The sequence below is a fragment of the Streptomyces sp. NPDC048171 genome (genome assembly GCF_043202655.1).
Classification (GTDB): Bacteria; Actinomycetota; Actinomycetes; order Streptomycetales; family Streptomycetaceae; genus Streptomyces.
This window is the reverse complement of sequence record NZ_JBIDAU010000016.1, coordinates 1-55,351: the sequence shown is the minus strand read 5'-3', so window position 1 is coordinate 55,351 and position 55,351 is coordinate 1. Positions and strand designations below refer to the sequence as shown.

The 55,351-nt window shown below is 70.8% G+C and carries 57 protein-coding genes, 1 pseudogene and 1 riboswitch (1 of these 59 cut by a window edge); of the genes and pseudogenes, 22 read left to right on the top strand and 36 right to left on the bottom strand.

What is annotated here, in order from left to right:
- From ACGF3J_RS34990 to ACGF3J_RS34980, 3 genes are all read left to right on the top strand, one after another.
- Positions 1-834: the 3' portion of a hypothetical protein gene (locus ACGF3J_RS34990; protein WP_393855587.1), read on the top strand. 567 nt of this gene lie to the left of the window's left edge; 834 of the gene's 1,401 nt are visible here — the last part of the coding sequence; its start codon lies beyond the left edge, outside the window; its stop codon occupies positions 832-834.
- Between the two features lie 127 nt (positions 835-961).
- Complete coding sequence (locus tag ACGF3J_RS34985) at positions 962-1,369, top strand: VOC family protein (RefSeq protein WP_161328180.1); 408 nt, start codon at positions 962-964, stop codon at positions 1,367-1,369.
- 207 nt (positions 1,370-1,576) lie between these two features.
- The gene (locus tag ACGF3J_RS34980) at positions 1,577-2,287 is read left to right on the top strand and encodes an LAETG motif-containing sortase-dependent surface protein (protein WP_393855586.1); all 711 of its coding nucleotides are present in this window, start codon (positions 1,577-1,579) and stop codon (positions 2,285-2,287) included.
- A gap of 96 nt (positions 2,288-2,383) precedes the next feature.
- Here ACGF3J_RS34980 and ACGF3J_RS34975 read toward each other — a convergent pair whose 3' ends face one another.
- The 4 genes from ACGF3J_RS34975 to rlmN all read right to left on the bottom strand — a co-directional run bounded on the left by ACGF3J_RS34975 (position 2,384) and on the right by rlmN (position 7,510).
- The gene (locus ACGF3J_RS34975; protein WP_393855585.1) at positions 2,384-3,403 is read right to left on the bottom strand and encodes an ABC transporter ATP-binding protein; all 1,020 of its coding nucleotides are present in this window, start codon (positions 3,401-3,403) and stop codon (positions 2,384-2,386) included.
- 31 nt (positions 3,404-3,434) lie between these two features.
- Positions 3,435-5,117 carry an iron ABC transporter permease gene (locus tag ACGF3J_RS34970; RefSeq protein ID WP_161326033.1) on the bottom strand — a complete coding sequence of 561 codons (1,683 nt, stop codon included), beginning with the start codon at positions 5,115-5,117 and terminating at the stop codon, positions 3,435-3,437.
- Positions 5,093-6,178, bottom strand: a complete 1,086-nt coding sequence (locus ACGF3J_RS34965) for a thiamine ABC transporter substrate-binding protein (RefSeq protein WP_161326006.1) — start codon at positions 6,176-6,178, stop codon at positions 5,093-5,095. The genes ACGF3J_RS34970 and ACGF3J_RS34965 overlap by 25 nt, the downstream gene beginning before the upstream one ends.
- A gap of 78 nt (positions 6,179-6,256) precedes the next feature.
- Positions 6,257-6,362: riboswitch (TPP riboswitch) on the bottom strand.
- Between the two features lie 41 nt (positions 6,363-6,403).
- Positions 6,404-7,510, bottom strand: a complete 1,107-nt coding sequence (gene rlmN, locus ACGF3J_RS34960; protein WP_393855584.1) for a 23S rRNA (adenine(2503)-C(2))-methyltransferase RlmN — start codon at positions 7,508-7,510, stop codon at positions 6,404-6,406.
- 271 nt (positions 7,511-7,781) lie between these two features.
- Here rlmN and ACGF3J_RS34955 point away from each other — a divergent pair, with 271 nt between their 5' ends.
- The gene (locus ACGF3J_RS34955; protein ID WP_393855583.1) at positions 7,782-9,266 is read left to right on the top strand and encodes a serine/threonine-protein kinase; all 1,485 of its coding nucleotides are present in this window, start codon (positions 7,782-7,784) and stop codon (positions 9,264-9,266) included.
- Between the two features lie 381 nt (positions 9,267-9,647).
- On the opposite strand, the gene ACGF3J_RS34950 is transcribed toward ACGF3J_RS34955, so the two are convergent.
- Positions 9,648-10,112 (bottom strand): NUDIX hydrolase, encoded by a 465-nt coding sequence (locus ACGF3J_RS34950; protein WP_176153578.1) that lies wholly within the window; start codon positions 10,110-10,112, stop codon positions 9,648-9,650.
- An 18-nt stretch (positions 10,113-10,130) separates the two neighbouring features.
- Here ACGF3J_RS34950 and ACGF3J_RS34945 point away from each other — a divergent pair, with 18 nt between their 5' ends.
- From ACGF3J_RS34945 to ACGF3J_RS34890, 12 genes are all read left to right on the top strand, one after another.
- On the top strand, positions 10,131-10,910 hold the full coding sequence (locus ACGF3J_RS34945) for a GntR family transcriptional regulator (RefSeq protein WP_210985264.1): 780 nt from the start codon (positions 10,131-10,133) through the stop codon (positions 10,908-10,910).
- Positions 10,911-11,049: 139 nt separating this feature from the next.
- Positions 11,050-11,400, top strand: a complete 351-nt coding sequence (locus tag ACGF3J_RS34940) for a hypothetical protein (protein WP_107476561.1) — start codon at positions 11,050-11,052, stop codon at positions 11,398-11,400.
- A gap of 2 nt (positions 11,401-11,402) precedes the next feature.
- Positions 11,403-12,758: an FtsK/SpoIIIE domain-containing protein gene (locus ACGF3J_RS34935; protein ID WP_393855582.1), complete on the top strand. Its 1,356-nt coding sequence runs from the start codon at positions 11,403-11,405 to the stop codon at positions 12,756-12,758.
- Positions 12,759-12,840: 82 nt separating this feature from the next.
- Positions 12,841-13,521: a DUF2637 domain-containing protein gene (locus tag ACGF3J_RS34930; protein ID WP_393855625.1), complete on the top strand. Its 681-nt coding sequence runs from the start codon at positions 12,841-12,843 to the stop codon at positions 13,519-13,521.
- 21 nt (positions 13,522-13,542) lie between these two features.
- Positions 13,543-13,734, top strand: a complete 192-nt coding sequence (locus ACGF3J_RS34925) for a mobile element transfer protein (protein WP_393855581.1) — start codon at positions 13,543-13,545, stop codon at positions 13,732-13,734.
- Positions 13,735-13,745: 11 nt separating this feature from the next.
- Entirely contained in the window at positions 13,746-13,901 is a 156-nt protein-coding gene (locus ACGF3J_RS34920) for a hypothetical protein (RefSeq protein ID WP_210985260.1), read from the top strand.
- 12 nt (positions 13,902-13,913) lie between these two features.
- Positions 13,914-14,228: a SpdD-like protein gene (locus tag ACGF3J_RS34915; RefSeq protein ID WP_392239726.1), complete on the top strand. Its 315-nt coding sequence runs from the start codon at positions 13,914-13,916 to the stop codon at positions 14,226-14,228.
- A 96-nt stretch (positions 14,229-14,324) separates the two neighbouring features.
- A complete protein-coding gene (locus ACGF3J_RS34910; RefSeq protein WP_393855580.1) occupies positions 14,325-14,876 on the top strand; it encodes a GGDEF domain-containing protein in 552 nt (183 codons plus the stop codon).
- An 85-nt stretch (positions 14,877-14,961) separates the two neighbouring features.
- Positions 14,962-15,144 carry a hypothetical protein gene (locus tag ACGF3J_RS34905; RefSeq protein WP_393855579.1) on the top strand — a complete coding sequence of 61 codons (183 nt, stop codon included), beginning with the start codon at positions 14,962-14,964 and terminating at the stop codon, positions 15,142-15,144.
- Entirely contained in the window at positions 15,137-16,501 is a 1,365-nt protein-coding gene (gene repSA, locus ACGF3J_RS34900) for a replication initiator protein RepSA (protein WP_393855578.1), read from the top strand. Before ACGF3J_RS34905 ends, repSA begins: the two co-directional genes overlap by 8 nt.
- Before the next feature lie 2 nt (positions 16,502-16,503).
- Positions 16,504-16,701 (top strand): AlpA family transcriptional regulator, encoded by a 198-nt coding sequence (locus tag ACGF3J_RS34895; RefSeq protein WP_031017537.1) that lies wholly within the window; start codon positions 16,504-16,506, stop codon positions 16,699-16,701.
- Entirely contained in the window at positions 16,701-17,933 is a 1,233-nt protein-coding gene (locus ACGF3J_RS34890) for a tyrosine-type recombinase/integrase (protein ID WP_393855577.1), read from the top strand. The genes ACGF3J_RS34895 and ACGF3J_RS34890 overlap by 1 nt, the downstream gene beginning before the upstream one ends.
- Before the next feature lie 89 nt (positions 17,934-18,022).
- Here the strand turns inward: ACGF3J_RS34890 and ACGF3J_RS34885 are convergent, their stop codons facing one another.
- Positions 18,023-18,259 carry a hypothetical protein gene (locus ACGF3J_RS34885; RefSeq protein ID WP_393855576.1) on the bottom strand — a complete coding sequence of 79 codons (237 nt, stop codon included), beginning with the start codon at positions 18,257-18,259 and terminating at the stop codon, positions 18,023-18,025.
- A 486-nt stretch (positions 18,260-18,745) separates the two neighbouring features.
- Here ACGF3J_RS34885 and ACGF3J_RS34880 point away from each other — a divergent pair, with 486 nt between their 5' ends.
- Positions 18,746-19,084: a hypothetical protein gene (locus tag ACGF3J_RS34880; RefSeq protein WP_360026581.1), complete on the top strand. Its 339-nt coding sequence runs from the start codon at positions 18,746-18,748 to the stop codon at positions 19,082-19,084.
- A 298-nt stretch (positions 19,085-19,382) separates the two neighbouring features.
- Here ACGF3J_RS34880 and ACGF3J_RS34875 read toward each other — a convergent pair whose 3' ends face one another.
- The 5 genes from ACGF3J_RS34875 to rpsB form a co-directional block, all read right to left on the bottom strand.
- Positions 19,383-20,510, bottom strand: coding sequence for a phosphatidate cytidylyltransferase (locus tag ACGF3J_RS34875; protein ID WP_393855575.1), 1,128 nt, complete (start codon positions 20,508-20,510; stop codon positions 19,383-19,385).
- Positions 20,510-21,067 (bottom strand): ribosome recycling factor, encoded by a 558-nt coding sequence (frr, locus tag ACGF3J_RS34870; RefSeq protein WP_161326008.1) that lies wholly within the window; start codon positions 21,065-21,067, stop codon positions 20,510-20,512. Before frr ends, ACGF3J_RS34875 begins: the two co-directional genes overlap by 1 nt.
- A 180-nt stretch (positions 21,068-21,247) precedes the next feature.
- Positions 21,248-22,006, bottom strand: coding sequence for a UMP kinase (pyrH, locus tag ACGF3J_RS34865; RefSeq protein WP_064730053.1), 759 nt, complete (start codon positions 22,004-22,006; stop codon positions 21,248-21,250).
- 206 nt (positions 22,007-22,212) lie between these two features.
- The gene (tsf, locus tag ACGF3J_RS34860; RefSeq protein ID WP_114529297.1) at positions 22,213-23,049 is read right to left on the bottom strand and encodes a translation elongation factor Ts; all 837 of its coding nucleotides are present in this window, start codon (positions 23,047-23,049) and stop codon (positions 22,213-22,215) included.
- Positions 23,050-23,144: 95 nt separating this feature from the next.
- Positions 23,145-24,074 (bottom strand): 30S ribosomal protein S2, encoded by a 930-nt coding sequence (gene rpsB, locus ACGF3J_RS34855; protein ID WP_393855574.1) that lies wholly within the window; start codon positions 24,072-24,074, stop codon positions 23,145-23,147.
- 300 nt (positions 24,075-24,374) lie between these two features.
- Between rpsB and ACGF3J_RS34850 the strand changes: the two genes are divergently transcribed.
- Positions 24,375-25,082 carry a murein hydrolase activator EnvC family protein gene (locus ACGF3J_RS34850; protein ID WP_393855573.1) on the top strand — a complete coding sequence of 236 codons (708 nt, stop codon included), beginning with the start codon at positions 24,375-24,377 and terminating at the stop codon, positions 25,080-25,082.
- Here ACGF3J_RS34850 and ACGF3J_RS34845 read toward each other — a convergent pair.
- From ACGF3J_RS34845 to ACGF3J_RS34765, 17 genes and pseudogenes are all read right to left on the bottom strand, one after another.
- The gene (locus ACGF3J_RS34845) at positions 25,036-25,593 is read right to left on the bottom strand and encodes a TetR/AcrR family transcriptional regulator (protein WP_393855624.1); all 558 of its coding nucleotides are present in this window, start codon (positions 25,591-25,593) and stop codon (positions 25,036-25,038) included. The two genes, ACGF3J_RS34850 and ACGF3J_RS34845, sit on opposite strands and share 47 nt — an antisense overlap.
- Positions 25,594-25,721: 128 nt before the next feature.
- Positions 25,722-26,564 carry an RNA polymerase sigma factor WhiG gene (gene whiG, locus ACGF3J_RS34840; protein ID WP_122615159.1) on the bottom strand — a complete coding sequence of 281 codons (843 nt, stop codon included), beginning with the start codon at positions 26,562-26,564 and terminating at the stop codon, positions 25,722-25,724.
- A 280-nt stretch (positions 26,565-26,844) separates the two neighbouring features.
- Positions 26,845-28,014, bottom strand: coding sequence for a DNA-processing protein DprA (gene dprA, locus ACGF3J_RS34835; protein WP_393855623.1), 1,170 nt, complete (start codon positions 28,012-28,014; stop codon positions 26,845-26,847).
- Positions 28,015-28,322: 308 nt separating this feature from the next.
- The gene (locus ACGF3J_RS34830) at positions 28,323-29,948 is read right to left on the bottom strand and encodes a YifB family Mg chelatase-like AAA ATPase (RefSeq protein ID WP_393855572.1); all 1,626 of its coding nucleotides are present in this window, start codon (positions 29,946-29,948) and stop codon (positions 28,323-28,325) included.
- Positions 29,948-30,310, bottom strand: coding sequence for a YraN family protein (locus tag ACGF3J_RS34825; RefSeq protein ID WP_161326013.1), 363 nt, complete (start codon positions 30,308-30,310; stop codon positions 29,948-29,950). Before ACGF3J_RS34825 ends, ACGF3J_RS34830 begins: the two co-directional genes overlap by 1 nt.
- Before the next feature lie 127 nt (positions 30,311-30,437).
- A complete protein-coding gene (locus ACGF3J_RS34820) occupies positions 30,438-30,746 on the bottom strand; it encodes a DUF2469 domain-containing protein (RefSeq protein WP_003965949.1) in 309 nt (102 codons plus the stop codon).
- A gap of 57 nt (positions 30,747-30,803) precedes the next feature.
- A complete protein-coding gene (locus tag ACGF3J_RS34815) occupies positions 30,804-31,334 on the bottom strand; it encodes an NUDIX hydrolase (RefSeq protein WP_393855571.1) in 531 nt (176 codons plus the stop codon).
- Complete coding sequence (gene lepB / locus ACGF3J_RS34810) at positions 31,324-32,097, bottom strand: signal peptidase I (protein WP_161326015.1); 774 nt, start codon at positions 32,095-32,097, stop codon at positions 31,324-31,326. Before lepB (ACGF3J_RS34810) ends, ACGF3J_RS34815 begins: the two co-directional genes overlap by 11 nt.
- A gap of 100 nt (positions 32,098-32,197) precedes the next feature.
- Positions 32,198-33,187, bottom strand: coding sequence for a signal peptidase I (lepB, locus tag ACGF3J_RS34805; protein ID WP_346345926.1), 990 nt, complete (start codon positions 33,185-33,187; stop codon positions 32,198-32,200).
- A pseudogene (gene lepB, locus ACGF3J_RS34800) lies at positions 33,078-34,160 on the bottom strand (signal peptidase I); the annotation flags it as partial. The gene lepB (ACGF3J_RS34805) and the pseudogene lepB (ACGF3J_RS34800), both read right to left, overlap by 110 nt.
- A complete protein-coding gene (lepB, locus tag ACGF3J_RS34795; protein WP_161326018.1) occupies positions 34,153-34,905 on the bottom strand; it encodes a signal peptidase I in 753 nt (250 codons plus the stop codon). The pseudogene lepB (ACGF3J_RS34800) and the gene lepB (ACGF3J_RS34795), both read right to left, overlap by 8 nt.
- A 44-nt stretch (positions 34,906-34,949) precedes the next feature.
- Positions 34,950-35,300, bottom strand: a complete 351-nt coding sequence (rplS, locus tag ACGF3J_RS34790) for a 50S ribosomal protein L19 (protein WP_161326019.1) — start codon at positions 35,298-35,300, stop codon at positions 34,950-34,952.
- A gap of 136 nt (positions 35,301-35,436) precedes the next feature.
- Positions 35,437-36,270, bottom strand: coding sequence for a tRNA (guanosine(37)-N1)-methyltransferase TrmD (trmD, locus tag ACGF3J_RS34785; RefSeq protein ID WP_161326020.1), 834 nt, complete (start codon positions 36,268-36,270; stop codon positions 35,437-35,439).
- A complete protein-coding gene (gene rimM / locus ACGF3J_RS34780) occupies positions 36,270-36,833 on the bottom strand; it encodes a ribosome maturation factor RimM (RefSeq protein WP_307015331.1) in 564 nt (187 codons plus the stop codon). The genes trmD and rimM overlap by 1 nt, the downstream gene beginning before the upstream one ends.
- Before the next feature lie 129 nt (positions 36,834-36,962).
- The gene (locus ACGF3J_RS34775) at positions 36,963-37,202 is read right to left on the bottom strand and encodes an RNA-binding protein (protein WP_003973401.1); all 240 of its coding nucleotides are present in this window, start codon (positions 37,200-37,202) and stop codon (positions 36,963-36,965) included.
- Positions 37,203-37,204: 2 nt separating this feature from the next.
- Positions 37,205-37,633: a 30S ribosomal protein S16 gene (rpsP, locus tag ACGF3J_RS34770; RefSeq protein WP_161326022.1), complete on the bottom strand. Its 429-nt coding sequence runs from the start codon at positions 37,631-37,633 to the stop codon at positions 37,205-37,207.
- Positions 37,634-37,889: 256 nt separating this feature from the next.
- Positions 37,890-38,486 carry a hypothetical protein gene (locus ACGF3J_RS34765; protein WP_122615172.1) on the bottom strand — a complete coding sequence of 199 codons (597 nt, stop codon included), beginning with the start codon at positions 38,484-38,486 and terminating at the stop codon, positions 37,890-37,892.
- Between the two features lie 681 nt (positions 38,487-39,167).
- On the opposite strand from ACGF3J_RS34765, the gene ACGF3J_RS34760 reads away from it, so the two are divergent.
- Complete coding sequence (locus ACGF3J_RS34760) at positions 39,168-40,055, top strand: SAM-dependent methyltransferase (protein WP_393855570.1); 888 nt, start codon at positions 39,168-39,170, stop codon at positions 40,053-40,055.
- 171 nt (positions 40,056-40,226) lie between these two features.
- On the top strand, positions 40,227-40,835 hold the full coding sequence (locus ACGF3J_RS34755; RefSeq protein WP_393855569.1) for a hypothetical protein: 609 nt from the start codon (positions 40,227-40,229) through the stop codon (positions 40,833-40,835).
- Between the two features lie 13 nt (positions 40,836-40,848).
- On the opposite strand, the gene ftsH is transcribed toward ACGF3J_RS34755, so the two are convergent.
- The 6 genes from ftsH to ACGF3J_RS34725 all read right to left on the bottom strand — a co-directional run bounded on the left by ftsH (position 40,849) and on the right by ACGF3J_RS34725 (position 50,545).
- Positions 40,849-42,795 carry an ATP-dependent zinc metalloprotease FtsH gene (gene ftsH, locus ACGF3J_RS34750; protein ID WP_393855568.1) on the bottom strand — a complete coding sequence of 649 codons (1,947 nt, stop codon included), beginning with the start codon at positions 42,793-42,795 and terminating at the stop codon, positions 40,849-40,851.
- Between the two features lie 117 nt (positions 42,796-42,912).
- A complete protein-coding gene (gene ffh / locus ACGF3J_RS34745; protein WP_161326027.1) occupies positions 42,913-44,463 on the bottom strand; it encodes a signal recognition particle protein in 1,551 nt (516 codons plus the stop codon).
- Positions 44,464-44,566: 103 nt separating this feature from the next.
- Positions 44,567-47,023: a [protein-PII] uridylyltransferase gene (locus ACGF3J_RS34740; RefSeq protein ID WP_393855567.1), complete on the bottom strand. Its 2,457-nt coding sequence runs from the start codon at positions 47,021-47,023 to the stop codon at positions 44,567-44,569.
- A gap of 28 nt (positions 47,024-47,051) precedes the next feature.
- Complete coding sequence (locus ACGF3J_RS34735; RefSeq protein ID WP_122615177.1) at positions 47,052-47,390, bottom strand: P-II family nitrogen regulator; 339 nt, start codon at positions 47,388-47,390, stop codon at positions 47,052-47,054.
- Positions 47,387-48,733 carry an ammonium transporter gene (locus ACGF3J_RS34730; RefSeq protein ID WP_122615178.1) on the bottom strand — a complete coding sequence of 449 codons (1,347 nt, stop codon included), beginning with the start codon at positions 48,731-48,733 and terminating at the stop codon, positions 47,387-47,389. The genes ACGF3J_RS34735 and ACGF3J_RS34730 overlap by 4 nt, the downstream gene beginning before the upstream one ends.
- A gap of 315 nt (positions 48,734-49,048) precedes the next feature.
- On the bottom strand, positions 49,049-50,545 hold the full coding sequence (locus ACGF3J_RS34725) for a hypothetical protein (protein WP_161326029.1): 1,497 nt from the start codon (positions 50,543-50,545) through the stop codon (positions 49,049-49,051).
- A gap of 446 nt (positions 50,546-50,991) precedes the next feature.
- Between ACGF3J_RS34725 and ACGF3J_RS34720 the strand changes: the two genes are divergently transcribed.
- Positions 50,992-51,663, top strand: a complete 672-nt coding sequence (locus ACGF3J_RS34720; protein ID WP_393855566.1) for a bifunctional DNA primase/polymerase — start codon at positions 50,992-50,994, stop codon at positions 51,661-51,663.
- A 337-nt stretch (positions 51,664-52,000) separates the two neighbouring features.
- Here the strand turns inward: ACGF3J_RS34720 and ftsY are convergent, their stop codons facing one another.
- Complete coding sequence (ftsY, locus tag ACGF3J_RS34715; protein WP_161326031.1) at positions 52,001-53,209, bottom strand: signal recognition particle-docking protein FtsY; 1,209 nt, start codon at positions 53,207-53,209, stop codon at positions 52,001-52,003.
- 176 nt (positions 53,210-53,385) lie between these two features.
- Between ftsY and ACGF3J_RS34710 the strand changes: the two genes are divergently transcribed.
- Positions 53,386-54,840 (top strand): cytosine permease, encoded by a 1,455-nt coding sequence (locus ACGF3J_RS34710; protein WP_161326032.1) that lies wholly within the window; start codon positions 53,386-53,388, stop codon positions 54,838-54,840.
- Between the two features lie 397 nt (positions 54,841-55,237).
- Here ACGF3J_RS34710 and ACGF3J_RS34705 read toward each other — a convergent pair.
- Positions 55,238-55,351, bottom strand: a 114-nt coding sequence (locus tag ACGF3J_RS34705; RefSeq protein ID WP_393855622.1) for an MFS transporter, incomplete at its 5' end; no start/stop codon positions are given.

Here is a 55,351-nt window from a genome sequence, read left to right as displayed (position 1 = left end):
TGGGGCAAGGCCCGGGAGACCTTCGGTGCCTACGGCCGCTTCGGCGCCCGCTGGACGTCGTCCCCGGCTCAGGCCGGTGCCCCTGCGCCCGCGGCCCGGCAGGCGGCCGCCGGTTCCGCCGAGTCCTCGGACGCCCCCTCCGGCGGAGCCGCCCTGCTGACGCGGGCCGGTGACGGCGACCCGGCGGCGGACCCGGACGGCCCCCCGCCCGCGCAGGACTCCGCCCCCGCCCTCCCGGCACCCCGCCCGCCGAACACCACCGTCCTGCCCTGGGGCATCGCCGTACTCGCCGCGGGCCTCGCCGTCGAGACCTACACCGGGCACCCGGCCACCACCCCCGACGCCACCCCGTCGGCCGGCGTGCTCATCGGCTGGGCCCTCACCGCCCTGGGCCTGGCCCTCGCCGGCCCCGGCCTCACCCACCTGTGCGGCCGCCTCCTCCAGGCCGCCCGGCCCGGCGCCCTGCGGCTGCTGGCCGGGCGCGTCCTCATGGACGAGGCGCACCGCATCGGCCGCCCCCTCGGCGTCGTCTGCGCGGTGGCCGCCGCGGCCTACGTGGCCACCTCGCTGTACGCCGCCGACGGCCCGGACTTCGGCGCGTTGAGCACCCTGGGCGCCCTCCTCGTGGCCGGCTGCACGGTGGCCACCCTCCTCACCGCGGCCGTGGAGGCCAAGCACGCCCGCGCGGACACCACCGACGCCCTGCTGCGGCTGGGGGCGCCCCCGGCGACCCTGCGCGCCGCGGCCGCCGTACGCGCAGCAGCGCTGCTCGCCCTGTTCGGTGCGCTGACCCTGATCGTCGCGGAACTGGCGGCGCTTCCCCTGTCCCGCTGACGTCCTCGCGGCACCCGCGAGAAAATTCTCGAAGAGATCCACGAAACGGCGATGAGTTCCGCGCCCGCCGTACGTCTAACCCTTCGAACAGCACGGCAACGGCAGCGCACTTACGGGAGAGGCCCTCATGTACCAGCAGATGATCTTCGTGAACCTGGCCACCAACGACCTGGCCGCCTCGAAGAAGTTCTTCACCGGTCTCGGCTACGAGATCAACGCCCAGTTCAGCGATGACACCACGGCCTCGATCCCGCTCAGCGAGACCATCGTCGTGATGGTGCACACGCCGGAGAAGTACCGCCAGTTCACGAAGAAGGAGATCGTGGACTCCGGCAAGTCCAGCGAGGTGCTCCTCGCGCTGAGCGCCGAGAGCCGCGAGAAGGTCGACGAGCTGGTGGAGAAGGCGGTCGCGGCGGGCGGTTCGGTCAGCGGCGAGACCCAGGACCACGGCTTCATGTACGGCCGCGCCTTCGACGACGTCGACGGCCACACCTTCGAGGTCGTGTGGATGGACCCGGCGGCGGTCGAGGGCTGAGCCGGCAGGGGGCCGAGGCACCTCCCGACACGCTGAAACGTGTCGGCGGTTAATAAGACGGCAAAGTCAACGCGCTTGGCTGGCATATGCGTTGACACTGCTTATGCACCGCTTATAAACCAGTGAGGCTCATGGGTGTGCTGATGCCGTGTCATCGGGCGTCGGCACCCTGCCCACCCCCCATCTGTGCTCCCGTAAAGGACAATCGTGGCAGTCCTGTCCATAATCAGCCGCACGGCATCACGCCGTAGCGTCCGCGCCCTCGGCGTCGTCGCCGCCTCGGCGGCCCTGGCCGTCGGTGCCGCCGGCAACGCCCTCGCCTGCGACATCAGCGAGTTCTCCGCCGCCGCCAAGTGCGAAGGCGACAAGGGTGTCATCACCGTCACCGACGTGGACCCCGCCGGCATCCCCGCCGTCGTCTCCGTCTACCTGCAGAACAACGGTGCCGACGCCGAGAAGATCGGCGAGCAGACGGTCAAGGGTTCGCGCGAGGGCAGCACCATCACCTTCGCCGCGGACTGGAAGCCGAACGCCGAGTACCGCATCCACGTCAAGGCCGACCGGTACGTCGACGAGGACATCAAGCCGAACCTCGTGACCCCGTCGACCCCCTGCAAGACCGAGGACACTCCGAGCCCGAGCCCGTCGGAGAGCTCCTCGACCCCGTCCGACGAGACGGAGAGCCCGGCCCCCGAGCCGTCCACCTCGGCCCCCGCGCCGACGGAGGAGCAGAGCACGGCGCCGGCGGCCGCGCCGAGCAACGCCCCGTCCCCGGCGGCCGGTGACTCCAACCTCGCCGAGACCGGTGCCAACTCCAACACCGGCATGATCGCCGGCATCGCGGCGGCCCTGGTCGTCGTCGGTGGCGGTGCCGTCTTCTTCGGCCTGCGCCGTCGCGGAGCGAACAGCACCCGCTGACGCCCGCACACAGATGGACAGCGGCGGTGGCCCGTCCCCGGTTCGGGGGCGGGCCACCGTCATGTCCGGGGAGCGCCGCCCGTCGCGGGCCGGCGCTCAGCCGAGCACGACGACCTCAGCCGCTTCGAACTCCACGCCGACCGCGTCCCCGACCTCCGGTGCCGCCCGCAGCGCGCACGCCGCCTCCAGGCGCGGCGCGTCCTCCGGCTGGAGGCGCACGGCGACATGGGTGCCCCGGAAGGTGCGGGCCGCGACCGTGCAGGGCAGGCCCGCGTCGGCGGCGACGATCCGCACCCCGGCCGGCCGCACGAGCACCGTCCGCGTCCCCTGGAGGGCGTCCTCGGGGACCGGGACCTTGCCCCACGGGGTGTCCGCGACCTGCCCGGCGACGGTCGCCTCCTCCACGTTGTCGAAGCCGAGGAAACGGGCCACGAAGGCGTCGGCCGGCCGCTGCCACACCTCGAGCGGCGTCCCCGACTGGGCGATCCGTCCGTCCCGCATCACCACGACCCGGTCGGCGAGCGCGAACGCCTCGCCCTGGTCGTGCGTCACGGCGAGCACCGTGGTGCCCAACCGGCCGAACAGCTCCCGCAGTTCGACCACGAGACGCTCCCGCAGCGAGCGGTCGAGCTGACCGAGCGGCTCGTCCAGCATCAGCAGCCGGGGCCGGGGCGCGAGCGCCCGGGCGAGGGCCACCCGCTGCTGCTCGCCGCCGGAGAGCGCGGCGACGGACCGGCGTCCGGCGCCCGGCAGTCCGACCAGCTCCAGCAACTCCTCCACCCGGTCCCGCTGTTCGGTGCGGGACGCGCCCCGCATCCGGGGCCCGAAGGCGATGTTTCCGGCCACGTCCCGCTGCGGGAAGAGCTGATGGTCCTGGAACATCAGGCCCAGCTCGCGCCGGTGCGCGGGCACCCCGGCCTGGTCCCGCCCGTCGAGCGTCACCCGCCCGGCGTCCAGCGGCTGGAGCCCGGCCACCGCGCGCAGCAGCGTCGACTTGCCGCTGCCGCTTGGCCCGAGCACGCACACCACCTCGTGCTCGGCGACCTCCAGGTCGACGGCGTCCAGCACGGCCCGCCCGCCGAAGCGGACGGTCGCGCCCTCGAGGTTCAGCAGCATCGCCGGATCACCCGCACAGCCAGTCGCATCTCTAGAACTCCCCGCTCCGGTCGGTGCGCAGCCGCTCCAGCGCCACCAGCGCCACGGCGCACACCAGCATCAGAATCGTCGAAAGGGCCATGGCCTGGCCGTAGTTCATGTCCCCGGGCCTGCCCAGCAGCCGCGCCACGGCGACCGGCAGCGTCGGATTGTCGGGCCGCGCGATGAACACGGTCGCGCCGAACTCCCCGAGGGACACGGCGAAGGCGAACCCGGCGGCGACCAGCAGGGCCCGCCGCACCATCGGCAGGTCCACCTCGCGCCACACCCGCCAGGGCGACGCCCCGAGCACCGCCGCCGCCTCCCGCAGCCGACCGTCCACCGCCCGCAGTACGGGCAGCATGGTCCGTACGACGAAGGGGACACCGACCAGCGCCTGGGCGAGCGGCACCAGGATCCAGGAGGAGCGCAGGTCCAGCGGCGGTTCGTCCAGCGCGATCAGGAACCCGAAACCGACGGTCACGGCGGACACCCCGAGCGGCAGCATCAGCAGCGCGTCGAAGCCCCGCACGAAGCGGCCGGCGTCCCGTCGGGTGAGCGCGGCGGCGGCGAGACCGCCGATCACCACGGCGATGGCGGTGGCGGCGACGGCGTACTGGAGGGAGTTGCCGATGGCCTCGATCGGCGGGACGAGGAAGGTGCCGCCGTCGGCACTGGTCAGCGCCCGGTAGTAGCCGAAGCCGGGTGCGCCGAGCGACCGCTGGACCAGCACGGCGAGCGGCAGCACCAGCAGCAGGGCGACGGTGCCCAGGACCCCTGCCAGCAGCGCCCACTGGCCCGTGCCCCGGGGCCTGCGCGCGGTCGTGGCGGCGTCCACCAGCCGCAGGGTGCTCTCCCGCCGCCGCACCGTCCAGGCGTGCACGGCGAGGACCGCGGCGACCGCCATGAACTGGATCAGCGTCAGCACGGCGGCCGTGGACAGGTCGAAGACCTGGGACGTCTGCCGGTAGATCTCCACCTCCAGGGTGGAGAAGGCGGGTCCGCCCAGGATCTGCACGACGCCGAAGGAGGTGAAGGTGAACAGGAACACCATCAGCGCGGCGGCCGCCACCGCGGGAGCGAGCGCGGGCAGCGTGACCTGCCGCCAGGCCCTCGGGCGGGAGGCGCCGAGCATCCGCGCGGCCTCCTCCTGCCGCGGGTCGAGCTGGGCCCACAGGCCGCCCACGGTGCGCACGACGACGGCGTAGTTGAAGAAGACGTGCGCGAGCAGGATGGCCCACACGGTGGTGTCCAGCCGTACGCCCCACAGCTCGTCGAGCAGCCCGCCGCGCCCCACCAGGGCCAGGAACGCCGTCCCCACGACGACCGTCGGCAGGACGAACGGCACGGTCACCACCGCCCGCAGCAACTGCTTGCCGGGGAAGTCGAAGCGGGCGAAGACGTAGGCGCCGGGCAGTGCGATCAGCAGGGTGAGCGCGGTGGAGGCCAGCGCCTGCCAGGTGGTGAACCACAGCACGTGCCGCACGTCGGACTGGGCGAGCACGTCGCCGATCCGGCCGAACTGCCAGGCACCGTCGACCTCCAGGCCGCGCGCGACGATCGCGGCGACGGGGTAGGCGAAGAACACCGCGAAGAACGCGACGGGCACGACCATCAGGGCGAGCCGCGCCGCGCTCCCGCGCGGGTTCCGAGCCCTGGGGGCTCCCTTGCCTACTTCAGTACGAGCGAGGTCCACGACTTGACCCACTGGTCGCGATTGTCGGCGATCTTCGCCGGTTCCATGGTCTGCGGGTCCTTGGCCTGCGGCCCGTACTTCACGAACGCCTCGGGGATTTGCGCGCCCTCCCGCACCGGGTACACGAACATGTTCAGCGGCATGTCGTCCTGGAACTGCTTGCCGATGAGGAAGTCGAGGAGTGCCTTGCCGCCCTCGGGGTTCCTGGCGTTGCTCAGCAGGCCGGCGTACTCGACCTGGCGGAAGCAGGTGCCGTCGGCGACGCCCGTGGGCGCGGTGGACGGCTGCGGGTCGGCGTAGATCACCTCGGCGGGCGGCGAGGAGGCGTAGGAGACGACGAGCGGACGGTCGCCCTTGGCCTGCTTGCCCCCGGCCGAGCCGGAGAACTCCTCGTTGTAGGCCTGCTCCCAGCTGTCGACGACCTTGACGCCGTTCGCCTTCAGCTTCTTCCAGTAGCCCTCCCAGCCCCCGTCCCCGTACTTGGCGGCGGTGCCGAGCAGGAAGCCCAGGCCGGGCGAGGAACTGCCCGCGTTCTCGGTGACGAGCAGGTCTTTGTACTCCGGCTTGACCAGGTCGTCGAAGGAGTCCGGCGGGGTCAGCTCGTGCTTGCTGAAGTACGCCTTGTCGTAGTTGACGCAGACGTCACCGGTGTCGACGGGCGTGACCCGGTGCTCGTCCTGGTCGGCCCGGTACGCGGGCTGGACCAGGTCGGAGCCCTTCGCCTCGTACGGCTGGAACAGCCCGTTGTCGAGGGCGCGGGAGAGCAGGGTGTTGTCGACGCCGAAGAAGACGTCGCCCTGCGGGTTGTCCTTGGTGAGGATGGCCTTGTTGACGGCCTGCCCGGCGTCGCCGTCCTCCAGGACCTTGACCTTGTAGCCGGAGCTCTTCTCGAAGGCGGCGATGACCTCCTTCGAAGCGGCCCACGAGTCATGGCTGACCAGGGTCACGGTCTTGGAGTCGCCGGATCCCTGCCCTTCGTCGGACGACGACCCGCAGGCGGCCAGGCCGCCGGCCATGCCGAGACCGACGGCCAGGACGGTGACCTTCTTGGTGATGCTCACTGATTCCTCCTGGGTGACCAGGAGAAGACGCGGCCCCGCCCGCGACCCCTGGCGAGGGTCCCGGGCAGGGCGCAACAGCTCGAGTGGTGACCGATCTCCCTACCCAGAATGACCTGGGCCAGGTTCGGAGGGTCTGCGGCCGGTGCCGCACTCTCAGCGCTGTGGCGCTCCCCTGTCGGAATATGAAGATGTGGTTACTGTGGCGATGTACTGACGCCGGTCAGGTTACCGCTCGCTCGCGGCGAGCTGACCACACGCCCCGTCGATCTCCTGGCCACGGGTGTCCCGGATCGTCACCGGCACACCGTGCGCCGCGATCGCCTCCACGAACGCCTTCTCGTCCTCGGGCCGCGACGCGGTCCACTTCGAGCCGGGCGTGGGGTTGAGCGGGATGAGGTTGACGTGCACCGGCCGGCCCTTGAGCAGCCGCCCGAGGCGGTCGCCCCGCCACGCCTGGTCGTTGATGTCCCGGATCAGCGCGTACTCGATGGACAGCCGGCGCCCCGACTTCGCGGCGTACTCGAACCCGGCGTCCAGCACCTCACGCACCTTCCAGCGCGTGTTGACGGGGACGAGGGTGTCGCGCAGCTCGTCGTCGGGGGCGTGCAGCGAGATGGCGAGGCGGCACTTGAAGCCCTCGCCGGTGAAGCGGTTGATCGCCGGGACGAGACCGACCGTGGAGACGGTGATGCCGCGCTGGGAGAGCCCCAGCCCGTCCGGCTCCGGGTCGGTGAGCCGGCGGATGGAGCCGACGACCCGGTTGTAGTTGGCCAGGGGCTCGCCCATGCCCATGAACACGATGTTGCTGAGCCGGGCCGGACCTCCGGGGACCTCGCCGTCCCTGAGCGCCCGCATCCCGTCCACGATCTGGTGGACGATCTCGGCCGTCGACAGGTTCCGGTCCAGGCCGGCCTGCCCCGTGGCGCAGAACGGGCAGTTCATGCCGCAGCCGGCCTGGGAGCTGATGCACATGGTCACCCGGTCCGGGTACCGCATGAGCACCGACTCGACGAGCGTCCCGTCGAACAGCCTCCAGAGCGTCTTGCGGGTGGTGCCCTGGTCGGTCGACAGATGCCGGACGACCGTCATCAGCTCGGGCAGCAGCGCCTCCCGGAGCCCTTCCCGCGAACCGGCGGGGATGTCGGTCCACTGCTCGGGGTCGTGCGCGTACCGCGCGAAGTAGTGCTGCGAGAGCTGCTTCGCACGAAAGGCCTTCTCGCCGGCAGCGACGACGGCCTCTTTACGCTCGGCGGGCGTGAGATCGGCAAGGTGCCGCGGCGGCTTCTTGGCTCCGCGGGGGGCGACGAATGTGAGTTCTCCGGGCTTAGGCATGGCTGTACCAGTGTCGCAGATCGACTCCGGGGGCCCAGGCCAGTGCGCGGTGGGGGTGGTCACCCGTGGGTGCCGACTGTCAGCGTTGGTCGGCCTCGGACGGCCCAGGGACGGCCCAGGGCGTGACCTCGGGAGGTGCACACGACACGTAATGGTTCCGTCGAGACATACACCGACGCCACACAATTTTCGAAATCCCGCTCCACTCCGACCATTGCTGTGCTAGCTATGTGACTGAGGAACGCTCAGACGAATCAGGGGCAGGCAGCAGATGGACCTCAAGCTTAATGGTGCAACCTGGAAAGTTGGCACGCTGATTGGCGGCGGCGGCTTCGGTAAAGTGTACGACGTCAAGAATGGCACACAGCTGGCGGTTGCCAAACTGATTCCTAAAAGCCCCGGAGCCGCACGAGAACTTCTTTTCGTTCAGCTCGCAGATGTTCGAAATGTTGTCCCTGTAATTGATGGCGGGGAGACAGCGGACAGTTGGGTACTGGTGATGCCCAAAGCCGATAAGTCACTCCGCCAATACCGTGAATCGATGGCTGGGCCTCTTACTGAGTCCGAAACCATCGCAATCCTCAAAGACATCGCCGAAAGCCTCACCGATCTCGCAGGCAAGGTCGTACACAGAGATATCAAGCCAGAAAACATCCTATTCTTCGACGGTAAATGGTGTTTGGCTGACTTTGGTATCTCTCGCTACGCCGAGGCTACGACCGCCCCGGACACTCATAAATTCGCACTTTCACCCCTGTACGCAGCCCCGGAAAGGTGGCGAGAGGAGCGCGCAGAAAGCGCCACTGATATCTATTCACTCGGCGTGATCGCGTACGAATTGCTCACCGGAGACTTGCCCTTTGTGGGACCCGACATGTACAAGCTCCGCGAACAGCATCTTCATGCTGCTCCGCCCCCTATGACAGGAGTACGCCCAGGCATCGCAACGCTTATTGATCAGTGCCTACACAAGGCGCCGGGCGCCCGCCCCAGCGCAGCGTCGGTACTGAGTCGCTTGACGCAGCTGGAGAAGGCCCGACCGGCTGGCGGCCTTGCCGCACTGCAAAAAGCGGCGCATGTTGAAGTGCAGCGGCAGGGAGAGGCTGCACGCACGGAGTCCGCAGCCCGCACAGAAGCAGAGCGTCGCACCGAGCTCTACAAGGCCTCAACCCGCGACCTTGCCGGCATTGCAGGTCAGTTGCGAACTGCCATCTCCGAGGCCGCTCCGATTGCCAAGTTTGTTGAAATGGGACCCATTGGATGGGCCGCAACAATTGGGGCTGCCACTCTAATCTTGCGCGCAAACCAGCAAACATCTGCAGCCCCCTGGAGGGATTGGGAGCCGCCCGCATTTGATGTGATCTCGCACACCTCAGTGAGCATTTCACTCAGATCCCCGCAGACGGGGTATGAAGGACGCAGCCACTCCCTATGGTATTGCGACGCCAAGGAAGAGGGTAGGTATCAATGGTACGAGACTTCATTCATGATCATGCCACTGATGACATCTGGACGAGATTCAGTTGATCCTTTTTCCCTAGACCCAGGGATTGATTCAGCGAAGGCTATTTGGGGCGGAATGGCCGAGTACCAAGTTGCATGGCCGTTTACCGCTCTTGACCCCGGCGATCCTTCCAACTTCATTGATCGATGGGCAGAGTGGCTCGCGGCGGGCGCCACGGAAAGCCTTCACCGACCTTCGTCCATGCCTGAGCGTAACCCTGCAGGAAGCTGGCGGAAGAAGGGGCAACGCTAGTCGACTCGAAGCAGACAGTAGTCCCAGAAGGCTCTTGGAGCGCTGCGGCGGTGCTACGAGGTCGGTGGAGCGGCTTTGGGCTGGAGCTGCTTTGGGGCGAGTGATCTTGGCCCCGTAAGCTTCCGGCGAGTCGGGCAGTCTGTGGACCTGCCCGCTAAAGCACGACGTTGGGGCCAAGATCTTAGAGGCTCGCCCCAAAGTGGCTGCCTAAAGCCGTGGAGCCGACCGCCCCAGCCACAGAGGGTGTCTCCCCACTTCATGCCCGCAGCCGCCGAGCGCGCCGCCGGGCGCGGCCAGCCGGGGCGAAGACAGGAGGCGGGCCGCGCCGTAGAGGCGGCGCGCACCCGCGCCGTGCGCGGGCTTGATGAAGTAGGGAAAGTCTTATCCCACTGGGATGAGGTGCTTGCCGTCGTGGCTCCGCACGTGGGGTCCAGCGCCATCTAGGGCGTCCAAAAGCCTGATCGCGTAGACCTCGGCCATGCGCTCGCTGACCTCGTCGGGCGTGAGCCACGAGACAGCCGTCGACTCGCTGGACGTCCTCTCGACCCCGCCGGACGGCTTGCAGCGGAAGACCAGGGCCACGATGCCCCGGGTCGTGTTCTTGTAGACGCCGGTGAGCTCGTCGACCTCGACGCGGATGCCTGTCTCCTCCCAGACCTCGCGGGCTACGCCGGCCTCCGGGGTCTCGTCCAGTTCGAGCACACCGCCGGGGAGCTCCCACGTGCCGTTGTCCGCTCGCCGGATCGCCAGGAGGCGCCCGTCTTCGCGCACCACCACTCCCGCAACGGATACGGAGTGCAGCGGCGGCGACGTGGCTTCCTGTGGTTGACTCATATACAGGAGCATAGGAGGCAGAGAAGGACTATGGGAACCACGGTAGAAGGGGGCAGGTCGGGTCCTCGGTACGTCCAGATCGCGGACGAGATCGTGCAGCAGATCCGGGCCGGTGTGCTCAAGCCCGGCGACATGGTCCCCAGTGAATCGGAGCTGGTGGACCGCTATGGCGTCTCTGGCGGCACGATCCGCAAGGCCATGGTCGAGGTGCGGGCGAGCGGGCTTGTCGAGACCCGCCACGGCAAGGGCTCGATCGTGAAGGACCGGCCGCCGGTAAGGCACCGCTCCTCCGACCGCTTCCGGCGCTCGCTCCGCCAGGGCGGCAAGGCTGCCTACCTCGCAGAGTCCGAACAGTCCGGCGCCACGGCCAAGGTGAGCGTCCTCTACATCGGCCCTATGGAGGCCCCCGCGGATGCCGCCCAGCGGCTCGGCGTCCCCGCCGGCACTCAGGTGCTTGCCCGGCGGCGCCTCTATTTCCGTAACGGCACCCCGGTCGAGACGGCCTCCTCCTACCTCCCGTGGGACGTCGTCAAGGACATCCCAGAGCTGTTCGCCGAGAACCCCGGCGGCGGTGGCATCTACGCCCGACTCGAAGACCACGGGCACGAGTTCGCCGAGTTCGTCGAGACGCTGCAAGCGCGGCCGGCCTCCAAGGCGGAGGCCACTGAACTGGCTCTCAGCCCAGGTGCCCCGGTCGTCCACCTAATCCGAGAAGCCCGTACGGCTGCCGGACTCGTCGTTGAGGTCTGCGACACCCTCATGGCCGCTGACCAGTTCGTTTTCGAGTACCGGATCCCAGCAGCCGACTAACGGCCACTCAACTCTCCACAGCCCGTCGCGAGTTCCATGTCGCGACGGGTTGACTCATGTATAGGAGTGATGCACTCTTCTTCATGTCACTCATATACATGAGTGACGGAGTCCAGCCTCTATAGAGGAGTGATCCGCTGTGCGTCAGATCCCCGTCGACACCTCCGCCGCAACCGTGATGGTCGCCAAGACCCCGGAGCCGAAGGTGAAGGACCGCCGGACCGGTGAGCTGGCCGTCGACGCCGAGACCGGTGCCAAGCTCATGACCGTGAACGTGATGTTCGCGGCCAACGACGAAGTCGAGATCCTGTCCGTGACCGTCCCGGAGACTGGTATCTCCGGTGAGCTGGCCATGGGGACCCCGGTCGCGCTGACGGGTCTGATCGCCCGGCCGTGGGAGAACGAGTTCAACGGCCAGAAGCGGCACGGCATCGCGTTCCGCGCAGTCGCGGTCACGTCGCTGGCCGCTGCGGGCTCGAAGGCTGCCTGATCATGACGTGGCTCATGGTCGCTGTGGTTGTGGTCGTCGCTGCTGCGGGTCTCCTGCGGTGGCGGCGCCCCGCCTGGTACTGGCTCACCTTCGGGGCCCTGGTCGCGACGGTGCGGGTCCTGGTCCGCTACGCCTCGGTCATGGAAGCGTGCGGGCTGACGGTCCCGCCCTCACGCTGGCGGCTGGCTCTGGCCCGGATGACGAATCGGCCGGCGCCTGAGTCCCGGCCGCCGCGCATCCTGCGGTTACGGCCCACCCGTACCGGCCTGGTCCTGCGGCTCAAGCTCCAGCCGGGGCAGGACGCCTTCGACGTGGCCGCCGCAACCGACCGGCTCCGCCACTCCTTCGGCGTCTACGGCGTCACCTCCCGCGAGCTGCGCTCGGGCGTGGTCGAAGTGCGGATGACCGGCTACGACGTCCTCAAGCGGGTGCAGATGCCCCCCACTGCCGAGATCCGACCGATGCGCATCCCTGTGGCGCTGCGTGAAGACGGTGCAGTCCACTACCGCGACTACCGTGCCGTCCCGCACGGCCTGACCCTGGGGGCCACGGAGTCCGGCAAGTCCGTCTACCAGCGCAACCTGGTCGCCGGGCTCGCTCCGCACCATGTCGCCCTGGTCGGCATCGACTGCAAGCAAGGCGTCGAACTCTTCCCGCTGGCCCGCCGGTTCTCCGCGCTCGCCGACAACCCCGACACCGCCCTCGACCTCCTCGAAGCGCTCGTTGGACACATGAAGGACGTCTACCAGCTCATCCGGGCCGAGCAGCGCATCAGTGTCGCCGTGCCGGATGCGGAGATCGCCGCCGATATTTGGGACCTGCGCGAGGACCTGCGGCCGGTGCCGGTCGTGGTCCTGGTGGACGAGGTCGCCGAACTCGCCCTTTTCGCGAGCAGGGACGAGGAGAAGCGCCGCGACCGCATCATCACCGCCCTGGTCCGCCTCGCCCAGCTCGGCCGCGCCGCCGGCATCTACCTCGAAATCTGCGGGCAGCGCTTCGGCTCCGAACTCGGCAAAGGGATCACCATGCTCCGTGCCCAGCTCACCGGCCGCACCGCCCACCGAGTCAACGACGAGACGTCCGCGAACATGGCCTTCGGCGACGTCTCACCCGACGCCGTCCTGGCCGCCATCCAGATCCCCACCGACACCCCCGGCGTCGCCGTCACCGGTGACTCGACCGGCGGCTGGGCCCGCATCCGCGCCCCGCACACCACGCTGCGCGAGGCCGTGAACATCTGCAACAAGCACGCGGACGGCACTCCCGACGTGCCCGCGCTGGCCGCCTTCCGGCCTGCCCTCGCCCCGCTGCCCAAGGCCCGGGTGCCGCTGTCCAAGACAGCCCCCGCCACCGCCTGACCCTCCCCGCTCCACGGTCGGCGCGACCGCCTTTCGCGCCAGGTCCCTACCCCTCCCATGCCTGAGACAGGAAGGAGCCATGATGGCCCGCCCCGCTCTCCGCATCGACGCCGTGCTCGTCCAGGCCGTCATCGCCGGGGCATTGTCCTTTGCCCACCTCCACGACCTGGCCGCCGCTGCCGGACAGGACGGCTGGAAAGCCTGGGCCTACCCGATCAGCGTCGACCTGCTCCTGGTCGCCGCCTGGCGCCGACTGCGCACCGACGGACCGTCCCGGCTGGCCTGGTCCTGGTTCGTCATCGCCCTGGTCGCCTCGCTCGGCGCCAACGTCGCTACCGCCGGACTCCTCGACCTGAACGACGTCCCGGCCTGGCTCCGCATCCTCGTCGCCGCCTGGCCCGCACTCGCCTTCATGGGAGGCACCCTCCTCGCCCACACCGCCACCCACCACGAGCCGGAAGCGCCGGCACCCACCCCACCGGCGCCCGAACCGCCAGCCTTCGCGGCCGACCAGGACCACGCCCCCGCCCGCGTGGACGACACCGAGGAAACCCCGGAACTCCCCGCACCCGAACTCGAGCAGGCCCCGGCTCTGCCCGCGGTTCCCGCTCCGCTGGTCCCGGCCGCGCTGGTCGACCACGCCCGCAAGGTCGCCGCCGACCACGAACACCGCACCGGCCGCCCCATCGACACCGACACACTCCGCACCCGCCTCGGCGTCCCGCCCCAACTCGCCGACGCCATCGCCGCCCAGCTCGCCTGACGCGAAAGGAGAACGACACCCATGCCTGCCCGCGACCACTTCCACTCCGTGATGCGGATCGGCCCCGTGCAGATCGGCACCCACCGCGACCGCCACGGCTGCACCAAGCACGCCGCCGTGTGCACCAACGACCGCTGCGGCTGGTCCGCCGACTACACCGCCCAGTCCGCCGCGCAGCTCGCTGCCCGCACCCACCGCTGCCGCGTCAGCTAGGAGGCCACCCGATGGACGTCCCGCTCTGGCTCGCCCTGCTCTGCGTCGGAGCCCTCGGCGTCAAGCTCATCCGCCCGCCCTGGTGGCTCATCGCCGTACTCCTTCTCGGCGGCTACCTCCTCGCCGACAGCCTCCTGGCCCCGGTCATCGACACCGCCGTCAAGTAAGGAGATCCGCCCATGTTCCGGCCCAAGCTCCCGACCATGCCCCAGCCCACCAGCACGGTCACCCCGCCCGCCGTCGTCGAGCCGACGACCATCACGCCCGGCGCCCCGGCCCCGCCGCCGGCCTCCACCGCCCCGGCTCCGTCCCGCCCGGTCGTACAGCTCACCCCGGGAACCGCGCTCGCCCTCGTCGGCGGCGGCACCGCCGTCGTCCTGGTCGTCGGCGCCGTCCTGGTCTCCATGCTCCTCGCGGTCGCCGTCACCGCCGCCTCGCTGGCCATCTGCGCCCTGGTCATCCGCTCACTCGTCAACGCCCAGCACCGCCGCTGAACGGATCACCGGGGCGACGCACAAGCCGCCAAGCACGCCGCCGCTCCCGAGCTGACCGTCCCGCCAACCAACCGCCATCGCCAAAGGGAGAACACCGTGGACCCGCAGACAGCCGCGACCCTCCTGCCGTTACTCGGCTGGGCTCTGCACGGGAGCGTCCTCACCCGCCGCCTCGCCTCCGCTCGACGCGACCCTCTCACCGGCCTGCACACCCGTGCCGGATGGACCGCCCGCGCCGAACACTGCATCCGCCGCCACCCCCGCGCGGCCGTGCTCCTGGTTGACCTCGACCACTTCAAGACCCTCAACGACACCCACGGCCACGCCGCCGGAGACGCCGCCCTCATCGCCACCGCCCAACGACTGAGCAGCTGGTGCGGACACCACGGAACCGCCGGCCGACTCGGCGGAGACGAATTCGTCGCCGTCATCGGCGACCTGGACGCCGTCGACCTCGACGCCCTCACCACCGCTCTCCACCAGTCGACGCATCACGACGGCACGTCCCTGCCGCTGGCCGCCTCGGTCGGGGTCTGCCGCCTCGCCGAGCTGCCGGTGCCCGCGCTCACCGATGCTCTCGCCGCCGCTGATGCGGCCATGTACGCGGCCAAGGGCCGTAGCCGCCGGGGCTCGCGCACTGCTCGCTGACCGGCCACCGGGTGGCGCACAAGCCGCCAAGCACGCCGCCACCCGGGGCCGTCCCTTCCAACCGCAATCGAAAGGAACCACCATCATGGCCCACCCCACCCCGCCCCGGCCGAGGATCTGCCCGGCCTGCGACGGCTTCGCCTCCGTCGCCATCACCACCGGCGGCCACAACGCCCGCGGCCACCTGCGCACCATCACCGCACACTGCCCGGCCTGCCACGGCAGCGGCATCACCACCCGCCACTCGCGGGAGGGCGCCCGTGCCTGACACGCTGCCCGACCCGACCACCCTCGGCGACCTGCTGAGGGTGGCTTCGGCCTCTGACTACGCCCGCTGGGAAGACCAGATCCGCCGCACCGGCGGCTGCGCCAACCCCATCCACCTCACCGGCTGGACGATCCACAAGGACAAGAGCACCGGCGAGACCCTGCACCACTACAGCACCGCCGACGAACCGGGCGGACGCCTCCGCCTCGCCTGCGGCAACCGCCGCGCCTCCCGCTGCCCCTCGTGCGCATGGACCTACGCGGGCGACACCTATCACCTGATCCGCGCCGGACTCGCCGGTGACGACCGCCGAGACATTCCCGCCACCGTCCGGGATCACCCGCGCGTGTTCGCCACCCTCACCGCCCCTTCCTTCGGCCCGGTCCACAACCGCCCCGACAGCGGCACCTGCCGCTGCGGCACCCGCCACACCCCGAACGCCCCAGAGCTGGGCACTGCCCTCGACCCGACCACGTACGACTACGCGGGCGCTGTCCTGTTCAACAACCACGCCGGGCAACTCTGGCAGCGCTTCACCACACGACTCCGCCGCGAACTCGCCACCCGCGCCGGCCTTTCCCGCCGGGAGCTCCCCGAACGCCTTCGCGTCTCTTACGGCAAGGTCGCCGAGTTCCAGAAGCGCGGTGCTCTGCACTTCCATGCCGTGGTGAGGCTCGACGGACCGGACGGACCCGGCACCACACCACCGACTTGGGCAACCGTCGACCTCCTCACCGACGCGATCCGCGCCGCAGCCGCGCACTCCTACACCTCGGTCTCGGTCCCGGCCGCCGAGGACCAACCGGCCCGTACCTTCCGCTGGGGCACCCAACTTGACGTCCGACCGGTGTTGGCCTTCGGAGACGGTTCGGAGGTCACCGAACAGGCCGTTGCTTCCTACGTCGCCAAGTACGCGACCAAAGCCGCCGAGAACACCGGCACCCTCGACCGCCGCATCGGCGAACTGGCCGAACTCGACCGGCACGAGGTCCCCGACCACACCCGCCGTCTGATCGAAGCCTGCAAGGTGCTCGACCCCCTCTACCCCGAACGCCGCCTGTGGGCCTGGGCTCACATGCTCGGCTTCCGCGGCCACTTCTCCTCAAAGTCCCGCCGCTACTCCACCACCCTCGGCGCCCTCCGCCAGGCACGCGCCGACTACCGCGCCGCCCAGGACCACGCAGCCCTCGCCCTGGACGACCGCGAGCCGGACACCGTGCTCGTCCTCACGGACTGGCAGTACGCCGGCCACGGCCACACCCCCGGCGAATCCGTCCTCGCCGCCACCATCGCCCGCGGCCTCCAGCTCAACCGCGAGACAGCCCGGGAAGCCCTCACCGACGAAAGGGAGTACTGACCATGGCCTCAGAGCTGCCGAACCGGTTCCTGACCCCTGAGGACTTGGTCGAGATGTTCGAGCTGCCCAGCGTCGAGACGGTGTACCAGTGGCGCCGCAAGCGCACCGGCCCCCGCGGCTTCCGCGTCGGCCGGCACCTCCGCTTCGACCCCACCGACGTGCGGGCCTGGGTCGACTCCCAGATCGGGGAAGCCGCCTGATGGCCGGACACATCCAAGACCGCTGGTACCGGGCTGAGACGGCCCCTGACGGCAAGGCCCGTAAGGTCAAGACTGACCGGCACGGCACCGGCCTCCGCTACCGCGCCCGCTACGTCGGCCCCGACGGCACAGAGAAGTCCAAGAGCTTCCCAGACCGACAGAAGCGACTCGCTGAACAGTGGCTGGTCGACATTGCCTCGGACATGTCTCGGGGCCGCTATATCGATCCGCGCGCAGCTCGTGTCACCTTCAAGGGCTACGCCGTGAAGTGGCTTGAGACGCACGGCATCGATCCTGCCAGTCAGGTGGTTATCGAGCAGCGGTTACGCCTACACGCCTTCCGGCTGATCGGCTCCCGCCCACTGGATTCGTTCCGCCCAGAGCACATCAGGGGTCTGGTGAGCGCTCTGGAGAACGACCCAGCGGTGAGCGGCGGCTACGCGAGGAACATCTACGGTGACGTGCGGGCGGTGCTCAGTGCGGCGGTCGATGACGGACTCCTCCCCCGCAACCCGTGCACGGCGAAGTCCGTCCGCCCGCCGGCCGTCGAGCAACGTCGTGTAGTGCCGTGGCTGCCCGAACAGGTTCAGACGGTCCGTGCAGCACTCCCCCAGCGCTACCAGCCCATGGTCGACATGGGTGCTGGGTGCGGGCTTCGTCAGGGCGAGATCGTGGGCCTGGCCGAGGACGCCGTCGACTTCGCGAGCGGCACTGTCCACGTAATCCGACAGGTGAAGCTCATTCGGGGAAACGCTGTGTTCGCTCCGCCGAAGTGCAAGAAGGAGCGGGATGTGCCGTTGCCGTCTTCGGTCGCTGAGGCCCTACGGGCTCACATGGACGCCTTCAAGCCGGTGGAGATCACGCTGCCCTGGCGTAGGCCGGATGGCCCGAAGGTGTCGGCCCGCCTGCTGTTCACGAACACCGCGAGCGGCCTCGTCTGGCGCAGCAACTTCAACGTCCAGGAGTGGAAGCCTGCTCTTGCATCGGCCGGGCTGATCTCGGAGGTCGGGGCGGACGGCAAGTACGAGTCCGCTCGCGAGCACGGCATGCACGCCCTGAGGCACTTCTACGCCTCGGTGCTCCTGGATGCCGGCGAGAGCATCAAGGCCGTGAGCGAGTACCTGGGACACGCCGACCCCGGGCTGACGCTGCGGGTGTATGCACACCTCATGCCATCTAGCCAGGAACGCACAAGAAGCGCTATCGACCAGTCGCTAAGCTTTAGTGGCTAGTGCACGGAAGGGGCGGCAACCTCATTGGGTTGCCGCCCCTTCCGTGCACTAGATCTAAGGTCGTATCTGCGCACCGCGCGACCGAGCAACTAGACAATATGTACACGCTCAGTCTCGCCGTCTCGATTTCGTAGCAGCACGTCACTGCCTTCTCGCATCCGTTCATCAATGAAGGCGTAGATCTGAACCGCTCGGTTGATCACATCTGTCTTGCTCAGTCCAGTGGACTCCGTGAGGCGCTCGATCGCCTCCACGGCCGGGGGCACGAGAGTGACCGAGTAGCGCTCGTTCGCGGCGGGACGAGCGGCCTGGGTCGATCGCGGCATATCGGCGTCCTCCTTGGTTGCAGTGTTGATCAGAACACTTGCGGATCTTAACGGTACGCATCGATGTGCACCCACCCTACGCACGTCGACGCACATAACCGCATCCCATCATGCACAGGCCAGCACCCAACATGCAACTGCTAGGTGCATTTTTTCACCTACTTCGAGCGATCATCCACCTAGAAGGCGCTCGTCGTGCTACGGTGAGCTCACCTCCTGGTCGAGCTAGCGACTTGGAGGTCAGCAACAGATCCCTGCAGAAAGGAAGTTGGAGATGACACAAGAATCAGCGCCCTGGGTCGTCGACAGTCGATAGCCCCTTCCACTCAGAGCCACCACAAGGAGGCATGCACACGTAAGCCGAACCGGAGGTTCGGCACCGAGCTGAGAACCTGACATCGATGATCAAAGGAGGTGCGCCATGCGATGGCTGCAACCCGTCCCCATCTAGGAAGGTCCTAGAGGGGCGGTGCATGGAGGAAAATCATGCGCCCGTCGACCCCTGACAACGGCGGTAACGTGGCACCGAGCGGAAATGAGGAACCGACCGGCGCCGCTTATATCAAGATCACCACGGTTCCGAACGGCCCCTCCGTAATGGCCTCGGTGCCTGAGAAGGAAGCCACCCGCATGCTGGAGACGGGAGAGTTTGCCGTCGGCATCGGTGGAACCGTGATCGGCCCCTACGCGATGGCTAAGACGCTGGAGCTGGTGGGCCCGGGGATGCCTTGGCATGCCCAGGTCGCTCTGCTCGTCCTCGCGGCGTTGCTGCCGCTGGCGTGCTACTGGCTGACGGTCCGTCGCCGTCGTCGCCGCCGGGGATAGCACATCCCCTGAGAGCCCTACACGTAACAGTGGCAGGGCTCTCAGGCATGTGAAGAACGTGCCCGCCAAGCGTTCCACGGCCCAGGGACGGCCCGACGCATTGAGAGAAGCCGAAAGCGGTGGCAACCACACTGGTCGACGCCTTCGCCATCCCGCTTGAGATCAGTTCTCCGGGCTTAGGCATGGCTGTACCAGTGTCGCAGACATATGAGAAGAGACCCGCCGCCCTGTGGACGACGGGTCTCTCTTCGAAGAACGTGCAGGTGAAACCGGTCCCGGCGGGCTCACGCCGGCCGGATCAGCCGGATCCCACGAAGATCACCAGCAGCAGCCACACCACCGGTGCCGTCGGCAGGAGGGAGTCCAGGCGGTCCATGATGCCGCCGTGGCCCGGCAGGAGGGTGCCCATGTCCTTGATGCCGAGGTCGCGCTTGATCATGGACTCACCGAGGTCGCCCAGCGTGGCGCTGACGGCGACCGCGAGGCCGAGCAGCAGGCCCTGCCACCAGAGGCCGTCCTCGATCATGAACTGCATGCACAGCGCGCCCGCCGCCATCGCGAAGGCCACCGCGCCCAGCAGCCCCTCGCGGGTCTTGCCGGGGCTGATGCGCGGGGCGAGCTTGGTCCGGCCGAAGCGCCAGCCGACGGCATAGGCACCGGTGTCGCTGACGACCGTGAGCAACAGGAAGGTCAGCACGCGCTGCGCGCCGTCGTCGGCCATCAGCATCATCGTGACGAACGTGGCCAGGAAGGGGACGTAGAACGCCGCGAAGAGCCCCGCCGTGACGTCCTTGAGGTAGCCCTCGGGCGGCTCGGTCATCCGCCACACCAGCACCGCCAGCGCCGTGAGCGCCATGGCGACCCACGCGCCCTCGGCGCCCCGCGCGTACCCGGCGACCACCATCGCCGCGCCGCCGATCGCCAGCGGCACGAGCGGCGCCTTGATGCCCTTGCGCTCCTCCAGCCGCTTGGTCAGCTCCCAGAGCCCCACGACGACCGCGACCGCGACCACGCCGACGAAGACGGCCTTGACGACGAACAGCGACGCGATGATGACGGCGCCGAGTCCGACGCCGACCCCTATCGCCGCGCCCAGGTCGCGCCCCGCGGTCTTCTTCGGAGGCGGCGGCTGGGACTGCGCCGGCTGCGGGGCGTCGGGCATGGGCTCCGGATTCTGCGGCACCGCCGCATACGGCTGCGCCGGCGGGTTCTGGAACAGGGGACCGCTCACCCGAGCGGCCCCCCGGTCGTCGTCCTGGTCACCGCCGTGTTCGGGTACGTCGGGCACGATGGGCATGGGGCGAGTCTGCTGCGCGTACTGCGCATCGTATGCGGGACCCGCCGGGGCAGCGCCCTGGACAGGTCCCCCGTCGGACGGCCCCCAGTACCCGGCTTGTGGCGGCGCTCCCCAGGAAGAGTCGTTCATCAGACCTCGAGCAGCTCCGCTTCCTTGTGCTTCAGGAGCTCGTCCACCTGGGCGACGTACTTCGAGGTGGTCTGCTCGAGCTCGCTCTCCGCACGACGGCCCTCGTCCTCGCCGACCTCGCCGTCCTTGATCAGCTTGTCGATGGCGTCCTTGGCCTTGCGGCGCACGGAGCGGATGGACACCTTGGCGTCCTCGCCCTTGGCCTTGGCGACCTTGATGTAGTCGCGGCGGCGCTCCTCGGTCAGCTCGGGGAACACCACTCGGATGATGTTGCCGTCGTTGCTCGGGTTGACGCCCAGGTCGGAGTCGCGGATCGCCTGTTCGATGTTGCGCAGGGCGCTCTTGTCGAAGGGCGTCACCACGGCCATGCGCGGCTCGGGCACGGAGAACGAGGCCAGCTGGTTGATCGGCGTCAGCGCGCCGTAGTAGTCGGCCACGATCTTGTTGAACATCGCCGGGTGCGCACGGCCGGTGCGGATCGCGGCGAAGTCCTCCTTGGCGACCACGACGGCCTTCTCCATCTTCTCCTCGGCCTCGAGGAGGGTCTCTTCGATCACCACTTGCTCCTGCGTGTCTTGAGTAGGCCCGGCTGCGGTCCCCTGACGGGGCGGCGGCCGGCTGCGTCGCGTTCTTCCTGCACGGTTCCCGACCGGCGGGACATTGTCCATCCCCCGGCCCGGCCCCGTCCCGTCCGTCCCCCGGACAGGTGGCGTCCGCGGACAGGGGGTGTTCTCCGGTCAGTCCCGGGTGCCCTGGTCACCCACGAGCGTGCCGATCTTCTCACCCTTGACGGCGCGGGCGATATTGCCCTCCTTCAACAGCTCGAAGACCACGATCGGAAGGCTGTTGTCGCGGCAGAGCGTCACGGCGGTGGCGTCGGCGACCTTGAGGTCGCGGGTGATGACCTCGCCGTACCCGAGCGCGTCGAACTTCACGGCGTCCGGGTTGGTCTTGGGGTCGGAGTCGTAGACCCCGTCCACGCCGTTCTTGCCCATGAGCAGCGCCTCGGCGTCGATCTCCAGGGCACGCTGGGCGGCGGTGGTGTCGGTGGAGAAGTAGGGCATGCCCATCCCGGCACCGAAGATGACCACGCGGCCCTTCTCCAGGTGGCGCACGGCGCGCAGCGGGATGTACGGCTCGGCGACCTGGCCCATGGTGATGGCGGTCTGCACGCGGCAGTCGACGCCCTCCTTCTCCAGGAAGTCCTGGAGGGCCAGGCAGTTCATCACGGTGCCGAGCATGCCCATGTAGTCGGAGCGGGCGCGGTCCATGCCGCGCACCTGGAGTTCGGCCCCGCGGAAGAAGTTGCCGCCGCCGATGACGACGGCGATCTCGGCGCCGTCGCGTACGACGGCCGCGATCTCGCGGGCGATGGCGTGCACCACGTCGGGGTCGACGCCCAGGCCGCCACCGCCGGAGAAGGCCTCTCCGGACAGCTTCAGCATGAAGCGGCCGCGTACTTTGCCGTCGTCGCTCTTCTCGGCCTTGGTGGTCATGGAGATCTCGCCTCTTTTACGTGGGTCACACACACGAAGAAGGCCACTGCCGGTGGGGGCGTGTTTCGCATCCCATACGCGGCAATGGCCTCCTCGTCAGATCTGCTGTCGTCCGCCGCCACGCGCGCGTGCGCCACGGCCTGCGCGAACGGCGCCGACGACTGCTGTCGACCCTACCGGGGTCGAGCGTCCGTCGCGGTACGGACTCAGATGCCGACCTTGATGCGCGAGAAGCGCTTCAGGCTGACACCGGCCTCTTCCAGCACCTTCTGGACGGACTTCTTGTTGTCCAGGGCGTAGGGCTGGCCCAGCAGGGTCGCGTCCTTGAAGAAGCCGTTGAGGCGACCCTCGACGATCTTCGGCAGGGCGGCCTCGGGCTTGCCCTCGGCGCGGGTGGTCTCCTCGGCGACGCGGCGCTCGGACTCGACGACCTCGGCCGGGACGTCCTCCTTGGAGAGGTACTTCGGCGCGAAGGCGGCGATGTGCTGGGCGACGCCCTTGGCGATCTCGGCGTTCGGCTTGTCCAGCTCGACGAGGACACCGATCTGCGGGGGCAGGTCGGGCATCGTGCGGTGCATGTACGCGGTCACGAAGCCGCCGGAGAACTGCGCGAAGCGGTCCAGGACGATCTTCTCGCCGAGGTTGGCGTTGGCCTCGTCCACGTACGCCTGGACGGTCTTGCCGGCCTCGATCTCAGAGGCGAGCAGGGCCTCCAGGTCCGCCGGGGCGGCCTTGGCGATGTGCTCGGCGATGGCCTTGGCGACGTTCTGGAACTTGTCGCCCTTGGCGACGAAGTCCGTCTCACACTTCAGCTCGACCAGGACACCGGAGGTGTTGTCGTCGGCGATGATCGAGACGACGGCACCGTTCTCGGCGGAACGGCCCTCGCGCTTGGCGACGCCCTTCTGGCCCTTGATGCGGAGCGCCTCGACGGCCTTCTCGACGTTGCCCTCGGCCTCGTCCAGCGCCTTCTTGCAGTCCATCATGCCGGCGCCGGTGAGCTCACGAAGCTTCTTGACGTCGGCGGCGGTGTAGTTCGCCATGATTCAGGAATCTCTCTCGAAGTCCGAAGATCTACGGGCCGGACGGCGGGGGCTTCGTGGGCCCCCGCCGTCCAGAACCCGAAGGTGGTGAGGGGTCAGGCCTGCTCGGCGTCCGCGGCGGGGGCCTCGGCGGCGGGGGCCTCGGCGGGCTTGTCGGCGTCGGCAACCTCGGCGGCGGCCTCCTCGACGGCCTCGGAGACCTTGGCGTCGGGGGCGGGAGCCTCGGCGGCGGCCTCGACGGCCTCGTCCTTCTTCTCGCCCTCGAGCAGGTCGCGCTCCCACTCGGCGAGCGGCTCGCCGGCGGCCTTCTCACCCTTGGCACCACCGGCGGCACCGGAGCGGGCGATGAGGCCCTCGGCGACGGCGTCGGCGATCACGCGGGTGAGCAGGGTGACGGAGCGGATCGCGTCGTCGTTGCCCGGGATCTTGTAGTCGACCTCGTCGGGGTCGCAGTTGGTGTCGAGGATGGCGACGACCGGGATGTTGAGCTTCCGGGCCTCGCCGACCGCGATGTGCTCCTTCTTGGTGTCCACGATCCAGACGGCGCTGGGCACCTTGGACATCTCGCGGATACCGCCGAGGGTCTTCTCCAGCTTGGCCTTCTCGCGGGAGAGGACCAGCAGCTCCTTCTTGGTGAGGCCGGAGGCGGCCACGTCCTCGAAGTCGATCTGCTCGAGCTCCTTCAGGCGCTGCAGGCGCTTGTAGACGGTCGAGAAGTTGGTGAGCATGCCGCCCAGCCAGCGCTGGTTGACGTAGGGCATGCCGACGCGGGTGGCCTGCTCGGCGATGGCCTCCTGCGCCTGCTTCTTCGTGCCGACGAACATGACCGTGCCGCCGTGGGCGACGGTCTCCTTGACGAACTCGTAGGCGCGGTCGATGTACGACAGCGACTGGAGCAGGTCGATGATGTAGATGCCGTTGCGCTCGGTGAAGATGAAGCGCTTCATCTTCGGGTTCCAGCGACGGGTCTGGTGACCGAAGTGGACGCCGCTTTCCAGCAGCTCCCGCATCGTGACGACGGCCATGGCCGTTCTCCTTGGTTTTCTCGGTTGTGCCGCGCGAGCCGGACGGCTCGCGCGCCTGACGCCCGCTGTGCGCCGTGCCGCAAGGGACCGAGGGGCGCTGACACGCGCCTTGGAAGGCGTCGTGTCGGGGCGTGCGAAGTCGACCCGGTGACCCGGATCGCCACCAGAAGTGTACGGGACCGGAGGGGTACCGGGTGACGCGGCTGTCCACAACCGGGCGGCGGTCCACAGGCCCGCACGGAGGCCCGCTCCGTGCGGGACGGTTCTCGCATGCGAGCGAGGCGAGGCGTGAGTGCGTGCATGAGTGCGTGTACGTGGGTGGTGCTGCTGTCGGCCGTCCTGGCCCCGGCGCCGTTCGGTGCCGCGCGGGCGGTGCCGGTGGTGCCGTCGGCGGCCGTGGCGCGGGGTCCGGATCCGGCGGTGCCGGCCGTGGCCCGGTGGTGGCCGGTGGGCACCCGGCCCGCGGTACTGCGGGGGTGGGAGCCCCCGGCCGACACCTACGGTCCCGGTCACCGGGGCGTGGATCTCGCCGCGGCGGGCGGGGACCCGGTGCGGGCGGTGGCGGCGGGACGGGTGTCCTTCGCGGGACCGGTGGCGGGCAGGGGCGTCGTCTCACTCGAACTGACGGGTACCGGCGACCCGCCTCTGCGCACCACGTACGAGCCGGTCGCGGCCTCGGTACGCGAGGGCGACGAGGTGGCGGCGGGCGAGGTGCTCGGCACGGTCGAGCCGACGGGCTCGCACTGCACGGCCTGCCTGCACTGGGGCCTGCTGCGCGGGGACGTCTACCTCGACCCGCTGTCCCTGCTCCCGCCGTGGCTGCTGGACTCCGGGCCGTCGAGGCTGCTGCCGGTCCTGGGGGTGCCGCTGCCCGGAGAACACTCCGGTGAACGGTCCGAAGGGCAGTCCGGGGACCGGTCCGCGAGCCCGTCCGCAGCCCGGCCCGGAGAGCAGCGGACGATCAGCCGCGCACGCCCCGCAGCGCCATGGAGACCGCCGCCCGGGTGATCGCCTCGGGCTCCTCGGCCGCGCCCAGTTCGATCCGCCGCACGGCCGCGTCCACCACGCCCTGCAGCAGCATGGCCGCGAGCCTCGGCTCGGCGTGGCCCATCTCCGCCAGCGCCTCGACGATCATGGCGATCAGCCCGCCGTGCGCCGCCCGGATCTTCTCCCGCGCACCGGCGTCCAGCTCACTGGCGGAGATGGCCACGACCGCGCGGTGGCGCCGGTCCCCGACCAGGTCGAGTTGCTTGCGCACATACGCCTCGACCTTGGCCTCGGGGGTCGTCTCGCGCGCCATCGCCGCCTCGACCTCGGCCGCCCAGACCGGGAAGTCGACGGCGCACAGCTCCTCGACGACGGCCGCCCGGGACCGGAAGTACTCGTAGACCGACGACCGGGCCAGGCCCGTCCGTTCGGCGAGGGCGGGGAAGGTCAGCGCCTCCGTTCCGCCGTCGGACAGCAGGGAGCGTGCCGCGTCCAGCAGGGCGGCACGCTGCATCGACCGGTGCTCGGCCACGGAGGCCGCTCGAATCCTTGGCACGCCACCACTTTACGGACGCGTCACCCCGTGCGGGAGACGGTCACCCGGCCGCACGGCCGTCGAGCGGGTCGCGACCGACGGCGTCGCGATGCCATAAGCCCAGCTCAACGGCCGAAGCCGGCCAGTTTGGCGCGCAGCTGCAACACCGACTTGGTGTGGATCTGGCTGACCCGGCTCTCGGTCACACCCAGCACGTTGCCGATCTCGGCGAGGGTGAGGCCCTCGTAGTAGTAGAGGGTGACGACGGTCTTCTCGCGCTCCGGCAGCGTGTTGATCGCCCGTGCCAGGAGCCGGCGCAGCTCACGGTCCTCGGCGACCTCCACGGGGTTGTCGGCGGCGGTGTCCTCCAGGGTGTCCATGAGGCTGAGCCGGTCGCCGCCCTCGCTCCCCGCGTGCAGCAGCTCCTCCAGGGCCACCACGTTGGCCAGCGACAACTGGCTGAAGACCGCGTGGAGGTCCTCGACCGCGATCCCCATCTCCACGGCCACCTCGCTCTCCGAGGGGGTGCGGCGCAGCCGTGCCTCCAGCGTGGCGTACGCGCGCTCCACGTTGCGCGCCTTCTGCCGCACCGAGCGGGGGATCCAGTCCAGCGCGCGCAGTTCGTCGATCATCGCGCCGCGGATCCGGGTGATCGCGTACGTCTCGAACTTGATCTCACGGTCTACGTCGAACTTCTCGATCGCGTCGATCAGCCCGAACACACCGGAGGAGACGAAGTCGGCCTGTTCGACGTTGGGTGGCAGCCCCACGCTGACCCGGCCCGCCACGTACTTCACCAGGGGCGAGTAGTGCAGGATCAGCTGTTCCCGCAGCCGCTCGTCCCCCGTCGCCTTGTACGACCGCCACAGCTCGTCGAGCGTCGAGGGGGCGGACGGTCGCACGCTGCCGCCGTCGCGGGCGGCTGGGGGGACCGCCGCCCGGTCGGACCCGGAGGTGTGCTGGGGCATTCGTCGCCTTGTGCCGTTCTGCCGTGATGTGGTGCGCCTGAGGCCGCCGGTCTGCTGTCTGGTGGTCGCCTGCTGTCGGTCGTGTTCGCGAGGCCCTCGTGAGCGTAGCGTGACTGGACCGTCGCGTTGTGCGAAGGAACGGATGGAGAGCGTGCGCAGATACGTTCCGCTGAACGCTCTACAGGGGGGACGATGATCGCTCTGCGTGATCACTCGAACATCTCAACTGCCGGATTTCCTACGGGCGTCGGGGTTCCCCCGGACGGCCGAACACGGTGCGTCAGCAGGGCCTCCGGCCGTCGCGGACCGAGATCATCGCCTGGCGTGTCAACTTCCAGCCATCGCCGTGTCGTTCGACGTAACCAAGTGCTCGAAGCTCGTACAGTCTCGCGATCGCGTCGTCCTGCGTGGTCTGTGCACGGCGTGCCGCCTCGGCCGCCGTCACCGTGCCGCGCGCGGGCAGTCCGGCCAGCACGTGGCGGGTCCGGGGTTCCAGGAGGTCGGTGGGCAGGACCGGCCCGCGTCGCTCCGGGGACAGCTCCCCCATGTCGCCGACCAGTTCGACGACTTCGGCGGCGTCGCTGACGAGCACGGCGTCGCCGCGCAGCAGTTCGTGCACTCCCGCGGACAGCGCGCTGGTGGCGGGCCCCGGCACGCCCATCGTGTGCCGGCCCAGGCGTTGCGCGGCCCGGGCCGTGACCAGGGAACCGCTCCGGTAGGCGGCCTCGACCACGACGGTGCCCCGGGTGAGGGCGGCGATCACGCGGTTGCGCAGGATGAATCTGCTCGGCGTCGGATGATCACCGGGTGGCAGCTCGCCGACGACCAGACCCTGCTCGGCGATCCTGGTGATCAGCCGGGTGTGCCCCGGCGGGTACGGCCGGTCGACGCCGCAGGCCAGGACGGCGGCGGTGGCTCCGCCCGCGCCGAGAGCGCCCCGGTGGGCGGCGCCGTCGACCCCGTAGGCGCCGCCGGACACCACCACCCAGCCCCGTTCGGCGAGGCCGGCGGCGAGGGTGGCCGCCATGTGAGCGCCGTACTCGGTGCAGGCACGCGCGCCGACCACGGCCACGGAGCGCAGCGCCCACATGCGCAGGCTGGGCCCGCCACGCACCCAGAGCCCGAGCGGCCGGGCGTCCCCGAGGTCGTCCAGCTGCCCCGGCCACTCGGCGGTGCCGGGTGCCACGAAGCGCACGCCGGCGGCACGTGCGACGGCCAGGTCCCTTCTGGGGTCGGCCCGGCCCGCCCGCGCGCACAGCCCGGCCCACCGTTTCGCGCTCACCCCCGGCAGGGCACGTGTGCCCTCACGCAGTCGACGCACGACCTCCGCGACCCCGGCCTCCCGCACCCATCGCCCACCGGTCTCGTCGCCGGGCTCGATGACCCGGGTGAGGAAGACGCGGCCGAGCAGCTCGGAGTCCACGGAGCCCTCCCGGGCGGGGTGGGCGATGACCGCCGCCGCAGCCGGGACCACACCTCGGTCCACGCCCTCCCCGACGGCCGGGGAGGCAGCGGAGAGCGGAGCGGCCGGGGAGACCGGGGAGACTCTGCCCGGAGCGTCCCGGGCCCCGTCATCCACGCTGACCAAAGCCTCACCCGCGACCGATCCCCCGCCCCCGGGCACCGCGTCCACGTCCACGCGCCCGTCTCCGACCCCGGCACCCCCGTCCGAGGCATCCGAGGCATCCGAAGCGCCCGGACCGGGCAGGGCGCCCACGGCAGCGTCCCCGCGCCCACCCGGCACCGCGTCGCGCCCGCTCACGTCAGCGCCCCCAGAGCCATCGGCACGCCGCGTGGCACGCCGGTGCGCAGTTGGAGCGCAAGGGCGACGTCCCCCGCGTCGGGGCGGTCGTGGCCGACGAGGTCCGCGACGGTCCAGGCGACGCGCAGGACGCGGTCGAGGCCGCGGGCGGTGAGTACCCCGCGTTCCAGGCTGCGCTCCGCCTCCTCCAGCGCGCCGGGCGCGGCGTGCCAGCGGCTGCGCAGCTCGCGGCCCGGTACCTCGCTGTTGGACAGCCACGGGGTGCCCGCGAAACGCGCGGACGCGCGCGCCCGGGCCGCCGCCACCCGGTCGGCGACCGTCACGGTGGCATCCCCGCGGGTCCCGTTCCCGGTCAGCTGGCCGCGGGTGACCCGGTCGACCTCGACTCGGAGGTCGACCCGGTCGAGCAGCGGGCCGGACAGCCTGGCCTGGTACCGGCGGATCGCCGAGGGCGGACACTCGCAGTGGTCCTCCCGCCGGGAGAACCGGCCGCACGGGCAGGGATTGGCCGCGAGGACCATCAGGAACCGGGCCGGGAAGCGCACCACGCCCGCACTGCGCGCGATGACGACGTGCCCGGCCTCCAGCGGTTGCCGCAGGGCGTCCAGGACGTGGCTGCCGAACTCGGGGGTCTCGTCCAGGAAGAGGACCCCCCGGTGCGCCAGCGACACCGCGCCGGGCCGCGCGATGCCGGGTCCGCCGCCGACGAGGGCCTGCATCGTGGCGGAATGGTGCGGTGCGCAGTAGGGAGCCACGTCGATCAGGGGCTTGCCCGGCGGCAGCAGGCCCGCCACCGAGTGCACGGCCGTGACCTCCAGGGACTCCGGCCGGGTGAGCCGGGGCAGGATGGCGGGCAGCCGCTCGGCGAGCATCGTCTTCCCGGCGCCGGGCGGTCCCTCCAGGAACAGGTGATGGCCCCCGGCCGCGGCGACCTCCACCGCTGTGCGCGCCGACTCCTGGCCCACCACGTCCGCGAGGTCGTGCCCTTGGTCGTGCTGGGCGGCGCCCATGCTGTGCATGCCGGTGGCGGCGCCCGTGCCGGGCATGCGCAGGCCGGCGAGGAGCGGGTCGGGGCGGCCCGGCTGGTCCTGCTCCTCCTCCGGCACGGGTTCGTCGGCGAGGACGGCGATCAGCTGGCGCAGGCTGCGTACGCCGAGCACCGACACCCCCGGCACCAGGGACGCCTCGGCGGCGGCGCACTCGGGCACGACCACCTGCTCGTAGCCCGCCTCCGCCGCGGCCAGCACCGCGGGCAGGATGCCGCGCACCGGTCGCACCCGGCCGTCCAGGCCCAGCTCTCCGATCATGACGATGTCCGCGAGCACCCGCGGGTCGATCCGCTCGGCGGCACCCATGACCGCGGCGGCGACGGCCAGATCGAAGCCGCTGCCGCTCTTCGGCACCGACGCGGGGCTGAGTCCCACCGTCAGCTTCTTCTGCGGCCACTCGGCGCCCGAGTTCACCACCGCGGCCCGCACCCGGTCCCGGCTCTCGGTGAGGCTCTTGTCCGGCAGCCCCACCAGGGTGAACGCCGCCACGCCCGGTTCGAGATCGGCCTGGACCTCGACCACCACGCCCTCGACGCCGACGAGCGCCACGGAACACGTACGCGCGAACCCCATCACGCCACCCCCCGGGCGTGCTCGACCAGAGGGGCGCCGCGCTGCGGGAGGAGGACGCCCACCAGGTCGATGCGCACACCGCCGGGTGGGGCTCCGCCGTGGGTCTGGATCCAGCGCTCGGCGAGCCGCCGCAGCCGCTCCGCCTTCTCGGGGGTCACCGCGGCCATCGGGTGTTCGAAGGAGCCGCCCCTGCGCGTCTTGACCTCGCAGACGACCAGCACGTCCCCGTCCCGGGCCACGATGTCGATCTCGCCGGTCCTGCCGCAGCGCCAATTGCGCTCCAGGACCGTCATGCCGGCTCCGGTCAGCCGCCGGGCGGCGAGTGTCTCGCCGTACTTGCCGATCGCACCTCGTGCGTTCATGTCGGCACCACCTCCGGCGCCAACGATGAGGGCAGCTCAGCGAGCTTTTGGATCTTGGTGGACGGTCAGTCGACTGTGGACAACTCCGTCACCCACATGGGTGAAAACTTCCTCGGGCGGCCCGCCCTCACCCGCCCGGAAGCTCCAGATCGCTCTTGTTCAGCTCTTCGATGTTCACGTCCTTGAACGTCAGCACGCGTACCTGCTTCACGAAGCGGGCCGGCCGGTACATGTCCCACACCCAGGCGTCCGCCATCGAGACCTCGAAGAACACCTCGCCCTGGACCGAGTGCACCTGCATCTCGTAGTCGTTGGTGAGGTAGAAACGCCGCTCGGTCTCGATCACGTATTTGAACAGACCGACGACGTCGCGGTACTCCCGGTAGAGCTTGAGCTCCATCTCGGTCTCGTACTTCTCGAGGTCCTCGGCGCTCATGGCATGTTCCCCTTCAGCCGTGCGGGTCCCCCCATTGTGCGCCAGTCCCGTGCACCCCTAGACGATTTCCGTGTCCAGGGTCACCGGCCCGGCCGGGGGACCCTCGTCGAGCAGCGTGCGCAGCAGCCCGGCGAGTCTGGTCGGGTACACCGTCTCACGTGCCCCGGTCAGTTCCTCACACGTCCACCAGCGTGCTCCGGCGACGCTGCGCCGCTCCAGCTCGGTGAGCCCGGCGCCGACGGCCCCGGCCGCGGTCTGCCGGGTGCGGGCCAGGTAGTACCACTCGTCCTGGTCCCAGCGGCGGCCCGCGAAGGGGAAGGAACACCTGCGCCGCCACAGCACCGGGCCGAGTTCGACGTCGGCGATGCCGGTCTCCTCCAGCAGCTCCCGCCGGGCGGCCTCCTCACGGGTCTCGTCGCCCTCCACACCACCGCCGGGCATGAACCACCAGTCGTCGGCCGGATCGTCCGGTTCGTGGCCGTGCAGCAGCAGGATGCGGTCGTCGGGATCGAGCAGCACGACCCGCGCGACCCTGCGCAGTCCGCCCTGGTAGGTGTCCTGCCCGGCCGGGGTGGCCTCAGCGCCCATCGGCGGGCTCCGCGGCGCGACCGGCACGCGAGGCCGCGGCCCGCTTGGCGACGGGACCGTACGCCCCGCCGCCCAGGATCAGCACGGCCCCGGCGATCACCAGGGCGACGACCGGCGTCAGCGGCCCCGGCGAGGAGAGGACACCCAGGGTCTCGAAGCCGGTCGGCCGCTCCAGCATGCCGTTCATGGGCCAGACCACGGCGTCGACGCGGGCGTCCACGGCGCCGCTCGCCACGGTGCCGCGGGCCGCGTCGGTGAGGTGGGCGGTGGAGTCCACGGAGTTGTCGCGCTCGTCGCCGAGCAGGAACAGGCGGCCCTCCGGGACGTTCACGGTCTGGAAGTCCATGATCTCGGCCGGTGTCCCGGCGGGCAGGTACGGCTCGTCGATCACCTTGCCGTTGACCTTCAGCTTGCCCTCCTGGCAGCAGGAGACGGTGTCCCCGCCGACGGCGACGACCCGCTTGACCATCGGGGCGTTGGCCCAGGCCGTGTCCTTGAAGACGACGACGTCGCCGCGCCGTACGTCGCTCCCGTCGATGCGCTCGGCGAGCACCCGGTCACCGACACCGATGGTCGGGGCCATCGAGCTGGTCGGCACGGTGTAGGGCCGGTAGACCACGGCGCCCCAGGCGAACCCGCCGAGGAAGAGCACCATGCCCAGCGCCACGGCGAGGCCGGACAGCCGCTGCCCGGTCCGGCTGCCCGCCGGACTCCTGTTCGCTCCCCCGCGCGGGGCCGTACGTGTCGTGCTCTCGCCACCCATGGAGCCGCACCTTACCCGGCGGTACCCCAACGGGGCAGCCCCCCTCCCGAGGACCGGGAAGGGGGCTGTCGCGTCGCTGGGGACGGCGGGCCGGGGCGCCTCAGCGGGCCTCGGCGTCGGCGCGCCGACGGCGGCGCCACCAGACGACCGGGAGGACGCCGGCGACGGCGAGCCCCTGGGGCGCGACCGACAGCGCGGCGGCGGCCGGGGAGCCTGCCTGGAGGCCGACCTGGTCGAAGGTCTCGGGGACCGGCAGGTTGTCCCAGCGGTTCATCGGCCAGGCGACCACGACCGCGCGGCCGACGACCTCCTTCACCGGGACCATGCCTCCGTGCTTGTCCGCCTGCTGGTAGCGGGAGTCCTTGGAGTTCTGCCGGTGGTCGCCCATGACCCAGATGTAGCCCTCGGGCACCGTGACCTTGAACCGGCCGCCCTGGTCGTCGTCGGTGCACGGCGTGTTGCCGGGGTAGACGTAGGGCTCGTTGAGCGCCTTGCCGTTGACCGTGAGCGGGCCGGTCTTGTTGCACTCGACGGTGTCGCCGCCGACGCCGATGACGCGCTTGATCAGGTCCTTCTCCTCGGCGGACGGCATCAGGCCGATCCAGCTGAGCACCGTCTGCAGCGCGTTCGGGTCGGGGGTCGGCTCGCCCGCCAGCCAGTTGTCGGGGTCGTGGAAGACGACGACCTCGCCGCGCTCGGGCTCGGAGCCGAACCAGGGCGTGAGCTTGTCGACCAGGACACGGTCATTGATCTTGAGCGTGTTCTCCATCGACGAGGACGGGATCGAGAACGCCTGCACCAGGAACGTCTTGATCAGCAGCGCGAGCACCAGCGCGATACCGATCAGGATCGGCAGTTCCTTCCAGAAGGAACGCGGCTTCTTGGTCTCGCGGTGCGGCGTGGGTGGCGTCCCGCCCACGCCCTCGTCCTGCGTCCCGTTGTGTTCGTTCGTCACCCTGCCGTCCTCGGTTCCGGAGCCGTGCCCGGAGTCGCGGGCGCCGTCCGGGGCCGGGCCGGCCGTCTCCTCGGGGCGTCCGCGGTTCTCCTCGCCGTCGTGTCCGGACCGTGCGCCAACCGCCACATCCCCCACGCCAACTCCTTACTCTCTGCCGCCGCCCGCCCCGTATACGGCGCAGGCCCACCACTCCCATAACGAGCGGGAGTTCCGCAGGGGTCGGGAGTTGCATCATCGCGTTCGGATCGTCGGGGGCAACCCTATGCGACAGCCGGGGAGCGGCGGTCGCACCGGAGGCCGAGTCGGTGACGGATGCATACGTTTTCGGCTCGTCCAGAGTGGTCCAGTGACCGAACGGCCAGGCGATCACCATGGCGCGTCCCACCACCTCCTCCTCGGAGACCGTGCCGAAGTCGGTGTCCTGGTGGGCGCGGGAGTCGGCGGAGTTGGACCGGTGGTCGCCCATCACCCACAGCCGCCCCTCCGGGACGGTGACGTCGAACGGCGTCCGTGAGGGGGTGTCACCCGGGTACAGGTAGTCCTCGTTCAGGGGGACGCCGTTGACGGTGACGCGTCCCTGGGTGTCGCAGCACTTGACCTTGTCCCCGCCGACTCCGACGACCCGTTTGATGAGGTCCTTCTCGTCGTCGGACGGCAGCAGGCCGATGAAGGCCAGGCCCTCCTTGACCTGCTTGATGACGACGGGGTCGTCCTTCTTGGTGGTCTGCTCGCCCGCCAGCCAACCGCCCGGGTCCCGGAAGACCACGACGTCCCCGCGCTGCGGTTCGGAGCCGAACCAGGGGGTGAGCTTGTCCACCAGGACCCGGTCGCCGATCTGGATGGTCTGCTCCATGGAGCCGGACGGGATCACGAAGGCCTGGACGAGGAAAGTCTTGAGCACCAGCGCTATGAGCACGGCGACGCCGATGAGGAGCGGTATCTCCTTGACGGCGCCGCGCCTGCGGCGCCGTTTGACCTTGCGCTGGAGTTTGCGCCGCTCCGCGCGGGAACGGCCGCCGGAGGGCGCGGCGGTGCGCCGGGAGCCGGTGGGCAGCAGGTTCTCCGCGGGACTGCTGGGGGCTCCGCGCGGTTTCCCGCGGCTACCCATCGGCGCCCGCGGGCCGGCGCGCGTCGCCGACCCCTCCGTCCGCGTCGGCCTCCGGCACGCGCGCGTAGGCGTCGGGACGGTCGAGGTGGGTGGCGTGGGCGAAGGGCCAGACGATCCAGTCGGCGCGGCCGATCACCTCGTCCACCGGGATCATGCCGCCGCCCGGCGAGCCCAGGTGGTCGCGGGAGTCGCTGGAGCCGGACCGGTGGTCGCCGAGGACGAAGAGGGTGCCGTCGGGGACGACGACGTCGAAGCGCACCGTCGACGGGCGGTCACCGGGGTACAGGAACTCCGACTCGTCGACCGACTGGCCGTTCACCCGCACCCTCCCCTCCCTGTCGCAGCACACCACATGGTCCCCGCCCACACCGACCACGCGTTTGATGTAGTCGCCGGGCCCGAAGAGTCCCGTTCCGTCGAAGACCACGACGTCGCCCCGCTGCGGCCGCCCACCGAAACGGTACGCCAACTTATTTACGAGAACCCGGTCACCGATCCTCAATCCGCGCTCCATGGATCCGCTGGGGATCTGGAACGGACGCAGTACGAAGGTGCTGAGCAGCAGCAGGAACAGCAGCAGTGTCAGCAGGGTGACGGTGATCCGGCCGCCCGGCACCCAGTCCGTGATCCGCCCCGCGAACGCGGAACGCGACCGTTCCTCCGGGCCCTCCGGATCCGAGGGCTGCTCGGAGTCGGAAGGGCGGGAGGAGCGGTCGCGCTCCGTGGGCTGTGCTTCGGTGTCCATCGGGGCCAGATGCTATCCGGCCCCGGCGCGGACCTCGGAGGCGCTCAGCTCTCGCGCTTCTCCTTGATCTTCGCGGCCTTGCCGCGCAGCTCGCGCAGGTAGTACAGCTTGGCGCGGCGGACGTCACCGCGGGTGACGAGCTCGATCTTCTCCACGATCGGGGTGTGCACCGGGAAGGTGCGCTCGACGCCGACGGAGAAGGAGACCTTGCGGACCGTGAAGGTCTCGCGCACGCCGGCGCCCTGGCGGCGGATCACCACGCCCTTGAACTGCTGCACACGGGAGCGGTTGCCCTCGATGACGCGCACGTGGACGTTGACGGTGTCGCCGGGGCGGAAGGCGGGGACGTCGGTGCGCAGCGACGCGGCGTCGACGGAGTCGAGCAGGTGAGACATTTCGTCTGCTTTCCTCGCTGATGCCACAGGTCATCAACGGAAACTAGGTGTTTCGGATTCAGAGTCGTGCGGGTCGGGACGGGCGTCGTGTCCCCCTGTGGCAGGGGCGCGCTCCGGACGGACGCACAACAGCGGCCTATTGTTCCATGCCGGGGGTCCTGCGCCAAAATCGGCCGTACGGCTCCCCGTCCGGGTCCGGTGCCCAGCCCAGGATGGAGAGCATCTCGCGGTCCTTCTTGTCGAAGACCTTGGGGTCGCACCGCTCGATCAGGTCGGGCCGGTGGGCCGACGTGCGCCGCAGGGCCTCGTCCCGGCGCCAGCGGGCGATCTTCCCGTGGTGGCCGCTGAGCAGCACGTCCGGGATGCCGCGCCCGCGCCACTGTGGCGGCTTGGTGTGGACGGGGCCTTCCAGGAGGTTCGCCATGGCGCCGGGCGCGAAGGAGTCGTCCCGGTGGGACTCGGCGTTGCCGAGGACGCCGGGCAGCAGCCGGGCCACGGCCTCGGTGACGACCAGTACGGCCGCCTCGCCGCCGGCGAGGACGTAGTCGCCGATGGAGACCTCGTACACCGGCATCCTGGTGGCGTACTCGTCGACGACGCGGCGGTCGATGCCCTCGTAGCGGGCGGGCGTGAAGATCAGCCAGGGCCGCTCGGAGAGGTGGACGGCGAGTTCCTGGGTGAAGGGCCGGCCGCTGGGCGTGGGCACGATCAGGGCGGGCTCGCCGGTGCCGGCCTCGTAGCCGTCGGCCAGGACGGAGTCCAGCGCGTCGCCCCACGGGTCGGGCTTCATGACCATGCCGGGGCCGCCCCCGTAGGGGGTGTCGTCGACCGTGTTGTGCCGGTCGTAGGTCCACTCGCGCAGGTCGTGCACCTGGACGTCGAGCTGTCCACGCGCGCGTGCCTTGCCCACGAGGGAGACGTTCAGCGGTTCCAGGTACTCGGGGAAGATCGTGACGACGTCGAGCCGCATTACGCGCCTTCCTCCGGGGACTCCTCGGCGTCCCGCGCGGAGGCGATCTCCGCGCGGTCGTCGATCAGGCCCGGGGGCGGGTCGATGACCGCGCGCTGCTCCTCCAGGTCGATCTCCGTGACGATCTCCGACACGAACGGCACGTAGACCTCGCTGCCGTCGGGGCGCTCCACCACGAACAGGTCCTGGGTGGGCAGGTGGGAGATCTCGGTGATCCGGCCGACCTCGGTGCCGTCGGCGGTCACCACGTCGAGGTCGATGAGCTGGTGGTCGTAGTACTCGTCGTCGTCCTCGGGCCGCTCGTCGGGGTCGACGTCGGCGATCAGCAGGGTGTTGCGCAGGGCCTCGGCACCGGTGCGGTCGTGGACGCCCGCGAAGCGCAGCAGGAGGCGGCCGCTGTGCACCCGGCCGGTCTCGATGGTCAGCGGACCGGCGGTGGCGGGGTCGGTGGCCAGGACGGCGCCGGGGCCGAGCCGCAGCTCCGGCTCGTCGGTGCGGACCTCGACGGTGACCTCGCCCTTGATGCCGTGGGCGCGGCCGATGCGAGCGACTACCAGCTGCACTGTGCTTGATCTCCTGTCGGAACTGCGACGAGCCCGGGCGGGGCTCACCACCCCGTGCGGGGCTCTACGACTGCGGGCCGGGGACGGCCCATGGCCCTCCCCGGCCCGAGCCGGTGCTGCGTTGTGGCGTCAGCGGACGTGGTCCACGTCGACGAGGTCGACGCGGACACCGCGGCCGCCGATGGCGCCCACGACGGTGCGCAGGGCGCGTGCGGTGCGGCCGTTGCGGCCGATCACCTTGCCGAGGTCGTCGGGGTGCACCCGGACCTCGAGCACGCGCCCGCGACGCAGGTTGCGCGAGGCGACCTGCACATCGTCAGGGTTGTCGACGATGCCCTTCACGAGGTGCTCGAGAGCCTCCTCGAGCATGCTCAGGCCTCGGTCGACTCGGACGAGGAGGACTCGGCGGCGGCCTCGTCCTTCTTGTCGGCCTTCTTCTTCTGGGTGATCGCCTCACCCTTGCCCTCGTCCTCGCCACCGATCGCCTCGAAGGACGGGCGGGCCGCCTTCTCGGACGGCTGGAGCAGCGGGGCCGGGGCGGGCTCGCCCTTGAACTTCTGCCAGTCGCCGGTCTTCTTCAGGATGGCGAGCACGGGCTCGGTCGGCTGGGCGCCGACACGCAGCCAGTAGGCGACACGCTCGGCGTCGACCTCCATCACCGACGGGTTGTACGTCGGGTGGTACTTGCCGATCTCCTCGATGGCCCGGCCGTCACGGCGGGTACGGGAGTCGGCGACGACGATGCGGTAGTGAGGCGAACGGATCTTGCCCAGACGCTTCAGCTTGATCTTGACTGCCACGGGAGTGGAATCTCCTGGTTTTGACGTGATTGGGCACGGCGAGAGAGCCGCGTGGGGTTGCGGTACCCGAGTGCCCGATGGACGCGTCAGCCGGAGGAGAGAGGGGTCCTGTGCGACTGTCGAGTACAGCTTGCCATTGTGCCACACGCGGGCAGACCCCTCGGACCGGAGGGCACCGGGGCCGCCCTCCGGTCCTGCGGAGCGGGTCCGACGACAGAACCTGGCCCGGGTCCGGCTGCCACGAGCAGCCGGACCGTCAGCTCACGCCCGCGCCGACCACCTCCGGGATGCGGAACGGCTTGCCGCAGCCGCCGCACATGATCGGGGCCTGGGCCAGTACGGACGGGACGACCCGGACGTTGCGCCCGCAGTCGCAGACGGCTTTCACGCGCACCCCTCCCCCGGAGGAGCCGTGCCGGGCGGCCGGACCGCGGAAGCTGCGGGCCGAGTCGGTCGCGGTGGCGGCGGTGTGGGCCTTCAGCGCGCGCTGGAGGCGTTCGGTCGTCGGGCGGTAGCGGCGCTTCGCCTCGGGGGTGAGGGTGACCAGTGAGAAGCCGCTGCTGGGATGTGGCTCCTCGGGGTGGTCGAGGCCCAGCTCCTCTGCGATCGCCAGGAATCGGCGGTTGTGGTAGCGCCCCGCGCGGGAGGTGTCGCGTACTCCGCGCGCGGCGGCGATGCCGTGGACTGCCTCATGGAGCAGTCGCTCGAAGGAGAGTTCGTGCCCGCAGGCGGACGACGACTCTCCGATCAGGGACTCGGGCGCGGCAAGATCGGGCAGCTCGGGGTGGTACCGCTGAATGTCGGCCCACGCCTGCGCCAGCTCTGCGGCGAGAACAGGTGGTGTCGTGCTCACGTAATGACAACGAGCCGGAGTGCCGCTGTGTTCCTATTCCGGGGCATCCCAAATAATTTGCACGTACCAGTCAGTTGCCGCTGATGCGTCCCGACGAGGGCGGGTGCGCTGATCTGCGGAGAAGCCTCACAGCTCATACCAAGCTGGTGCGTAGCCCGACGTACGCCCCGGCGCGTAGCGGTCGTCCACGCTCCGGGGGCGTGAGGCGCTCTCGTGCGCAAGGGGCGTTTCGGCCGCCGTCGCGCCGGAGCGGAGGTGTCCGGGCGGACGCGCCGACGGGGCCGACGTTACCGGGTGGGCCTCCGGGGTGCGGCACCGCCCCTTCCCCCGGCACTCCCGCGCTCCGCCCCGGGCCCCGCACGACGCCCGCGGACCCCGTCGACCTTGGCCGGAACCACCCCCTCCGCACCTCGGCCACCCGCTGTCATCGCCGACCGGCACGATCCGGCCATCCGGTCAAGGTGTCGCCGGGGGGCTACCGCGGGTACCGCGCGGCCGGCCCACATTGCCGGGAAGTGAAATCTCGCCATGGGGACGGGGATCGGGCAAACCGGCCCTCTCTACCACTGGACGCCGCGGCGAGCCCGGAGTTTCCTGGCATACGGGGGGAGTTCGAGCGCACTGCACGGGGGCCATGGAATCGGGCACAGCTGCAACACTCGGCGATTGGGGCGCTTTCCTATGACACCTACGCTCGTACGGCAGCACTCATCTCACACGGGGACGATGTCTCCCGTGGACCTGCGTGCACGTGCGCGTGACTGGTCCGAGATACAGGAGAGGATGCTCGTACCGCTCTACGAAGCCGTCTTCGAGCGCCTTGACGTGGGCGGCGGCACCCGGATGCTGGGCCTGGACTGCGGTTCCGGGCTCGCCCTGCTGATGGGCGCCTCGCGCGGCGCCTCGGTGACCGGTGTCGACACCCGCTCTCCGGAACTCCTGGAACTGGCACGGCGGCGTCTGCTGCCCGGGGCACCCGAGGCACCGGAACCTCCCGGCGTCCGGCCCGCCCCCACGCGCGGGGAAGCGGCGCGGGTCCTGGACGGACCACCCGGTGCCGCGGCGGACCCGTCGGCGCCGGCGTTCACCCTGGTGACCGCCTTCGAGCCCATCGGGTGCCTCGCGGGCGACTCGGAGGGGCTGGGCGGGCTGCTCGCCGAGGCGACGCCGCTCGCCGGCCGCGGGGCCGCGGTGGTGCTGGCGGGCTGGGGCCCGCCGGAGCGGTGCGCCACGACCTCGGTGCTGCGGGTGGCCACCAAACTCGCGGACCCGCTGCGCAGCGCGGGCAGCTGGCGCCCCGCCCTGCGCGACGACCTGGAGGAGGTCGCCCAGCGGGCCGGGCTCAGGCCGGACGGTTCGGGACGGGTGGCGTGCCCGTTCGGGTACGCGGACGCCGCGAGCGCGGCGCGGGGGCTGCTGTCGACCGGGCTGTTCGACGCGGCGATCGCGGCCACCGACCGGGAACAGGTCGACAAGGAACTGGCGGAGGCCCTGCACCCGCACCGGCGCCCGGACGGGACCGTCTGGATGCCGAATGTCTTCCGCTACTTGATCGCACGGGTTCCTTAAAGATCGATTCCGATCGAACCTGTCCGTTGTTCGGCCGACTTTCTCCGGTGCAGGTGTGAATGCCGTGAAGAAGCCGGTCGAGGGCTCCTGTGGTTTCCCCAGGTGGATCATGGACCTCTACTCTGATCCACCGTTCGGGGGAAAACACACATCTGCATACAGGAGCCTGTAGTGCCGCACCGCAAGACCGCACTGCGCCTCGCCGCGCCCGTCGCCGTCCTCGCCCTCGCCCTCACCGCGTGCGGGGGCGGAGACGAGGACTCGAAGGACACCGGCGCGAAGAGCCCGGCGACCACCGAGGCATCGCCCTCGCCCTCCGAGGCGGCCTCGGGCGGCGACCTGGCGACGGGCGAGAGCGCGACGGGGAAGGTCGCCGAGGACCCGGGCGAGGTCACCTACGACGTCGTGGCGGAGAAGGTCGAGGTGGGCACCGAGGCCGAGGCCGCGAAGGCGGTGGCGGACGCCGCGGACGTCAAGGGCAAGGTGCTGGCCACCGCGTACCTCAAGTACACGCACAAGAGCGGACCGGCCCTGACCGAGGGCTCCGACGTGCACGACGGCGCCACGGTCTTCGCCGACGGGCAGCGCGGCAGCGTCCTCGTCGGCGCCTCCGAGGACGCGGCGGGCTGCGAGGACCCGTACGACGTCGAGAGCTGGAAGCAGGGCGAGAGCCACGTCTTCTGCGAGACGTACGTGATCCCGGCCGGCGCGAAGAGCGTGGAGGCGCACTGGTCGGAGGAGGACGGCGAGCCCTACGTCTGGAAGTTCCCGCAGAAGTAGGAACGCACGGCGCTCACGCCTCCGGGTCGTCCTTCGTGAGCCGGGCGATCCCGGCGATGCGGTACGCCTCCGCCTCGTCCAGCGTCTCGTTGGCGAGCAGCGCCTCGGCCAGCGCGTCGAGCCGTTCGCGGTGGTCGCGCAGCTTGCGGACGGCCTCCTCGTAGCAGGAGTCGACGACCCGCCGCATCTCCCCGTCGATGGCGTCCAGCGTCTGGGGCGCGGCGGCGAGGCCGTACGCCTGCTGCGCGTCGCCGGGGAGGGCGGAGAGCCGGCCGACCCGCTCGCTCATGCCCCAGCGGGCGACCATGCCGCGGGCGATGTTCGTGACCTGTTCGAGGTCGCTCTCGGAACCGGTCGTGATCACGCCGTACACCACGTGCTCGGCCGCCATGCCGCCGAGCGCGCCGATGATCCGGCCGCGCAGGTACTCCTCGGTGTACGCGTACTTGTCCGCGTCCGGCGTCGACAGCGTCACCCCGAGCGCCCTCCCGCGCGGCACGATGGTGATCTTGCGGACGGGGTCGGCGCCCGGCTGCAACATGCCCAGCAGGGCGTGTCCGCTCTCGTGGTACGCGGTGCGCCGGCGCTCCTCCTCGGGCATCACCAGGGGCCGTTCGGCGCCCAGCTGGACCTTCTCCAGGGCCTCGGAGAGGTTGGCCTGCGTCACCCGGTCCTGCTTCCGCTTGACCGCGAGCAGGGCCGCCTCGTTGGCGAGGTTCGCCAGTTCGGCGCCGGTCATGCCCGGGGTCGTGCGGGCGACCTGGGACAGGTCGACGTCCGGGGCGAGCGGGATCTCGCGCGTGTGGATGTCCAGGATGGCCTCGCGGCCGCCGCGGTCCGGGGGCGAGACGCTGACCACCCGGTCGAAGCGGCCGGGGCGGGTCAGGGCCGGGTCCAGGATGTCCGCGCGGTTGGTGGCGGCGATGACGACGACGCCCTCGGAGCCCGAGAAGCCGTCCATCTCGGTGAGGATCTGGTTCAGCGTCTGCTCGCGCTCGTCGTGGCCGCCCATGCCGGAGCCGCCGCCGCGCGCGCGGCCGATGGTGTCGATCTCGTCGATGAAGATGATCGACGGCGCGACCTTGCGGGCCTCGGCGAACAGCTCCCGCACCCGGGAGGCGCCCACGCCCACGATCATCTCGATGAACTCGGACGCGGACGCGGAGAAGAACGGCACCCCCGCCTCGCCGGCGACCGCACGCGCGAGGAGCGTCTTCCCGGTGCCGGGCGGACCGGTCAGGAGGACACCGCGGGGCATCTTCGCGCCCATGCGGCGGTAGGCGTCCGGGTTCTTCAGGAAGTCGACGACGTCACTGAGTTCGCCCTCCACCTCGTCGATCCCGGCCACGTCCGCGAACGTGGTCCGCGGCTCGCCCGCCTCCAGTTCGACCGGCTTGGGCGGCGCCTTGCGTCCGAGCATGCCGCCCGCGCCGCCGCCCAGGGCACCCTTCATGCGCCGCGCGATGAAGATCCACAGCACCACCAGGAGCAGCATCGGGGCCAGCGCGATCAGCAGGTTGGACAGGAAGCTGCGGTGCTGGACCACCGGTTCGGCCGTGACGGTGACGTTGTTCTTCGTCAGGTCGTCCCAGAGCCGGTCGTCCGCGAAGGTGGGCCGCTCGGTCGTGAACTTGGTGTACGTGCCGTCGCCGTCGGGTTTGTCGCGTGACTTCTTGAGCTGGCCCTGGATCGCGTCGCCCTTGGCGTAGATCTTGCTGACGTTGCCCTCGTCGACCTGCTTGCTGAACTCCGTGTAGGAGATGGTCGGCTCGTCGCCCTCGTTGAAGAACGAGAGCACGAGGTTGGCGATCAGGTAGACGACCAGTGCGGCCAGGACCAGGTTCCACCAGCCGCCGCGCATCCTCCTGCCACCGGGCGGCGGTTTCGGAGGCTCGTCGGGCGTGCCCTCGGTGCGCCAGGGCGGCTCGGCGGCCTTGCGCGGCGGGGACGGGTTGGTCATATCCGGACGTTACGACAGGAAGGCCGCCCGGGCATGTGCGTGTACGGCGCTGGGGCGCCCCCTGTCGAAAGGGGGCGCCCCAGCGCCGTACACACGGATCGGGCCGTCGGCCCGAGGTCAGCCCATGAACTTCTTGAACTCGTCCGGCAGCTCGAAGTCCTGGCCGCCCTGCTGGGGCAGTCCGAGGGCGCCCCCGTTCTGCGCGGCGGCCGCGCGGCGGGCGGCCTCCTCCTGCTCCTGCTGCTTGCGCTTCATGGGGTTGCCGGAGCGCTGCTTGCCCTTGGCCTTCTTCTGCTGCTTCTTCTGCCGGCCGGGTCCGCCGCCCATGCCCGGCATGCCCGGCATCCCCGGCATGCCGCCGCCCTGGGCCATCCGGGACATCATCTTGCGGGCCTCGAAGAACCGCTCGACCAGGCCCTTGACCGCGCTGACGTCGACGCCGGAGCCCTTGGCGATACGGGCGCGGCGCGAGCCGTTGATGATCGTGGGCTCCTGGCGCTCGGCCGGGGTCATCGACTTGATGATGGCGGCCGTGCGGTCGACGTCGCGCTCGTCGAGGTTGTTGATCTGGTCCTTCATCTGGCCCATGCCCGGCAGCATGCCGAGCAGCTTGGAGATGGAGCCCATCTTCCGGACCTGCTCCATCTGGGCCAGGAAGTCGTCCAGGGTGAAGTCCTGGCCCTTCTTGGACGCCAGCTTGGAGGCCATTTTCTCGGCCTCTTCCTGGCTGAACGTCTTCTCCGCCTGCTCGATCAGGGTGAGCAGGTCACCCATGTCGAGGATGCGGGAGGCCATCCGGTCAGGGTGGAAGGCGTCGAAGTCCTCGAGCTTCTCGCCGTTCGACGCGAACATGATCGGCTTGCCGGTCACCGAGGCGATCGACAGGGCCGCACCACCACGGGCGTCGCCGTCGAGCTTGGAGAGCACCACGCCGTCGAAGCCGACGCCGTCGCGGAAGGCCTCGGCGGTGTTGACCGCGTCCTGGCCGATCATCGCGTCGACGACGAAGAGGATCTCGTCCGGCGAGACCGCGTCGCGGATGTCCGCGGCCTGCCGCATCAGCTCCTGGTCGATGCCCAGGCGGCCGGCGGTGTCGACGATGACCAGGTCGTGGACCTTGGACTTGGCGAACTCGATGGAGTCCTTGGCGACCTTGACCGGGTCGCCGACCCCGTTGCCCGGCTCGGGCGCGTAGACGGCGACGCCGGCGCGCTCGGCGACGACGCCGAGCTGGTTGACGGCGTTGGGGCGCTGGAGGTCGCAGGCGACCAGGAGCGGCGAGTGGCCCTGCTCCTTGAGCCAGCGGCCCAGCTTGCCCGCGAGGGTGGTCTTACCGGCACCCTGCAGACCCGCCAGCATGATCACGGTCGGCGGCTGCTTGGCGAAGCGCAGGCGGCGGGTCTCACCGCCGAGGATGCCGACGAGTTCCTCGTTGACGATCTTGAGGACCTGCTGGGCGGGGTTGAGCGCCTTGGAGACCTCGGCGCCCAGAGAGCGCTCCTTGACCTTCTTGATGAAGGCGCGCACGACGGGCAGGGCCACGTCGGCCTCGAGGAGCGCGATGCGGATCTCGCGGGCCGTGGCGTCGATGTCCGCCTCGGACAACCTGCCCTTGCCGCGGAGATTTTTGAAAGTCGCGCTAAGGCGGTCGGAGAGGGTATCGAACACGGTGGCGTCGGTCCTCGGAGTCGGGGGCGGTCTGAGCGTCTTCCAGGGTATCTGGCTTGGCAAGACATTCGTCCCCGCCCGCCGGATTCCGCGGGCCACCCGGTCAGGGACGACCCCGCAACGCCTCCTCCAGGGTCCGTGCCACGTCCCCCGCCTCCTCCCCCGGCAGCCGCGCGCCCTCCGGGCCGGTGACGTAGAAGGCGTCCACCGCGTTCGAGCCCAGGGTGGAGGCGTGGGCGCTGCGCACCCGCACGCCGGCCGCCTCCAGCGCCCGCCCGAGCCGGAACAGCAGGCCCGGCGCGTCCTGGGCACGGACCTCGATCACCGTGGCCAGCCTCGACGCGGCCGGGGCGACGGTCACCCGGGGCGGCGGCGGCTCCACACCCCGGCGCCGCGGATGGGCGGCGTCCCGCTCGGCGAGCCGGGCGGCGATGTCCAGGCTGCCGTCCAGGGCCCTGACCAGGTCGGCCCGGAGCCGCGCGGCCTGGGGCAGCGAGCCGTACTCGGCGGCGACCCGCCAGTCCAGGAGCAGCACGGAGCCCTCGACACCGTCCGGCAGCGGCAGGGACCGCAGCTCGGCGGTGCGGACGGTCAGCCGGTGCATGGCCAGGACCCCGGCGACTGCCGGGAGCACGCCCTCCTGGTCCGGCACGGCGATCAGCAGCTCCACACCCAGCGGCTCGGGACCGGCGACCGCCGCGGGGTCGGCCGGCGGCTCGGTCTGGGCCCGCAGCGCCAGCACCGGCCCGCGCGTGCGGAACGCCTCGACGGCGAGCCGCTCCTGCTCGGCGGTGGGCGCGGCGGCCTCGGGCTCCTCCAGCGGGTCCCCGGCCAGCACCCCCGAGACCCGTTTCACCAGGTCGGCGACGAGGGAGCCGCGCCAGGACGACCAGGCGGCGGGGCCGGTGGCCAGCGCGTCCGCCTCGGTCAGCGCGTGCAGCAGCTCCAGGGTGTGCTCCGAGCCGACCGCGTCGGCGACGGCGCGCACGGTGGCCGGGTCGTCGAGGTCGCGCCGGGTGGCGGTCTCGACGAGCAGCAGGTGGTGCCGTACGAGGGTGGCCAGGACGGCCGTGTCCGCGCGGTCGAAGCCGATACGGGCGGCAACGTCGCGGGCGATCGTCTCGCCGGCCACGGAGTGGTCGCCGGGCCAGCCCTTGCCGATGTCGTGCAGCAGCGCGGCGACCAGGAGCAGGTCGGGGCGGTGCACGCGGCGGGTGAACCCGGCGGCGCGGACGGCGGTCTCGATCAGGTGCCGGTCGACGGTCCACAGGTGCACCGCGCTGCGCTGCGGGCGGCAGCGCACCCGCTCCCAGTCGGGCAGCAGCCGGGTGACCAGGCCCTCGGCCTCCAGCGCCTCCCAGACCTGCACGGTGGGCCGCCCCGAGCCCAGCAGGGTCACCAGTTGCTCGCGGGCCTCTGCGGGCCAGGGCGTGGGCAGCGGGCGGGTGGTCGCAGCCAGGCGCCGGACGGCGTGCCGGGAGAGCGGGAGCCCGGCCTGCGCGGCGGCGGCCGCGGCACGCAGCGGGAGCACGGGATCGCGTTCGGGGCGCGCGGTGCGGGCGAGCACCGCCTCACCGTCGTGCTCGACGACGCCCTCGGCGAGCGGGGAGCGCTCGGGCGCGGGCTTTCCGCCGCCCAGCATGGCGCGCAGCCGCGGCCGCACCGAGCGCGAACGCAGCACGCGCCCCACCTCGCGCCAGGTGACGTCGCCGGCGTACGAGATGACCCGCGCCGCCTCATAGACCTGCCGCAGCAGCGCGTCCGCGTCCAGCAGGCCCAGCTCGGCCGCCACCTGGTCCTGCTCCTGCAGCGCCAGCCGGTCGGTCGCCCGCCCGGTCGTCAGGTGGAGCGCGTCGCGTACGTCGAGCAGTCGGCGCCGGGCGTCGGCGAGGCCCTCGCGCGGGGCGTCGGCCAGCCAGGACGCGGCTACGGCGCGCAGGGCGGTGGCGTCGCGCAGGCCGCCCCGGGCTTCCTTGAGGTCGGGTTCCAGCAGGAACTGCAGCTCGCCCTGGCGTTCGGCGCGCTCGGCGCACAGCTCCCGGAGTTCGGGGAGGCGCTTGGGGGCCTGGTTGCGCCAGTCGGCGAGGACGGTGGTGCGCAGCGACGCGGTCAGGCCGAGGTCTCCGGCGAGGTGGCGGGCGTCCAGGAGACCGAGTTGGACTTTCAGATCCTCCCCGGCGGTCCTCCGGGCCTGCGCCGCGGTGCGCACGGAGTGGTCGAGGTCGAGACCGAGGTCCCAGACGGGGTACCAGAGGCGGTCGGCGAGGGCGGCGACCACCTCGTCGTCGCTCCCGTCGTGCAGCAGAAGCAGGTCCAGGTCGCTGCGCGGGGACAGCTCGCCGCGCCCGTAGCCGCCGACGGCGACGAGCGAGACGCCTCTGCCCGTCCCGCCGGTGCCCGCGTCGAAGAGGCCCGACAGCCAGTCGTCCGTCAGTCCGGCGAGGGCCGAACGGCGCGGCGGCCCGGACCGCGCCCCCTCGGTGAGGAGGCGCAGCCGGGCCGCCGCGTAGCCGCCGGGTCCCGAGTCCTCTGCTTCTTTCGTCACGTCCGTACTCGTCACCCGGCGACTCCTGTTCTGGTTTCCCGCCTCAGAGGGCGTCCGGACCGCGCTCGCCGGTCCGCACCCGTACGGCCGTGTCGACCGGGACCGACCACACCTTGCCGTCACCGATCTTGCCGGTGCGGGCCGCCTTGACCACGACCTCGATCAGCTGATCGGCGTCGCCGTCCTCGACCAGTACCTCGATGCGGATCTTGGGCACCAGGTCGACGGTGTACTCGGCGCCCCGGTAGACCTCGGTGTGGCCGCGCTGGCGGCCGTAGCCGCTGGCCTCAGTGACGGTCAGGCCGTGGACCCCGAAGGCCTGGAGGGCCTCCTTGATCTCGTCGAGCCGGTGCGGCTTGACGACGGCGGTGATGAGCTTCATGCGTCCACCTTCTTGCTCGCGGTCTGCGTGGCCGTCGGGGCGGCCGTGGCGGCGGTCGTCCGGGCGGCACCGCCGCCGGCACCGCTGAAGTCGTATGCGGTCTCGGCGTGCTCGGCCTGGTCGATGCCGGTCACCTCGTCGTCCTCCGGGACCCGCATGCCGATGGTCTTGTGCAGGATCAGGGCGAGGATGGCAGAGACGACCAGGGAGTAGGCGAGCACCCCGAAGACACCGGCGCACTGCTTCCAGAACTGGTCCAGGCCGCCGCCGTAGAAGAGGCCCTCGACGTCGGACTGGCCCTTGCCGGAGGCGAAGAGGCCGACCAGGAGGGAGCCGAGGATGCCGCCGACGAGGTGGACGCCGACCACGTCGAGCGAGTCGTCGTAGCCGAACCGGTACTTCAGGCCGACCGCCATGGCGCACAGCACACCGGCGATGACGCCGATGGCGATCGCGCCGAGCGGGGAGACCGCGCCGCCCGCCGGGGTGATGGCGACCAGACCGGAGACGGCGCCGGAGGCCGCGCCCAGGGTGGTGAAGGCACCGTGCCGGATCTTCTCGTAGGCGAGCCAGCCGAGGACCGCGGCACCGGTGGCGACCTGTGTGTTGACGAACATCAGCGCGCCCACGCCGTCGTCGTTGCCGAGCCAGGAGCCGGCGTTGAAGCCGAACCAGCCGAACCACAGCAGGCCGGCGCCGAGCATGACCAGCGGCAGGCTGTGCGGGCGCATCGGGTCCTTCTTGAACCCGACCCGCTTGCCGATCACCAGGATCACGCCGAGGGCCGCGGCGCCGGCGTTGATGTGCACCGCCGTACCGCCGGCGAAGTCGATCACGCCCAGCTCGAAGGCCCAGCCGCCGGCGCCCCAGACCCAGTGCGCGACCGGGAAGTAGACGACCGTGGCCCACAGGGCGATGAACAGCGCCCAGGCGGTGAACTTCACCCGGTCCGCGAGGGCGCCGCTGATCAGGGCGGGTGTGAGCACCGCGAACATCAGCTGGAAGACCAGGAAGACGAAGACGGGGATGGTGTACCCGTCCCACAGCTCGGTCAGGCCGATGTTGCTGAGGCCGACCCAGTCGGAGTTCCAGCCGACGACGGAGCCGGTGTCGGTGCCGAACGCCATCGAGAAGCCGTACAGCACCCACAGGACGGTGACGATGCCGAGGCTGATGAAGCTCATCATCAGCATGTTCAGGGTGCTCTTGACGCGGACCATGCCTCCGTAGAAGAAGGCCAGGGCCGGCGTCATCAGCATCACCAGGGCGGAGCAGATGAGCATGAAGCCTGTGTTGGCGGCAGAGAGCTCGGTCTCTGCGGCAAGCGTGATGGCTGGAGCCATCGGCGTCTCCTCGTCGTTGGTACGGCCCCGTGCGGGCGAAGCCTGGGCGGGACTGAGGGGGCGGGCCGGTTATGCGCCAAGACATTGGCGCAGCGCGGTTTCGGTCGGTGCCCCTCGTTGTTTCGCCGCCGTGACGAAGGCGCCGTGCGTGTTACGCGTGAGTGAACTGCCGGATGCGGGTCCAAGCGATCGTTATGGTGGCGCAACGTCCAGCACCGGGGTGTAAGCCGGCCGCGGCGGCCTCCGAATGACCTGGCATGGGGGAGCCGAGTCGGGCAGTTCGGGAGGGCCGGCCGCGGCCGGGGTCGGTGGGTGTCAGACCGCTTCGGCGGTCTCCGGGAGCTCGACGGCGAGCCGCTCGGTGAGGTCGACGATCTCGCCGAGGTCGCCGAAATCGCGTACGGCCGTGTCTACGGTTTTCCGGATGCGGGTGTTGACGCGTTCGGAGCGGACCTTCTTGGCGATGCGCATGGCCTCGACGGCCACGCCGGTGCTCTCCTCGGGTTCGCGGCGCAGCAGGTGCACGGTGGCCATGCCGATCAGGTTCAGCGCGTAGGAGCGCTGGTGCTCGTCGTCCTCGGCGAACAGCTCCACGGCCCGGCGCATCAGGGGATCGGCCAGGGAGGCGTAGGCGGGGCTGCGGCCGGCCACGTAGGCGAGGTCGCGGAAGGAATGGCTGTTCTCGCCGTACAGCTCGGCCTCGGAGAAGAAGCGGATCCAGTCGGGGTCCGGCTCGTCCCAGTCGGCGGCCTCGGCGAAGGTGTCCTCGGCCATGCGCACCGCGCGCTTGCAGCGGCCGGGCTGGCCCATGTTGGCGTAGGCGCGGGCCTCCATCGCGTACAGCATCGACTGGGTGCGGGGGCTGGCGCAGTCCCGGCTGCCGTACTGCGCGAGGTGGACCAGCTCCAGGGCGTCGTCGGGCCGGCCGAGGTGGATCATCTGGCGGCTCATGCTGGAGAGGATGTACGAGCCGAGCGGCCGGTCCCCCGCCTCCTTGGCGGCGTGCAGGGCGAGTACGAAGTACTTCTGCGCGGTGGGTTGTAAGCCCACGTCGTACGACATCCAGCCCGCCAGCTCGGCCAGCTCGGCGGCGACCTTGAACAGCTTGGCGCGGGTGGTCTCGGTCTGGGGTTCCTGGAGCAGGTCGGTCACCTCGTGCAGCTGGCCGACCACCGCCTTGCGGCGCAGGCCGCCGCCGCACTGGGCGTCCCAGCGGCGGAACATCACGGCGGTGGACTCCAGCAGCTCCAGCTCCGGGCGGGAGAGCCGGCCCCGCGCGCGGGAGGCGGGAGCGGGCTCGCGGCCGGCGGGCGGGCCGGCCGGGGGCGAGGGGACGAGCCAGCGCTGCATGGGCTCGATGAGGGACGGGCCCGCGGAGAGGGCCAGCGAGCTGCCGAGGAAGCCGCGCCGCGCCAGCATGAGGTCGCTGCGCGAGAACTCGCTGAGCAGGGCCACGGTCTGCGGGCCCGTCCAGGGCAGGTCGACCCCGGTCGCGGAGGGCGTGGGGCGGGTGGAGCGCAGGCCCAGGTCCTCGACGGAGACGACGACACCGAAGCGCTCGGAGAACAGCTCGGACAGGATCCGCGGGATCGGCTCGCGCGGATTCTCCCCGTCCAGCCAGCGGCGCACCCGGGAGGTGTCGGTGGAGATGTGGCCGGCGCCCAGCTGACGGGCCCGGCGGTTGACCTGCCGGGCCAGTTCACCCTTGGACCAGCCGCTGCGGGCGAACCACGAAGTGAGCAGCTCGTTCGGGCGCTTGTCAGCGTGCGACGCGCTTCCCGCGCTCGTACCGCTTCCGCCGTTGCCGCTCACTGGAACGCCCCCATCCCTGAGACCACCTGTCGCCGAGTGCGCCAAGCCCTATCAGAATGCCGGTGGTTGGGGCCCTCCGTCCGGCGGTTGCCACCCTTCGAACGGAAAGCCGAGTTGCCTCCGGCATACCCACGAGTGCATGTGCCCCACGGCTCCATGCACACAAAGTAGTCCTACGATCACTCGCCCAGCCATGGCGATTGCGGAATCGCCACCATTCGCCACCCCTTCGAATGAACTCCCCCCGGCCGGTACGCGATTCACTTGACATAGGCCAACCGCGAGTCGGTGCAAGGGCGCACACCGGGGCGTGCACCGTCGGGCACACCACCCCGGAGTGCTTCCGGACGCTGTCTGAACCGCGCCGCACTGGGGAGTTGGAAGCAGAGAGTCACGTTTCACGTCCGCTGCGTAACCGCCGCTGCGTCGGACCCGTTGGAGGGGGCATGGGCTTCACGATCGGCATCGGCAGCAGTCGGGGCATCCGCGAGACCCGGTCCGGCGCGCGCCGCCGGGGCCGCGCCGCCGAGTGCACCGTCGTGGCCGAGTTCACCGGACTCTGGGGCTGGGACGTGGTGCCGGGCGCCCGGACCGCGGCGGGTGCCTGCTCGTGCGGGCGGTCCGACTGCCCGGCACCGGGCGCGCATCCGCTGGACTTCGCCCCCCGGGTGCCGGCCGGGACGACCCTGGACGGAGCGAGCGAGGCCTGGGCCCAGTACCCGGGTGCCGCGGTGATGCTGCCGGTCGGGCGGAGCTTCGACGTGATCGAGGTCGCCGAGGCCGCCGGGCTGCGGGCGCTGACCCGGCTGGAGCGCATGGGCCTCCCGCTCGGTCCGGTCGCGGCGACCCCCGAGGGCCGCGCCCACTTCTTCGTCGCCCCGGGCACCGCCGCCGAACTGCCCCGGCTCCTCTACCGGCTGGGCTGGGACGACCCGTCCACCCTCGACCTGCGCGGCCTCGGTTCCGGTTCGTACATCACGGCCCCGCCCTCCGACCGCGCGGGCCGGGGCCCGGTGCGCTGGCTGCGCCACCCGGACCTCGACTCGGCCACCAGGCCGCCGGCGGCCCGTCTGCTGCTGGGGACGCTGGCGTACGTGGCCCACCGCTCGCGGGCGTAGACGGCCGGCCGCTCCGGCGGGGAAGCCGTACGGCGCCCCTGCGCGAAGGCCCGGACGACCGCCTCGTGCGAAGTCCGGTACCGAGACCCTGCGTGAAAGCCCGGACGGCCGCCTCGCGCGAAGGCCCGTACCGCGACCCTGCGTGAAGCCCGTACGGCGCCGCGACCGGCCCCGCCCGCCACGACGTGCCCGGTCGGCCTACGACGGCGCGAGCGCGCGCCCTGCGGCGACGAGCCCACGCCCGGTACGACGAAGCGCCCGCTCCCCGGAATGATCCCGGGGAGCGGGCGCTCACGTGCGTCCGATTCCGCTCTGGTTCGTCGCGTCGCGCGGGAGGTCACTCTCCGATGAGGGCGTCCACGAAGGCCGCGGGCTCGAACGGCGCCAGGTCGTCCGCGCCCTCGCCGAGCCCGATCAGCTTGACCGGCACGCCCAGCTCACGCTGGACGGCGACCACGATGCCGCCCTTGGCCGTGCCGTCCAGCTTGGTGAGCACGATGCCGGTGATGTCGACGACCTCGGCGAAGACCCGGGCCTGGATCAGACCGTTCTGACCGGTGGTGGCGTCGAGCACGAGCAGCACCTCGTCCAGCGGGGCGTGCTTCTCCACGACGCGCTTGACCTTGCCCAGCTCGTCCATGAGGCCGGTCTTGGTGTGCAGGCGGCCGGCGGTGTCGATGAGCACGACGTCCGAGCCCATCTCCTTGCCCTCCTTGACCGCGTCGAAGGCGACGGAGGCCGGGTCGCCGGCCTCCGGGCCGCGCACGGTGTGCGCGCCGACCCGCTCGCCCCAGGTCTGGAGCTGGTCCGCGGCGGCGGCACGGAAGGTGTCGGCGGCGCCGAGGACGACCGTGCGCCCGTCGGCGACCAGGACGCGGGCGAGCTTGCCGGTGGTGGTCGTCTTGCCGGTGCCGTTGACGCCGACGACCATCACGATGCCGGGCTTGCTGTTCGGCGGCTCGGTCTTGACCTCGCGGTCCATGTCGGGGCCGACGAGGTTGATCAGCTCCTCGCGCAGCAGGGCGCGCAGCTCGTCGGGGGTGCGGGTGCCGAGCACCTTCACCCGCTCGCGCAGCCGCTCGACCAGCTCCTGGGTGGGCTGCACGCCCACGTCGGCGGTGAGCAGGATGTCCTCGATCTCCTCCCAGGTGTCGTCGTCGAGGTGCTCCCGCGAGAGGAGGGTGAGCAGGCCCTTGCCGAGGGCGTTCTGCGAGCGGGAGAGGCGGGCACGGAGCCGGACCAGTCGGCCGGCGGTGGGCTCGGGAACCTCGATCTGCGGGATCTCGAGCTCTTCGACGACGGGCGGCTCCTCGACGGTGGCGGTACCGCCGTCCGGGAGGTCGACCTCCTCTATCGTCCGGCGCGTTTCGTCGCGCGGCGTCTCGGCCTCGTCGCCGACGTGCGGCTCGGCGGGAGGGGCGGTGATGTCGGGCGTGGTGGGCGGCGCCGGAGGCAGCTGCTTCTTGCGACGCGAGCCCACGAGCAGCCCGCCGAGCGCGCCGATCACGACCACGGCGATGACTACAGCAAGGATGACGATTTCCATAACGCGTCCAGTATCAGCCATGGACCCGGAGGACACCCCCCTCGTCGCTTCCTCCAAAGGACAAAGGCCCCTGGAGGGCAGGAGTCGGATCAAAGTACGATGGAGGAGGCTGCGTCAACGCGCGTAGAGTCCCGACCGCCCCCTCTTCTCCCACGATCGAGGCACGGACCCCCCACATGAGCAAGACCGCCGAGAACGAAGGCGCCCTGGAAACCCGTGGCATCGAGCAGGTGCCCGACCACGAGCGCACCGCCCGGACCCGCGAGCTGTTCCCGACCTGGGTCGGCGCCAACATCAGCGTGCTGCTGCTCACGATGGGCGCGAGCCTCGTCGTGGCATACCGGCTCAACTTCTGGCAGGCCCTGGTCGTCGCGGCCGCGGCGCCGGTCGTGTCGTACGGCCTGGTCGGGCTGATCGGCATCGCCGGGAAGCGCGGCGGGGCTCCGGGGATGGCGCTGTCGCGGGCCGTGTTCGGCCAGCGGGGCAATCTGCTGCCGGGGTCGCTGATCTGGGTCGCCCGCTGGGGCTGGGAGACGATCAACGCGGTGACCGGGGCGTACGCGGTGCTCACCGTGCTGGACATCGTGTTCGGCATCCAGGCCAACAGCGTGCTGGACATGGTGACGCTGCTCGCCTTCGTGGTGGCGACGTTCGCGATCTCGGGGCTGGGGATCAACGCGGTCCAGAAGTGCAACAAGTACGCGACGTACCTCTTCGGCGCCTTCTCGGTGCTGGTCCTCGGCTACCTGGTCGTCGACACCGACTGGTCCGCGGTCTTCGACCGGTCCGCCGGTTCGGTGGCCGCGATGATCACCGGCGTCGGTCTGATCGCGGCCGGCGGCGTCAGCTGGATCCCGTCCGCCCCGGACTTCACGCGCTACCTGCCGCGCACGGCGTCCTCGAAGGGGATCGTGGGCGTGACCATCGGCGGTGCCGGCATCGTCGTCCTGCCCATGGTGCTGATGGGCATGATCATGGCGGTCTCCACACCCGACCTGGCCTCGGCCGCCGACCCGGTCTCCTTCCTCGGCGAGATCCTGCCGACCTGGATCGCGGTGCCGTACCTGATCATCGCGCTGATCGGCATGCTGCTGATCAACTCGATGTCCATGTACTCGGCCGGCTTCACGGCCCAGACGCTGGGCTTCACCGTTCCGCGCCACTGGGCGGTCTCGGTCAACGCGGTGATCTCGCTGATCTTCGGCGGTGTGCTGATGCTGGTGGCGACCAGCTTCATGGGCTCCTTCATCGCCTTCCTGTCGCTGCTCGCGGTCGCCTTCTCCGCGTGGGTCGGCGTCTTCGGCGCGGACATGCTGCGCCGCAAGGAGTACGACGGCGAGGCCCTGGCCGACACCGGCCGGACCAGCGCCTACTGGTACCGCGGCGGCTTCTCCCCCGCGGCCGTCGCCGCGTGGGCGGTGGGCCTGGCCGCGGGCCTGATGTTCACCACCTCCGACTGGTTCACCGGCCCCCTCGCCGCGAACAACGTCATCGGCGAGTACGGCCTGGGCTGGGTCGCCACGGTCGTGATCTCCGGCCTGCTGTACGTCGTGCTGCCGAAGCCGGCGGTGGTCGTCCCGGCGACGGCCGCCGACCGCGCCGCCGAGCGGGCGGAGTCGGTGACCGTCTGACCCCACCCGCGGACGAAGCCGCGCCCCCTGCGCCGTGTGCGGTGCAGGGGGCGTCGGCGTTTCCGCGCCGGCGGCCCGACGCCACGCTCAGGGAGCCCGTTCCCCCGACCAGGCCCGGGCTCGCGTGGCGTCGGGGCCGCCGGCGCCTCCTCCGCCGCTGCCGACGGGCGCCACGTCCGTGGAGCCCGTGCCCAGTCCCCTCCGCCCAGCCGCAGGTGTGGAACGCACCGGGCCGAGGGCCGCAACCGCCCCGGAGCCCGCCTGTTCCCGACGGCCGACGGGGCACGACAGACCGCCGCCCCCGGTCCGGGCGGATGCGCGGGCCGGGGGCGGCGGACGGTACGGAGAGAGGGGCAGCGGGGACTTGGCCCTTCTCCCCGGGTTCGGGGCGGGGCGGTCAGCCCATTTCCTCCAGGGCCTTGCCCTTCGTCTCCTTCACGAACTTCAGGACGAACGGGATGGAGAGCGCGGCGAAGATCGTGTAGATCACGTACGTGCCGGACAGGTTCCA

What these genes read in the sequence shown, in the direction of transcription:
- ACGF3J_RS34985 (WP_161328180.1), top strand. Translation starts at nt 962, where the DNA reads ATGTACCAGCAGATGATCTTCGTGAACCTGGCCACCAACGACCTGGCC.
- ACGF3J_RS34975 (WP_393855585.1), bottom strand. Translation starts at nt 3,403, where the DNA reads ATGCTGCTGAACCTCGAGGGCGCGACCGTCCGCTTCGGCGGGCGGGCC.
- rlmN (WP_393855584.1), bottom strand. Translation starts at nt 7,510, where the DNA reads ATGCCTAAGCCCGGAGAACTCACATTCGTCGCCCCCCGCGGAGCCAAG.
- ACGF3J_RS34955 (WP_393855583.1), top strand. Translation starts at nt 7,782, where the DNA reads ATGGACCTCAAGCTTAATGGTGCAACCTGGAAAGTTGGCACGCTGATT.
- ACGF3J_RS34950 (WP_176153578.1), bottom strand. Translation starts at nt 10,112, where the DNA reads ATGCTCCTGTATATGAGTCAACCACAGGAAGCCACGTCGCCGCCGCTG.
- ACGF3J_RS34945 (WP_210985264.1), top strand. Translation starts at nt 10,131, where the DNA reads ATGGGAACCACGGTAGAAGGGGGCAGGTCGGGTCCTCGGTACGTCCAG.
- ACGF3J_RS34935 (WP_393855582.1), top strand. Translation starts at nt 11,403, where the DNA reads ATGACGTGGCTCATGGTCGCTGTGGTTGTGGTCGTCGCTGCTGCGGGT.
- ACGF3J_RS34930 (WP_393855625.1), top strand. Translation starts at nt 12,841, where the DNA reads ATGGCCCGCCCCGCTCTCCGCATCGACGCCGTGCTCGTCCAGGCCGTC.
- ACGF3J_RS34925 (WP_393855581.1), top strand. Translation starts at nt 13,543, where the DNA reads ATGCCTGCCCGCGACCACTTCCACTCCGTGATGCGGATCGGCCCCGTG.
- ACGF3J_RS34920 (WP_210985260.1), top strand. Translation starts at nt 13,746, where the DNA reads ATGGACGTCCCGCTCTGGCTCGCCCTGCTCTGCGTCGGAGCCCTCGGC.
- ACGF3J_RS34915 (WP_392239726.1), top strand. Translation starts at nt 13,914, where the DNA reads ATGTTCCGGCCCAAGCTCCCGACCATGCCCCAGCCCACCAGCACGGTC.
- ACGF3J_RS34905 (WP_393855579.1), top strand. Translation starts at nt 14,962, where the DNA reads ATGGCCCACCCCACCCCGCCCCGGCCGAGGATCTGCCCGGCCTGCGAC.
- ACGF3J_RS34895 (WP_031017537.1), top strand. Translation starts at nt 16,504, where the DNA reads ATGGCCTCAGAGCTGCCGAACCGGTTCCTGACCCCTGAGGACTTGGTC.
- ACGF3J_RS34890 (WP_393855577.1), top strand. Translation starts at nt 16,701, where the DNA reads ATGGCCGGACACATCCAAGACCGCTGGTACCGGGCTGAGACGGCCCCT.
- ACGF3J_RS34885 (WP_393855576.1), bottom strand. Translation starts at nt 18,259, where the DNA reads ATGCCGCGATCGACCCAGGCCGCTCGTCCCGCCGCGAACGAGCGCTAC.
- ACGF3J_RS34880 (WP_360026581.1), top strand. Translation starts at nt 18,746, where the DNA reads ATGCGCCCGTCGACCCCTGACAACGGCGGTAACGTGGCACCGAGCGGA.
- ACGF3J_RS34875 (WP_393855575.1), bottom strand. Translation starts at nt 20,510, where the DNA reads ATGAACGACTCTTCCTGGGGAGCGCCGCCACAAGCCGGGTACTGGGGG.
- pyrH (WP_064730053.1), bottom strand. Translation starts at nt 22,006, where the DNA reads ATGACCACCAAGGCCGAGAAGAGCGACGACGGCAAAGTACGCGGCCGC.
- tsf (WP_114529297.1), bottom strand. Translation starts at nt 23,049, where the DNA reads ATGGCGAACTACACCGCCGCCGACGTCAAGAAGCTTCGTGAGCTCACC.
- rpsB (WP_393855574.1), bottom strand. Translation starts at nt 24,074, where the DNA reads ATGGCCGTCGTCACGATGCGGGAGCTGCTGGAAAGCGGCGTCCACTTC.
- ACGF3J_RS34850 (WP_393855573.1), top strand. Translation starts at nt 24,375, where the DNA reads ATGAGTGCGTGTACGTGGGTGGTGCTGCTGTCGGCCGTCCTGGCCCCG.
- whiG (WP_122615159.1), bottom strand. Translation starts at nt 26,564, where the DNA reads ATGCCCCAGCACACCTCCGGGTCCGACCGGGCGGCGGTCCCCCCAGCC.
- ACGF3J_RS34830 (WP_393855572.1), bottom strand. Translation starts at nt 29,948, where the DNA reads ATGGGGTTCGCGCGTACGTGTTCCGTGGCGCTCGTCGGCGTCGAGGGC.
- ACGF3J_RS34825 (WP_161326013.1), bottom strand. Translation starts at nt 30,310, where the DNA reads ATGAACGCACGAGGTGCGATCGGCAAGTACGGCGAGACACTCGCCGCC.
- ACGF3J_RS34820 (WP_003965949.1), bottom strand. Translation starts at nt 30,746, where the DNA reads ATGAGCGCCGAGGACCTCGAGAAGTACGAGACCGAGATGGAGCTCAAG.
- ACGF3J_RS34815 (WP_393855571.1), bottom strand. Translation starts at nt 31,334, where the DNA reads ATGGGCGCTGAGGCCACCCCGGCCGGGCAGGACACCTACCAGGGCGGA.
- lepB (WP_161326015.1), bottom strand. Translation starts at nt 32,097, where the DNA reads ATGGGTGGCGAGAGCACGACACGTACGGCCCCGCGCGGGGGAGCGAAC.
- lepB (WP_161326018.1), bottom strand. Translation starts at nt 34,905, where the DNA reads ATGGACACCGAAGCACAGCCCACGGAGCGCGACCGCTCCTCCCGCCCT.
- rplS (WP_161326019.1), bottom strand. Translation starts at nt 35,300, where the DNA reads ATGTCTCACCTGCTCGACTCCGTCGACGCCGCGTCGCTGCGCACCGAC.
- trmD (WP_161326020.1), bottom strand. Translation starts at nt 36,270, where the DNA reads ATGCGGCTCGACGTCGTCACGATCTTCCCCGAGTACCTGGAACCGCTG.
- ACGF3J_RS34775 (WP_003973401.1), bottom strand. Translation starts at nt 37,202, where the DNA reads ATGCTCGAGGAGGCTCTCGAGCACCTCGTGAAGGGCATCGTCGACAAC.
- ACGF3J_RS34760 (WP_393855570.1), top strand. Translation starts at nt 39,168, where the DNA reads ATGACACCTACGCTCGTACGGCAGCACTCATCTCACACGGGGACGATG.
- ftsH (WP_393855568.1), bottom strand. Translation starts at nt 42,795, where the DNA reads ATGACCAACCCGTCCCCGCCGCGCAAGGCCGCCGAGCCGCCCTGGCGC.
- ACGF3J_RS34735 (WP_122615177.1), bottom strand. Translation starts at nt 47,390, where the DNA reads ATGAAGCTCATCACCGCCGTCGTCAAGCCGCACCGGCTCGACGAGATC.
- ACGF3J_RS34730 (WP_122615178.1), bottom strand. Translation starts at nt 48,733, where the DNA reads ATGGCTCCAGCCATCACGCTTGCCGCAGAGACCGAGCTCTCTGCCGCC.
- ACGF3J_RS34720 (WP_393855566.1), top strand. Translation starts at nt 50,992, where the DNA reads ATGGGCTTCACGATCGGCATCGGCAGCAGTCGGGGCATCCGCGAGACC.
- ftsY (WP_161326031.1), bottom strand. Translation starts at nt 53,209, where the DNA reads ATGGAAATCGTCATCCTTGCTGTAGTCATCGCCGTGGTCGTGATCGGC.
- ACGF3J_RS34710 (WP_161326032.1), top strand. Translation starts at nt 53,386, where the DNA reads ATGAGCAAGACCGCCGAGAACGAAGGCGCCCTGGAAACCCGTGGCATC.